We start from the raw sequence: 53,246 nt of genomic DNA on the forward strand, positions 1-53,246 counted from the left end.
CGGAGCCGTCGCATTGACACGCCCCGCCTGCCCGGTCTGCGCCCATCCCGTCGATCAGATGCGACGAAGCCTCGGCGTTATCGCCGCGTACCCGTGCCTGCACTGGCTCACCCCGGCGCAGGCGATGCGGGTGCTGGTGACCGGGGCGACCGGGCGGCTCGGGCGGGTGGCGGTGCCGCGGCTGCGGGACGAGGGCTTCACGCTGCGCGCGATGAGCCGCGGACCGCGTACCGGGGACGGGGTCGAGTGGGTGACCGCCGACCTGGCCACCGGCGCCGGGCTGGCGGAGGCGGTCGCCGGGGTGGACGCGGTGCTGCACCTGGCTTCGTCGCCGCAGCGGCGCACCCACGACATCGACGTGCTCGGCACCCGCCGGCTCGCGGTGGCGGCCGGTCACGCCGGGGTACGTCACCTGGTCTTCGTGTCGATCGTCGGCGTCGACCGGGTGCCGCTCGGCTACTACCGGCACAAGCTCGCGGCTGAGCAGGTCGTGGCCGCCGGACCGGTGCCGTGGAGCGTGTTGCGGGCGACCCAGTTCCCGGAGTTCCTGGAAGGGCTGCTCAGCGGCGCGAGCCGCCTCGGCCCGGTGATCGGGGACCGGGCCGTGCTCGCCCAGCCGGTCGACCCCGGTGAGGTGGCGGACCGGCTCGCCGTCCTGCTGCTGGCCGGGCCGTCGAACCGGGTGGAGGACTTCGGCGGACCGGAGGTGCTGCGCTACGACGAGGCGGCCCGTGCCTGGCTCGCGGCGCGCCGGGTACGCCGTCCGCTGCTGCCGGTCCGGATCCCCGGCCGGCTCGGACGGGAGCTGCGCGCGGGTGGTCTCACCACGACCGCCACGCCGACCGGCGCCCGGACCTGGGCCGACCACCTCGCTGACACGTACGGGGGAACCGCCGGAAGATGAGAAACGGTCGGGTCCGCACCGGCCTACGGTGACCGCATGCTGGTCTTCGTCGCCACAGTGGTCCTGTACGTCTTCGGTTTCGTCTTCCTCTACGGCGTGATCCGGGTCGGCGTCCGGCACGGCATCGAGGACGCCGAGGCGAACCGTCCCGAGGTGCTGCGCCGCCGGCAGCTCACCACGACCGAGAGCCGGGACTTCGCGCAGGAGAACGCGTTCCTCACCAATCCCAACTGAAGGGCGGGAGCGGGGTCCGGCCGGTCGATCCGCCGGGCGGGTGCGAGGATCGCGGCATGATGGGGACGCTGAAGACGGAGCCGGCCCGCACCCGGCTCGACCTGCTCGCCCCGCCGGTCGCCGCGGCCCTGCAGGATTGGCCGGCCGAGGCCCCGGTGGACGTGGACGACGTACTGGTCGCCCCGATCGACGCCGACCTGGCCGACACCGCTGCCTTCTGCGAGGCGTACGGGGTGGGGCTGGAGGAGTCGGCCAACTGCGTGGTGGTCGCCGGCAAGCGCGGCGGCGAGACCCGGTACGCGGCCTGTGTCGTGCTCGCCACCACCCGCGCCGACGTCAACGGTGTGGTCCGCAAGCTGCTCGACGTGCGCAAGGCGAGCTTCGCGCCGATGGCCGAGGCGGTCGAGTCGAGCGGCATGGAGTACGGCGGCATCACGCCGATCGGCCTGCCGGCGGACTGGCCGATCCTCGTCGACTCCCGGGTGATCGCCACGCCGCACGTGATCATCGGTTCGGGCGTACGGCACAGCAAGATCGCCCTGCCCGGGCCGGCGCTCGGCGCGCTGCCCGGGGCGAGGGTGGTGGAGGACCTGGCCAGGCCGGCCTAGGTCCTCATCCGCATCGATCTTGTTCCACGTGAAACATCAGGCTGCCGCTTCGCGCTGCGCCACCTCGCGCAGCGCGGCGAGCAGCGTCTCCGGCTCCTGGGCGCCGGTGACCGCATACTTTCCGTCCAGCACGAAGGTCGGCACGCTGGAGACGCCGAGCTGGTGGGCGGTGCTCAGGTCGGCGGCGACCTCCCGGCGGCCCAGGTTCGACTCCAGGTACTGCCGCGCCTCGGTCTCGTCCAGCCCGGCCTCGCCGGCCAGCGTGACGAGCGCGTCGATCGAGCCGACGTCGACGCCGTCGTGGAAGTGCGCCCGGTAGAGCCGCTCGACCATCTCGGCGGAGCGCCCGTGCTCGGTGGCGAAACGCACCAGCCGGTGCGCGTCGAACGTGTTCGCGGCCACCGCCCGGTCGAACCGCAGGTCCAGGCCCGCGCCCGCGGCGACGCCCGTCACGTGCGCGGCCATGCCCTCGGCCTTGTCCCGCCCGCCGAACTTGTCGCCGAGCGCCTCCAGCAGCGGCTTCGGCTCGGTGACCGGAGTCGGGTCCAGCTGGAACGGCCGGAACCGGACGTTCACCTCGCCGTCGTACGACTCCAAGGCCTGTTCCAGCCGGCGCTTGCCGATCCAGCACCAGGGGCAGACCACGTCGGCGTAGATCTCGATGTCCATGACCAGCGACAACCCGCGGGTCAGGAGATCTGTTCCCGGACCTGGCGCTTGAGCCGGGCCAGGATGGCGGTGCCGCCGCGTACGCGCAGCGGGCTGATCGCCTGCGCCAGGCCCATCCGCTGGTAGAGGTCGTCCGGTACGGCGAGCACCTCCTCGGCGCTCGCCCCGGCCAGCCCTTCGGCGAGGATGCCGGCGAACGCCCGGGTGGTGGGCGCCTCCGGCGGGCAGTCGAACACAGTGCTCACGGTCTTGTCCGCGTTCACCTCGGCGCGCAGGAAGAACGCAGTCTGGCACTCGGGGACCTGCTCCAGTTCCTCCCGGTTCACACCCTCGGGCAGGGGCGGGATCACGTCCGCGAACTCCAGCAGCATCTCCAGGACGACGTCGCGGGGCGCGGCGGCGAACTCGTCGACGATCTCGGCCAGCTTGGTCGGCATCTCGGGCATGGGTCGAGGCTATCCGCCGCCGCGCGTCGCCACCCGGCGGTGCCGAGCGGGGCCCCGCCGCACGTGCGGAGCCCGCGCTCACACGTTCGGCGCGGCCTCGCTGATGTCGCTGAGTGCCGAGTGGGGGTCGAGCTGCATGGCGAGGTCACCGAGGGAGACGATGCCGACGAGCTTGCGGTCGCTGTCGCACACCAGCACCCGGCGGATGTTGCGCTCGCGCATCAGCGCCGCCGCCTCGTTCGCCGTGCAGTGCTGTTCGATCATCACCACCTCGCGGGTGATGATCGAGCCGATCGTGGTGGTGCCGGGGTCGGCACGCTCGGCCACCGCCCGGACCACGATGTCGCGGTCGGTCAGCATGCCGGCGAGCGTGGCCCCGTCGGTCACCACCACGTCGCCGATGTCCGACTCCTTCATCACCCGGGCCGCCTCGTCCAACGGGGTCTCCGCCGAGAGGTAGACCACCTGCCTGGTCATCACGTCACTGACGCGGAACATGAGAGCCTCCGAACGCTTTGGTCGATCCGTCTGCGGTACCCGGTGGCGCGCTCGCTACACCCCGTCGCGGCGCGTCGCGCCCGCCTCGTCGCGCAGGCGCTCCACGATGGCCTCCACCGGCAGCTCGGTGCGCTCGCCGGTGGCCCGGTCGCGCAGTTCCACGTACCCCTCGGCCAGGCGGCGGCCGACCACGACGACGCGCGGGATGCCGATCAGCTCGGCGTCGGTGAACTTCACCCCGGCGGACACGTGCGTGCGGTCGTCGACCAGCACCCGCAGGCCGGCGGCGGCGAGGCGCCCGCCGAGGTCGAGCGCCGCGTCGAGCTGCGGCCCCTTCCCGGCGGCGATCAGGTGTACGTCGCACGGCGCGACCGCCGCGGGCCAGACCAGCCCCCGGTCGTCGTGGTGCTGCTCGGCCACTGCGGCGACCGCCCGGGACACGCCGATGCCGTAGCAGCCCATCGTGGGCCGGACCGGCTTGCCCTCGGGGCCGAGGACGTCGACCGCGAACGCGTCGGTGTACCGGCGTCCGAGCTGGAAGATGTGCCCGATCTCGATGCCCCGCCGGATGGTCAGCTCGCCGTCGGCGCAGGCAGGGCAGCTGTCGCCGGGCCGCACCTCGGCGGCCTCGATCGTGCCGTCCGGTACGAAGTCGCGCCCGCACACCACGTCGGTGGCGTGCCGGCCCGGCTCGTTCGCGCCGGTCAGCCAGGAGGTGCCGGGCACCACGCGGGGGTCGACCAGGTAGCGGATGCCGTGCTTGGCCAGGATCTGCGGGCCGATGTAGCCGCGGACCAGCTCCGGGTGCGCGTCCCAGTCCTCGAAGACCGCCACTGTGGCCGGGGCGAGCACCGCCTCGACCCGCTTGAGGTCGACCTCGCGGTCGCCGGGCAGGCCGATCACCAGCGGTTCGCCCTGTTCGGCGCCGGCCCGTCGGACGGTGAGGACCACGTTCTTCAACGTGTCGGCGGCGGTCCAGCCGGTGCGCCCGCCCAGCTCCCGGGCCTCGGCCAGCTCAACCAGTGCCGCGATGGTCGGCGTCTCCGGGGTGTCGTGCACCTCGGCAGGCGGGTACGCGTCGGGGTCGCCGGCGGCCGGGGCGCGGGTCACCACCGCCTCGGTGTTCGCCGCGTAGTCGCAGGCGGTGCAGCCGACGAACGTGTCCTCGCCGACCGGCGTGGCGGCCAGGAACTCCTCCGAGGCGGACCCACCCATCGCGCCGGACATCGCGTGGACAGTGGTGAAGTCCAGGCCGAGCCGGGTGAAGACGCGCTCGTAGGCGGCCCGGTGCCGGTCGTACGCCGCCTGGAGCCCGGCCTCGTCCAGGTCGAACGAGTAGGCGTCCTTCATCAGGAACTCGCGCCCGCGCAGCAGACCGGCCCGGGGCCGGGCCTCGTCGCGGAACTTGGTCTGGATCTGGAACAGCGTCACCGGGAAGTCCCGGTACGAGGTGAACAGGTCCTTCACCAGCAGCGCGGCCAGCTCCTCGTGGGTCGGCGCGAGCAGGTGCTCGGCGCCCTTGCGGTCGGCGAGCGTGAAGATGTCGTCCCCGTACTCGGTCCACCGCCCGCTTGTCCGGTACGGCTCGGCCGGGAGCAGCGCCGGGAAGTGCACCTCCTGGTCGCCGATTCCGGTCATCTCGTCCCGCACGATCGCGGTGATCCGGTCCAGCACGAGCTTGCCCAGCGGCAGCCAGGTGTAGCCGCCCGGCGCGGCCCGGCGGACGTAACCGGCGCGCAGCAGCAGCCGGTGGCTCGGCACCTCCGCGTCGGCCGGGTCCTCGCGCAGGGTCCGGAGCAGCAGGGTCGACATGCGCAGCAGCATTGGCGCAGCTTATGGCGCGAGCGGACGACCGGGCGATCCCTTTCCGCGCTCGTGTCGGATCGATCGTCGCCAGCTCGGCGAGGTGGCGGCATCCGACTGGTGTCGATACCGCCACCCCGCCGAGCTGGCGCGGACGGTCCAGCAAACGTCCCGGGGGTCGGGTAGGAATGCGGCATGGCTGAGCGACCGCTGATGAAGCTGACGACCACGGTGCTGGACGCGCCGTCCGCAGAGGACCTGGCCGCGTTCTACGAGCGGCTGCTCGGCTGGTCCCGTCGCGAGGACGAGTCCGACTGGGTGGTGCTTGCTCCGCCGGACGGCGGCACCTGGCTGGCCTTCCAGGACGAGCCGGCCTACGTGCGCCCGGTATGGCCCGCCGGGCCCGGCGACCCGCCGATGATGACCCACCTGGACATCAAGGTCGACGACCTGGAGGCCGCCTCGGCGTACGCGGTGTCGGTGGGCGCGACACTGGCCGACTTCCAGCCGCAGGACGACGTCCGGGTGCACCTCGACCCGGCCGGTCACCCGTTCTGCCTCTACCTGTGACGGGTGACCGGCTCCCACGGCCGGCTAGCTGACCTTGGTGCGGTAGATCGCCGTCGCGGCGGCGTAGGCGGCCAGGAGCAGGCCGGCGCACCAGGCGAGCGCGATCCAGACGTCGTTGCCGACGGGTTGCTGAGCGAAGAGCGCGCGGAGGGTGTTCACGATCGATGTCACCGGCTGGTTGTCGGCGAACCAGGCGACCGGGCCGGGCATCGAGTCGGTGGGGACGAACGCCGAGCTGATGAAGGGCAGGAAGATCAGCGGGTAGCTGAAGGCGCTCGCGCCGTCGACGGTCTTGGCGGACAGGCCCGCGATGACGGCGACCCAGGTCAGGGCGAGGGTGAACAGGATCAGGATGCCGGCTGCGGCGAGCCAGCCGACCACCGATGCGCCCGTCCGGAATCCCATGATCAGGGCGACGCCTGTGACGATCACGAGCGAGGCGAGGTTGGCGACGAGCGAGGTCAGGACATGCGCCCAGAGCACTGAGGGCCGCGGGATCGGCATCGACTGGAAGCGCTCGAAGATGCCGCCCTGCATGTCGAGGAACAGGCGGTACGCCGTGTAGGCGATGCCGGACGCGATCGTGATGAGGAGGATGCCCGGCAGCATGTAGTTGATGTACGACTCGCCGGATCCGGTGTTGATGGCTCCACCGAGCACGTACACGAAGAGCAGCATCAGCGCGACGGGTGTGACCGCCGTGGTGATGATGGTGTCCGGGCTGCGGAGGATGTGCCGCAGGGAACGGCCGGTGAGGGTTCCGGTGTCGCTGAGGACGTGGATGGTCATCGGGATTCCTCTCCTGCGGGCACGGCTGCCTTGTCGGCGGCCCTGGCGGTGTGGCCCACGAGGGCGAGGAAGACGTCCTCAAGGGTCGGCTGCTTCTCGACGTACTCGACCTTCGCGGTCGGGAGGAGCCGCTTCAGCTCGGCGAGAGTGCCGTTCTGGATGATCGTTCCCTCGTGCAGGATCGCGATCCGGTCGGCGAGTTGCTCGGCCTCGTCGAGGTACTGGGTGGTGAGCAGGATGGTGGTGCCGTCCTCGGCGAGCTGCCGCACTGTCCGCCAGACCTCGATGCGGGCCTGCGGGTCGAGGCCGGTGGTCGGCTCGTCGAGGAACACGACCGGCGGGTTGCCGACGAGACTCATCGCGATGTCCAGCCGCCGGCGCATGCCGCCCGAGTACGTCCCCGCCCGGCGGTTCCCGGCGTCGGTGAGGGAGAAACGGGCCAGCATGTCGTCGGCGACCGCACCCGGATTCCTCAGGTGGCGGAGCTTCGCGACCAGGACCAGGTTCTCCCGGCCGGTGAGCACTTCGTCGACGGCGGCGAACTGGCCGGTCAGGCTGATCGACTTGCGTACCTCGGCGGGAACCGAAGCGACGTCGAAGCCGTGGACGGTCGCGGTGCCGGTGTCCGCCTTGAGCAGCGTCGACAGGATCCGCACGAGCGTGGTCTTTCCGGCGCCGTTCGAGCCGAGCAGAGCGAAGATGCTCCCGGCCGTCACCTCGAGGTCGACGCCCCGCAGCACGTGCAGGTCCTTGTAGGACTTGGTGATGCCCCGAACCCGGATGGCGGGTTCGCGCGTCGCGGTGGTCATGAGTGTTCCTCCCCGCTGTTGCCGGCGGCGGCGTCGATCGCCTTCCGGAGGCGCTCGCGCTCCTTGTCCATCCACTGCCTCCCGGAGTACGCGGACACGAACGTCTCGGCGAACTCGACCGGGTCGTCGCCGACGATCGCGCGGACGGGCGTGTTGTCGGCGACCGCGCGCTCCCAGAGGTCCACGGAGTCGCCGAGCATCGCGACGAGTGTGTTCCCGTCGACGATCCCGCCCTGGTACATGAAGTACCGCTGGAGCGCCTTGGCCGCGCTGCGATGGGGTTCCGGCAGGGCCTCCATGCGGGCCATGTGCCGCTTGTACTGCTTCTTCTGGTCGAGCGATCCGACGAGCGTCTCGATCCACTTCGCGGCCATGCTCATGCTCCTTCGTCGTGCCGGTCGTCGTTGTCACGAAGGTGGTCGATGCGTTCCGCGAGGACGCTCCACGTCCGCCAGAACTCGGCGAGCTGATCCCGCCCCTTTGCGTTGATCGAATACACCTTCCGCGGGGGCCCCTTCTCGGAGGGAACCTTCTCCACGTCCACGAAACCGCGTTGCTCGACGCGGACGAGCAGCGCGTAGATGGTGCCTTCCGCGATGTCCGAGAATCCGCGGTCGCGCAGCCAGGCGGTGATCTCGTAGCCGTACGCGGATCGCCGGGCCAGGATCGCCAGGACGATGCCTTCGAGGGTGCCCTTCAGCATCTCCGTCATCTGGTTGGCCATGTCCTCGTTCCCTCGCTATTGAGCGTCGCTGAGTACCAGTAGAAAGTAACACTAGGTACCGGTAGCTAGCAACGCTTAATACCGGGGATCCCGGAGAACCGCTTCCTCTAAGTTCGGCGGATGACCACCACTCCTTCGGCGCGCGCCGTGAGCCAGTACGCGACGACCACCGGCAACCTGACCGCCCGCATGGCACTGCACTCGTACGGCACCAACCCGCAGGACTGGTTCGCCTGGCTCGGCGAGCGGCTGCCGCTGTCCGGCGACGTGCTGGAGGTGGGCGCCGGCACCGGCGAGCTGTGGCGCCGGGTCGGCCGTCGCGGCCGGCTCACCCTCACCGACTTCTCGCCCGCCATGTGCGCGCGGCTGCGCGAGGTGCCCGGCGCCCGGGTGCTGCGCTGCGACGCCACGCACCTGCCGTTCCGCACCGGCGTCGTTGACGCGGTGATCGCCAACAGCATGCTCTACCACCTGGACGACCCGGACGCCGCGCTGCGCGAGTTCGCCCGGGTGCTGCGCCCCGGCGGGCGGCTCGCCGTCGCCGTGAACGGCCGCGACCACATGGCCGAGCTGAACACGCTCGGCGCGGTGATCGGGCGCCCCGACCTGGCTGTCCGGTTCCACGACCGGAACGACGTGACCGCCGAGACGACACCGGCCCGGGTCGCCGCCCACTTCGACGACGTGACGGTCGAGCGCTACCCGGACGAGCTGGTGGTGCCCGCCGCGGAGCCGATCCTGGCGTACGTCGCCAGCATGATCTGGCCGCTGCCCGCCGCGCAGGAGGCGGCCGCCCGCGCCGCGATCGAGGCCCGCATCGACGCCGAGGGCGCCTTCCGGGTACGCAAGCACACAGTGCTGATCAGCTCGACGCGCGGCGCCCGCTGAGCCGGACGAAGGTGCGCCAGGCGTCGGGCGTGAAGGTGAGCACCGGCCCGGCCGGGTCCTTGCTGTCCCGCACCCCGACCACTCCGGCCAGGTTGTCCGCCACCTCGACACAGTCGCCCTGGGTGCCGCTGCGTGTGGACTTCCGCCAGATCGCTCCGGTCAGCTCCACGAGGTCATCACGTCCTTCATCAGCTCGACCGACTGCCGGCGCGGTAGTGCCTCGCTGCGGACACTCTCCCATCTGGACAGCAGGATAGCCACGTCCTCGTCCTTGTCGACCACGACGCCGCCGAGTTGGTTCTCCAGGTGACCGACCCAGCCGCCGTCTGTGCCCCGGGCCAGCGCGAACGGTCCGACCAAGCCGACGTGCACGGTGACCGAGGCCGGCACGATGTGGATGTCGACGTGCGGGCGCTCGGCGCACTCGACGAGGTGCGCGATCTGCTCGGTCATGAGTCCGCGGTAGCCGTCGTCGGCGCGGCGCAGGACGGACTCCTCGATGACGGCGATGTACTTCGGGCGGCCCGGGTCGGAGAGGATCGACTGCCGGTCCAGACGCACTCCGAGGCGTCGTTCCACCTCGTCATCGGTGATCAGGTCATCCGTCCGGATCATCGCGCGGGCGTAGTTCTCGGTCTGGAGCAGTCCGGGCACCAGGGTCGGCTGGTAGGTGCGCAACTGCTGCGCCTGGCGTTCGGCTTCGAGCCAGGGGCGGAACCAGCTCGGCTGGCCGTCGCGCTCGGCGAGCTTGAGCAGCGACATCAACAGCCCGCCGGTGCCGAGCACCTCGTCGGCCCGGGCGAGGAAGAACCGGTCGAGCGGCCGGTGGCCCAGCTCGACCGCCGACACCTGGGAGCCGGAGAAGTGCACGAGCCTCCCGAACTCCTCCTGGCTCAGCTCGGCCCGCACCCGCAGCCGCCGCAGTTGCGCACGGATCAGCTCGGCGGTCGGCTCGTTCTCCACACGCCCTCCCCAGTCGGCCGGTGGTCTCCCGGCCTCTCCCCGGACCGGCCGTGACGACTTCCGAGAGTAGTGGCCTGCTCAGCAGACTGTCACGCATGAACCTTCCCGTACCGCGGCTCGGGCCGTACCCCGATCGGCCCCGCCCCTACCCGCCGGACCACCCGGCCCACCTGCCGATCCGGCCGCTCTGGCTCTGCCGCGCCTGCGGCGGGCCGTGGCCCTGCGCGCAGGCCCGCCTGCTGCTCAAGGTCGAGTACGCGGACCACCCCGTCGACCTGGCGGTCTACCTGTCCGGGCTCTACCACGAGGCCACCCACGACCTGTTCCGCCTCAACCCGCAGGACGGGCCGACCCCGCGCGAGCTGTTCGAGCGGTTCGTCGGCTGGGGCCCGTACCGGCGCAGCATCACCGATACGATGCCCGCGTCATGACAGCGCCCGGGGACTTCGACCTGACGACGGACGAGCTGCGCGAGGTGGCGCGGTACGCGGTCCGGCACGCGGAGGACGTGCTCCCGGTCTACGAGCGGGCGGTTCCCGGTGACCCGCGTCCCCGCGCGGCTGTCGACGCGGCCTGGACGTTCGCGCGGGGCGCCGCCCGGACGAGACTCCAGCGGGTCACGTCCCTCGACGCGCACCGGGCCGCCCGGTCCGCGCCCACCGAGGCCGCGCGCCTGGCCGCCCGGGCCGCGGGTGACGCCGCCGCGGCCGCGTACCTGCACCCGATCGCGAAGGCCACCCAGGTCGGTCACATCCTGCGGGCGGCCGCCAACGCTGCGCGCGTCGCCGAACTGGAGGCCGGCGGCGACGAGGCCGTCGGGGATTCGCAGGTGGACCGGTCCCGACGGCTCGCCACGCCGGTGCTCGTCGACGTGCTCCGCCGCTATCCGCCGCTGACCGGCGGCGGCAGCCGGGTCGCCCGGCTGATGAGCACTCTGGACCACGACCTGCGCCAGGGCACCGCCGGGCCGGAGGCCGCGTCGTGATCCTGCCGAAGATCCGCGATCCCCGGTTCACGACGATCCGCCGGGGCGGCACTCTCACCGACGAGCACCACCACCTGCTGGCGCTGTGGGCCGCCACCTGCGCCGAGCACGTCCTCGGCCTGTTCGAGGCGGTCCGGCCGGACGACAGCCGCCCACGCGAGGCGATCGAGCACGCCCGCGCCTGGGTGCGGGGCGAGGTCAGGATGATGGAGGCGCGTGCGGCGGGCGGTCACGCCATGGGTGCGGCCCGGGACCTGCGCGGGGTGGCACGCAACGCCGCGTACGCCGCCGGTCAGGCCGCCGTCGTGGCCCACGTGGCCGCCCACGAACTCGGTGCCGCCGCGTACGCGATCAAGGCGGTACGCGCGGCGGCGCCCGCCGGTCTCGGCGAGGCGGCCGGGCGCGACGAGTGCCGGTGGCAGCGCGACCAGCTCCCGGCGGAGATCCGCGACCTGGTCCTGGACGACCAGCGCCTGCGCAACGACATCTGCTGGTCGGTCTTCGACTGCTGACGCCCGGCCGAGGGCTGTCGAGAAAGAGTCACCGGCGGCGGCAACCATGGCGTGCACAGGTGGCGTCTCGGAAGGCGTCACGCTGATGTACCACCTGACCCCAAGGACCGGCTCGTGTGGACCCTCTCCTGAATGAGTTCGACCTGTTCGTCCGAACTCGCACCCCCGCGTTACTGCGATCCGCCTACCTGCTGACCGGCGACCAGCATCTGGCCGAGGATCTCGTCCAGTCCGCCCTCGCCCGTACCCACCGTGCCTGGAACCGGTTGCACGAGACCGGCAACGCGGAGGCGTACACCCGGAAGATCATGTACCACCTGCAGGTCTCCTGGTGGCGGCGCCGCCGGGTGGCCGAGTCGATGCCGGGCGACATGCCCGAGCCGCGCGGAGGCGACTCGGCCCCCGACCACGCCCAGCAGACCACGCTCCGGCTGGCTCTCCGGGCCGCGCTGGCGCGGCTGTCCGCCAAGCAACGGGCCGTGCTGGTCCTGCGGTTCTTCGAGGACCGCACCGAATCCGAGGCCGCCGACCTGCTCGGCGTGACCGTCGGCACCGTCAAGAGCCAGACCTCCAAGGCGCTGGCGAAGCTGCGCAGCGTGGCCCCGGAGCTCGCCGAGCTGTACGTCACGGAAGGAACCGCCCGATGAACCAGGACCGACTGCGTCTCGACCTGTCCGACCTGGCCGAGGAGGTCACCCCGGTCGACCTGCGGGACCGGGCGCTGCGTACCTCGCGGCGGCTCGGCATCCAGCGGGCCGTCGCCACCTCCGCCGCCGCGCTCGTGGTGCTGGCCGCCGCGACCGGGACCGCGCTGGCGATCCGGCCGAACAGCCAGGCGCCCGCACCGGCCGGCCCGTCGGTCACAGTCACCGCCCCGCCGGTCGAGCCGTCCCGTACGCCCTCCACCGATCCGTCCCGCACGTCGTCGACGGCGCCCGACGGCACCACAGACGGTGGGTCCAGCGCCGCCGCGACCTTCGGGCGGATCGTCTACGGCCCGTCCCTGCTGCCGAACGGCGCGTCCTCGACGAGCACCGTCCGTCTCCAGTCGTGGCGCCCGGGCGACGACCCGGTCCGCCTGCTCAGCGTCCCGTATGAGGCGGCGGTGCTCAACGTCGCGGCGTCGCCGGACGGGAAGCGGATGTCGTGGGTCGACGGAGCCGGTGCCGTCTGGGTGTCCGACCTCGACGGCTCGGAGCGGCGCAAGCTCAGGGACGGCGTCGACAACATGTGCTGGTCACCCGTCTGGATGCCGAACTCGCTACAGCTCGTCGTGCGGCTGACCGCCGGCGGCGACACCGGCGTGCTCGACGCCTCCTCCGGGAAGTTCACGAAGGTGACCGGCTTCGACGGCTGCCACGCCGTGTTCGCGGCGGACGGGACACTGGCGTTCGCCGACGGCTCCGACGGCACGATCGTTCTCACCGACCGGAACGGCAAGACGCGACGGACGGTGCCGGACCTGGGCGCGAAGGGCAGCCGGTACGTCTCCTTCGACCTGTCCAGTCTTTCCCCGGACGGCGGACGGATCGCGCTCTTCCGGATCGACCGGAACGGAACTTACGGAGACGCCGCACGGGATCTGCTGGTCAACGCCGTGCTCGACACCCGCACCGGGAAGGAGGTGGCGCTGCCGCTGGAGGGGCGGCAACTGCAGCAGGTCTTCTTCCAGCCGGACGGGTCGATGGTGGTCCGGGTCCGCAGCGGTGGCGGGTACGCGGTGATCCTCGTGGACGCGGCCGGCAAGAAGATCACGGAGCGGGCGGAGCCCTCGGCCCTGCGCGACATGCAGATCGCCGCCGCACTCGGCTGAGGCGATTCGATTCATCGGGGCGGGTCACCGACGGGTGGCCCGCCCCGCGTCGTTCAGCGCAGGACGGTGATCGCCGCGTCCGCGGTGACGTGCTTCCACGGCACCAGCACCACCGTGCCGTCGCGCTCCAGCACCTTCGCGTCGCTGCCCTCGGTGCCGGCCGACAGCGGCGCCTCGGCCAGCACGCTCACCGCGCCGGTGGCCGGGTCGATGCGGACCAGCCGCGGGGCGAGATCCCGCCGGTCGCCCACCTCCCACGCCAGCACGCCCTGCTCGTCGAGGCGGATGAGTTCCACCTCGCCGTCGGTGTGCCCGGCCGACACCCAGCGCCGCTTGCCGGTGGCCAGGTCGATCGCCACCACCTGGTTGGCCTGGCGCATCTTGCCGCCGACGTTCGTCGCCTCGGTGGGCAGGTAGAGCGTGTCCGCGTCGGCCAGGTACGGCCGGATCTCCGGCCCGCTGACCGTGTTGGAGCGGTTGATCGGAAGGTCGCTGAACCGCGTACCGTCGACGGGGTTGCCGAACGTGGCCCGCGCCTTGCCGGCGGCGTCGCGCGCGACGAACGTCTCGCTGACCAGGCCGGGCAGGCTGACCAGCGGGTCGACGCTCAGCACCCCGGCGCTCTGCTGCGCGGCGGGCAGTTTCTGCTGCCAGCGCGGCTTGCCGGTGGCCGGGTCCAGGCCGAGCAGCGCGCCCTGGTCGCCGTCACAGCGCGCGGTGACCACCGCCTGCGTCCCGGCGGCCTGCGCCTGGGTCAGACGGCAGTCGCGACCGGGCAGCAGCCGGTCGGCGTCGGTCTGCCACAGCCGCTTGCCGTCAGCCAGCGAGTAGCCGAGAACGCTCTCGCCGCTGCGCACGACCACCTGCCCGGCGGCCACGGACAGGTCCGGGGCGACGATCTCGGACCGGCCCGTCCGGCGTTCCACCGGGAACGTGGCCCGCCACGTCTGCGTGCCGCCGGCCGCGTCGAAACCGACGAGCGTGTCGCAGGAGTCGGCGGAACCGAGCGCCACCACACCCCGCCCCTCGGCCAGCGTCTGGGCGGCCGCGCACAGCGAGGACGCCTGCGGCGCGGGCACGCCCCACGCCTGGGCGCCGTCGCCGAGCCGGTAGGCGATGATCCCGTCCGGCTGGGCCCGGACCACGGCGTCACCGACCAGCCAGGCGCCGAACATGTCCTGCCCGTCGTACGTCTTCAGCCCGTTGCGCTGCCGCTCCGGGAAGTCCAGCACCCACGCGGTGCGCAGCTTCTTCCCGCCGTCGTCACCGCCGCCGACCAGCCGGGACACGCCGTAGGCGGTGCCGCCCGCGACCGCGAGCACCGCCACCAGGCCACCGGCGACGAGCAACGCCACGCGCCCGCGCCGCTTCGGCGCCGACGGCGGCGCACCGGCCGGACCCGGCCGGCCCACCGGCGGGTACGCGGGCGGCGGGTACTGCTGGTGCTGATAGGTCATCGGTCGTCTCCCGTTTCCGTCAGCCGTCCAGTTCGCGGACGTAGTCGGCCCAGCCGGCCCGGAACTCGTCGAGCGACACGCCGAGCACGTCCCGGGCGGCGCGGTCGGTAGGGGTGCCGGCGTAGACCGCCTCGACGAAGCGGAACAGCTTAGGCTCGCCGTGCTTCTCGGCGAGGTGGTTCATCGCGGTGTGCCCGAGCCAGTAGTGGAAGGTCAGCATCCCGGGGTTGTCCCAGTCGCTGTTGCCGGGCAGCGCGCCGTTCCAGCCGTTGCGGACCATCTGCCGGGACGGCGCGGTACGGTCGCTGGCGGCCAGCGGGCGGCCGTGGAAGGCGATGTACTCGGCGAAGCCCTCCACCACCCACTCGTCGAGCTTGCTGAACTCGTCCACGGCGGCCAGGTCGGTGCGGAGTGTCATCAGGGAGTGCGCGATCTCGTGCCGCAACACCATGTGGGCGTCGTTGTCGCCGCCGGAGCGGGTGAAGTAACGATCGCTGGTGTCCACCACGACGCGGGTGCCGCCGATCGTGTCCTTGCCGTCCCTGCGTTCGGCGGCGACCATGCCCACCGAGTAGCCCGCCTCGGTGGCCTTCTCGGTGCCGATCCGGTAGAGCGAGGTCATCTCGTCCTTGCCGTCGGCGAGCGTGACGACGAACTTGTCCGACAGCGGCTCGGGCGGCGCGTTGGCCCGCCACACGGCCAGGTTGCTCGTCACCGCCTTGTCGACGGCCGGGGCGTACCGCCTCGCCACGCCGGCCCGGGCCGCGTCGGTGATGATCAGGGCGAACGGGGTCCGCTCGACGTGGATCTCCTGCCACTTGTCCCACGGCCCGGGGTAGTAGACGGTCTTCGAGTCGCCGTTGCCGCCGGCCGGCGCGCCGGTCACCGCGGTGACCTGGATGGGCGCGTCCTTGCCGGCGCGGACGATCGTCCAGCGGTACCACTCGGCGACCGGGGCCAGATCGAAGCCGTCGAGCTGGTGCACGAACGAGACGTCGAGCTGGAACGTGACGCCCTGCCCGAAGGCGTCGCCGGCGCGGCCCTGCCGCTCGATGGTCTCGTAGCGGGCCACCGACAGCGGCAGCTTCCCCAGGTTGCGGAACAGCTGGGTCTGCCCGGCGATCAGCTCCTTACGGGCCGGGTCGAACGCGGCCAGGTAGCCGTCCAGGTCCTTCGCCGCCAGCGCCTTGCTGTGCCGGTCGAGCAGGGCGGTCAGCTCGGCGTTCGTGACGGTGACGCCGTTCGCGCCGGCTGCCGCCTTCGGCGCCGGGCCCTCCTCGTCGTCGCCGCGCAGGCCCAGCCCGACGCCGACCGCCGTGCCGGCACAGAGCGCAAGCGCGAGCGCACCCGCCGCGAGCCCGATCCAGAGCCCCCGGCGGGACTTCGGCGCCGCAGGCGGCGGCCCCCACGGTCCCGGCTGCGCGGGCGGCGGTGCTGCGGCGTACCGGGGGTCGGCGTTGCCGGGCGGTGGCCAGCCCGCCGGTGGGTGCCCCTGCGTCATGTGGTTCCTCGCTCGTGCCCGTGTGCGGGACCGGCCGGACGGTTTCGCCCGGCCGGATGACGGCAGACATCATCCCCGGTCCGGACGACTGATTCTGCCCCGCCGGACGTGTCGGACGGATTTGTCCCCTCGGGTGGCTGTCGTGAACAGGACGTCGAGACATCCGCCACGTCCGGCGTCCAGGGTCAGCGGGACCGGTCCGCGCGGTGACAGACTGTGCGACGCACTTCTGCCGGGACGTCTGAGGGAGGCGCCGTGCGCTGGCGCAGCTACGTGGCGGTGGGCGACAGCTTCACCGAGGGCATGGACGACGCGTATCCGGACGGCAGCTACCGGGGCTGGGCCGATCTGGTCGCCACCCGCCTCGCCGCCGAGGCCGGGCCCGACTTCGGGTACGCCAACCTGGCCATCCGCGGCCGGCTGTTCCCCAACGTGGTGGCCGAGCAGGTGCCGTCCGCGCTGGCCATGAAGCCCGACCTGATCAGCTTCGCGGCCGGCGGCAACGACGTGCTGCGCCGCAGCTTCGACCCGGACTCGTTCGTCCCCCGCTTCGACTCGGTCGTGCAGCGGCTGCGGTCCGGCGGCAGCGACGTGGTGCTGTTCCGGTTCGCCGACGTGATGGCCCGGCTGCCCGGCCAGCGGCTGGTGGCCCCCCGGGTCGCGCTGCTCAACCGTGCGGTCGGCGAGGTGGCCGAGCGGCACGGCGCGATCCTGGTCGACCTGTACGCCGACGACACCTACCTCAACCCGCTGCTCTGGAGCACCGACCGGCTGCACCTGTCGGCCGCCGGCCACCGCCGGGTCGCCGCCCAGGTGCTCACCGCGCTCGGCATCGGCTGCGAGGAGGAGTGGCTGATGGTGCCGCCGCATCCGGCGCCCAGCCCGTGGCTCGCCGCGCGCGCCGCCGATCTGCGCTGGGCCGGCCGGCACCTGGCGCCGTGGATCAAGCGCCGGCTGACCGGGCGGTCCTCCGGCGACTTCGTCACCGCCAAGCGGCCGGTGCTCGGGCCGGTCGAGCGCGACTGAGCGTGCGTACCGTCCACGCCGCCGACCTGCTGCGGCTGACACCCGACGACCCACCCCGCGCCGGGCTCGCCGTCGTGGTCACCGGTGACCGGGTCGAGGCGATAGTGCCCACGGCCGAGCTGTCCGGCGCGTACCCCGGGGTGCGGGTGCGGCGGTGGGCCGGCACGCTCGGGCCGGCGCTCGTGCACGACGGCCCGCTCCCCCCGGCGCCCACGCCCCGCGAGCGGGTGCACGCGCTGTTCCGGCTCGGCGTGGCCGCCGTGCTCGACGAGCACGTCACCGACCCGGCGCTGCGTTCCGCCGCGGCCCGCAACGAGGTGGCGGTGCTGCCCGCCGCCCGGCCGCCCGCGCTGGTGACCGGCGGGCGCGCCGACCTCGCCGTGTTCGACGCGGACGGCTCCTGCCTGGCGACAGTGGTCGCCGGCCGCCTGGTGCACCGCCGCGCCTGACCGGCACCGCACCGCGCTGATCCGGCGTACCTTGGGGATCATGCCTGTGCCGAGCGATCCGCATCCCCACCTCCAGTCGTACGCCGACCCGCAGCGCCTGGTCACCACCGAGTGGCTGGCCGAGCACCTGGGCGACGAAGGGCTCGTGGTGGTCGAGTCCGACGAGGACGTGCTCCTCTACGACACCGGCCACATCCCCGGCGCCGTCAAGGTCGACTGGCACACCGAACTCAACGACCAGGTCACCCGCGACTACCTGGACGCCGCGAGCTTCGCCGAGCTGTGCGCGGCCAAGGGCATCGGGCGGGACGACACAGTCGTCTTCTACGGCGACAACTTCAACTGGTGGGCCGCGTACGCCCTCTGGGTCTTCTCCCTCTTCGGTCACCAGGACGTGCGTCTGCTCGACGGCGGCCGGCAGAAGTGGATCGCCGAGGGGCGGGAGCTGACCCGGGACAAGGTGAGCCGGCCCCGCGCCTCGTACCCGGTGCCGGAGCGCAACGACGCGCCGATCCGCGCGTACCGGGAGCAGGTCATGGCGCACGTGGCGGCCGGGCGGCCGCTGGTGGACGTGCGTTCGCCCGGCGAGTACACCGGCGAGATGCTGCACATGCCGGACTACCCGCAGGAGGGCGCGCTGCGTGGCGGGCACATCCCGGGCGCGGTGAGCAAGCCGTGGAAGTCCGCCGCGAACGACGACGGCACGTTCAAGTCCGCCGACGAGCTGCGCGCCATCTACGGCGACCAGCTCGGGCTGAGCCCGTCCGACGACGTGGTCGCGTACTGCCGGATCGGCGAGCGGTCCAGCCACACCTGGTTCGTGCTGCACCACCTGCTCGGGTTCCCGCAGGTGCGCAACTACGACGGCTCGTGGACCGAGTGGGGCAACCTGGTCCGGGCCCCCGTCGTGAAGGGCGACCAGCCCGGCGGCCTGACCCGCTGAGCGTCCCGGCCGGTCCCGCCGTCACCGCGGCGGGACCGGCCGGTTCCGCTGTTACGCCGGTCCGGCCGCGTTCCGCACCGGTCAGCGGGCGGCTATCGACAGCCGGCCGGGGACGTTGCTCGCCACCCAGTCGACGGCGCCGGTCTCCGGCCGCCACCGGGCCAGCCCGGCGTCGTAGCGGAGCAGCACCGCGCCGTCGGCGGTCCAGCCGTACACCTCGCAGCACCCCTTGGTCCGGCCCTCGCGCCCGAGGTCGAGCAGGCGGGTCACCGCGCCGGTGCGGGCGTCCAGCACCGCCACGCCCTCGGCACCGCTCATCGTGCCGGCGGCGCCCGCGGTGGTGGTCCACCCGGCCTGGGCGATCCGGTCGCCGCGCTGCCAGCCCCGCCCGTAGACCTCGTTCAGCTGGTAGCCGGGGGGAAGCTCCCCGGCGGTCACCGGCCGCCGCTCCGGCGCGCCACCGGAGGCGGGGAACCGGCGTACGGCCAGGCCGCCGTCCCCGGACCAGCCGCCCACTGTGAACAGCTCACCGGACCGGGCCGGCTCGGGCACGACGAGCGTCCACGGGTCGACCGCGAGCTTCCGCGCCGACCCGGTGCGCCGGTCCAGCTCGTACGTGGTGTCGTTGTCCCCGACCAGCAGCCGGTCCCCGGCCCAGAGCACGTGTTCCAGGTAGCCGGTGAGCGGATAGCGGCGGACCGCGCCGTCGGTCAGGCCGACCACGACCACCTCACCGGTCTGCGCGAACGCGGCGGTCCGGCCGTCCGGCGACAGGCTGCCCGGCTTCAGTGGAGTGGCCTCGTTGCCCTCGGCGTCGCGGGTGGGCGCGAGCGTCACCACGTCGAGTTCCCGGACCATGCCGTCGTCACCCAGCACCCGGACCGGACCGGCGTCGCCGGTCTCCGGGTCGACCGGCTGGTACAGCGCCAGCGCCCGGTTCACCGGCCGGTCGGAGAGGGCGAAGGCGACCCGGTCGCCGAGCCGGCCCAGCGGGTCGCCCGCCTCGCCGAGCCGGTCCGGGGGCCGCTGCACCACAGGCGCGCTCGGCACCGACGTCACAGTCGGGCGGGGCGGTGCGGCCGGTGGCGGGCCCGAGCGGTGCAGGAGCGCGGTCGTACCGCCGCCGAGCAGGACCACGGCGACGGCCGCGACGCCGGCGGCCCGGCGGGCGCGGCGGACCCGTCCGGCCCGCTCCCATCCTGCCTCGGCCGGCCGGGTCGGCCGGATCTCCTCGGCGGCCCGGGTCAGCAGCCGGGTCAGCTCGGGTTCGCTCACGGGTTCGCCTCCATCCCGGTCACCAGGCCGTCTCCGGACGTGCCGGGGGCGGGTACGACGTCGCGCAGCTTGCGCAGCGCGTCGTGGCACTGGCTCTTGACGGTGCCGACGGTGACGCCGAGCGCCTCGGCGGTGGCGACCTCGGTCAGGTCCTCGAAGTAGCGCAGCACCACGACGGCCCGCTGACGTGGCGGCAGCCGGTCCAGCGCGGCGCGCACGGTGAGCCGCAGCGCCGCGTCGGCGTCGGCACCCGGCCGGTCCGGTGGGTACGCGCTGAGCCACTCCCGGCGTCGGCGCCGCCACCAGGAGACGGCGTCGCGGTAGAGGATGGCGCGCACGTACGCGGCCGGGTCGCCGTCGCGCACCGACGGCCAGCGCAGCGCAAGCTTGAGCAGCGCGTCCTGGAGCAGGTCCTCGGCCTGGTGGCGGTTCCCGCAGATCAGGTACGCGGCGCGCAGCAGCCGGTGCTGGTGCGACTCGACGAAGGCGAGGTAGTCCGCCCGCCCGTCGTCCGCGTCACGCCCCATCCGGCTCCTCCCTCCGTCACCCGCCAGACGCGCGGGACGGGGGCAAAGGTTGGGTCAGGTAGCGCTGAATCGTCGGGCCGACCCAGTCGGCCAGTTCCTCGGGGTCGAGGTCCACCACGGGTGGCAGCCGGACGACGTACCGGGTGAGCGCGAGACCGAGGATCTGACTGGCCACCAGACCGGCCCGGCGGTCGGCGGTCGCCGGGTCGGCACCGGATCGGGCCACCGCGGTGGCGAGCTGGCCGGCGAAGATCCCGCGCATGCGTTCGGCCGCGCCGGGGTTGGTGGCGGCGGCCCGGAGCAGGGCGACGAGTGTCCCGTCCGCCTCCCAGCGGCGTACGAAGTGCCGGGTCAGTGTCTCGCCGAGCCGGTCCGGCGGCACCTCGGCCAGGTCGGGCAGGCGCAGGTCGAACTCGGCCGCCGCGGCGAACAGCCCCTCCTTGCTGCCGTAGTAGCGCATCACCATCGACGGGTCGATGCGGGCGTCGGCGGCGATGGCCCGGATGGTGGCCCGGTCGTAGCCGTCGGCGGCGAAGCGTTCCCGGGCGGCGCGCAGGATGGCCGCCCGGGTGGCGTCCGAGCGGCGGGTGCGGGTGGCGGGTTCGGTCACGTCCACGACTGTATGCCAACGCGTGTTGACATCGGCCCTACAGTGAAGTCAACAAGCGTTGGCAAACAGTTGTTGACCGAGCCCGGAGGTGGAAGCGATGCTGCCCGAACGCACCGACGTCCTCGTGGTGGGAGCCGGGCCGACCGGCCTGGCCGTGGCGGTCACGCTCGCCCGGCACGGGGTGACCGCTACCGTCGTCGACCGGCTCGCCGAGCCGCCGGTCACCTCACGCGCCGCAGTCGTGCACGCCGGCACCCTGGAGGTGCTCGACCGGATCGGGGTCGCCGCGCCGCTGGCCGCGCGAGGGCTGCACTCGGCCCGGTTCAGCGTCCGCGACCGGGACCGGGTGCTGGTCACCGTCCCCTTCGACAGGTTGCCGTCGCGCTACCCGTACGCGCTGCTGATCTCCCAGGCCGAGACCGAGGCGGTGCTCACCGACCAGCTCACCGCGCTCGGCGGGCGCGTGCTGCGGCCGTACGAGATGACCGGCCTGGACCTCGACGGCGACGGCGCCGTCGCCCGCTTCGACGGCGGCCGCGCGGTCCGGGCGCGCTGGGTCGTCGGCGCGGACGGGATGCACAGCCGGGTCCGCGAGCTGGCCGGCATCGGCTTCGGTGGCCCGGCCGACCCCGGGGAGTCGTTCCTGCTCGCCGACGTCCACGTGGACAGCGCGCTCCCGCGCGACCAGGTGAGCCTCTTCCTGTCCCGGCGGGGCCCGCTGGTCTGGGCGCCGCTGCCCGACGGCACGGTCCGGCTGGTCGCCACTGTGGACGACGCGCCGCGCGACCCGCAGACGCACCACTTCCAGGCGCTGCTGGACGAGCGCGGTCCGGCGCGCCGGCCGGACCGGGTCACGGGCATGGCGTGGGCGTCCCGGTTCCGGATCCACCACCGGATCGCGAGCACCTACCGGTCCGGGCCGGTGCTGCTCGCCGGGGACGCGGCGCACGTGCACAGCCCGGCCGGTGGGCAGGGGATGAACCTCGGCCTGCGCGACGCGGTCGCCCTCGGCGACGCGCTCGCCGCCGGCCCGCAGGCCCTCGACGGGTACGCCGCCGACCGCCGCCCCCGCGCCGAGGAGGTGCTCGGTTTCGCCGCCGGGCTGACCCGGCTCGCCGCCGCGCCGCCGGCCGTGCGACCGCTGCGGAATCTGCTGCTCCGGGCGGTCTCCACGCTCCCGCCGCTCCGTCACCGGATCGCCGTTCGCCTGGCCGGCTTCGAGCCCGCGCGGCCCGGTGGCTGACGCGCGGGGTGGGTGATCAGTGCGGTGGCGCGGCGGGCGGGCCGGTGCTCGCTCGGAAGGTCACCCAGACGGCGGCCGTGACCAGGGCGAAGACCGCGGCGGCCGCCCAGGGGACAGGCGTCAGGCCGAACGCCTGGGCGGCGAGACCGGCCAGTACCGCGCCGGCCGGTGCGGCGGCCAGCCCGGCCACCCGCTGTGCCGCGCCCACCCGGCCGAGCAGGTCCGGGGGTACGTGCCGCTGCCCGTACGCCGCCCGCAGGCTGTTCCAGATCGTGGAGCCGGCGGTGAACCCGGCCATCGCGAGGCCGCCGGTCAGCGGGTGCCGGGCCAGCGCGAATCCGGCCAGCGCCAGCGTCTGACCGAGCAGCACGACACGCAGCGTGGGCAGCGTGCCGAAGCGGGCGGCCAGCCGTCCGGCGAACAGCGCGCCGCCCAGCCCGCCCGCGATCGCGCCGGCCGCGAACAGTCCGTACGCCGCCTCCGGCACCCGAAGCACGGCCAGCGCATAGAGCACGAGCACCCGGATCACGTCGCGGACCAGGCCGGTCACGGCGGCGGCCTGCACGCCCTTGCCTGACACGTCGCCGACCACCACGAGCCAGCGGCCGTCCGGCAGCGGGAGCACGTCGTAGAAGTCGCCGCCGACCTCCGCGTCGTCGCCGGTCGGGACGTACTCGGCGGCGAAGCCGATGCCCTCGACCACCGGGAGCACCGGCGGCAGCAGCGACTGCTGGAGCGTCTGGGCGACCCGGCGGCGCTCGGCGTGGATGCGGGCGTTCTCGATGGCGAGGGCGGCGCGGCGGGCCACGTCCTCCAGCACCGAGACCTCGTCCGGGTCGTGCCGGTGCCGCTGGTGCCGGCCCACAGCGAGGGTGCCGAGCCGCTGGCCGCGGGCGATGAGCGGTACGGCGAAGCCCTCCATCGGCCCGCCGAGCGGCACCTGGGCGGCGTTGCGGGACGCCTCGCGCAGCCGGGACTGGATCGAGTCCTGGCCGGTCTCCTGGAGGATCCGGTGCAGCTGCGGCAGCATCGCCTCGTCGGCGTGGCTCGACGCGGCGAGCCGCAGGCGGCCCCACTCGTCGGTGGTGTGCACGGCGCACCACTGGCCGAGCCGGGGCACCACGAGCTGCGGGATGAGCGCCATGGTCAGCTCGACGTCGAGCGACTGGGCGAGCAGTTCACTGGCCTCGGCCAGGAACGTCAGCCAGGTGGAGCGGCGTACGTCGGCGCGGCGCAGCCGGTCGTTCTCCAGGTGCAGCGACAGCCGTTCGGCGGCCAGTACGGCGAGCGGCCGGGCGTACGCCGAGGGCGCCGCGTCCAGCTCCAGCTCACCGGAGTACGGCCGGTGCACGGCGAGTGGGACGCGCAGCAGCTCGTTGCCCTCGCGCGCCGGCCGGCCGTACCGGGCGAAGACCTGGGTGCCGAGTCCGTCGCCCCGGTCCAGCCGGACCGTGCCACCGGCGGCGCCCACCATCTCGGCGACCCGGGTCAGCAGTCCGGTGGCGAACTCGGGCAGCGGCTCGTCGGCGTACGCGTCAGGGGTGAGCTGCATCAGCTCACTCATCGCCGCGGCGCTCGGCGTACCGTCGCCGTTTCCTTCCGGTTCGGCGACGCGCAGTGGGCCGGCCGACGGCCGGGCGGAACCGCCGGGGCCGGGCCGGTCCAGGCGGAACCAGACGCCCTTGCCGGTGGGCAGGTACGTGGTGCCCCACCGGCTGGAGAAGTGGTCGACGAGCAGCAGGCCGCGTCCTCGGGCGGCGACCTCGGTGATGTCGGACGTGGTGTTGCGCACGCCCACGATCAGCTCGTCGACCGGGCCGGAGGCGAAGTCGGTGACTGTCACGGTGAGGCCGTTGCGGTCGGTGTCGACCTCGATGTCCAGTTCGGTACGCGCGTGTTCGACGGCGTTGGTGGTCAGCTCGGTGGTGAGCAGCAGCGCCTCGTTCAGCAGTTCGGGCAGCCGCGCTTCGAGCAGCATGGTGCGGACCAGCGCGCGGGCCGCCGCCGGGGTGCGGCGGTCGGCGGGGAGGCGGACCCGGCGGACGCGCTCGTCCGCGCCGCCGCTAGCAGGCCCTGCCTCCGCTGACACCTTCGTATCCTCCACCGCGCCCACCCCGGGTGCCAAGCATCAGGCCGAACCCGCCACCCGGGTCGATACCGCACGTGACGCGCGATCACACGCGGTGACCTCGACGGATCGCGCGGCACAATGATGGGATGGCCCGTGTGACGGCACGAGCCCGAGCGGAGCGAGGATCGATGGCCACGGTGAATCAGTCGGTGACCGCTGACCCGTCCGCGTCCGACCACGAGGTGCTCCTCGGCGAACTGGTCGAGGCGTTGCGCAGGGTGGGACGCGGCGATCTCCGGGTGCGCCTGCCCCGGCGGGCGGGGCTGCCCGGTGAGGTCGCCGACGCCTTCAACGACGTGGTGTCGTTGCAGGAGCGGCAGCATCTGGACCTGCGGCGGATCAGCCGGATCGTCGGCCGCGACGGCCGGCTGACCGAGCGCCTGGACGACGAGGGCCTGGACGGCTCCTGGGCGGAGGGGCAGCGCGCGGTCAACTCGCTCATCGACGACCTGGGCCGGCCGACCACCGAGATCGCCCGGGTCATCGTGGCGGTGGCCGACGGCGACCTGTCCCAGCACATGGCGCTGGAGATCGACGGTCGCCCGCTGCGCGGTGAGTACCTGCGCATCGGCCGGACCGTGAACACGATGGTGGACCAGCTCTCGTCGTTCGCCGACGAGGTGACGCGCGTGGCGCGTGAGGTGGGCACCGAGGGCAAGCTGGGCGGCCAGGCCGACGTGCGCGGGGTGGCGGGCACCTGGAAGGACCTCACCGACTCGGTGAACACCATGGCGTCGAACCTCACCGGGCAGGTGCGGTCGATCTCCCAGGTGGCGACGGCCGTCGCGAAGGGCGATCTGTCGCAGAAGATCACGGTCGGCGCGCGCGGCGAGGTGGCCGAGCTGGCCGACACCATGAACTCGCTCACCGACACGCTGCGGCTGTTCGCCGAGCAGGTGACCCGGGTGGCGCGCGAGGTGGGCACCGAGGGCAAGCTGGGCGGCCAGGCCGAGGTGCCGGGCGTGGCCGGCACGTGGAAGGACCTGACCGACAACGTCAACTCGATGGCGTCGAACCTGACCGCGCAGGTGCGCAACATCGCCCAGGTGTCCACGGCGGTGGCGAAGGGTGACCTGTCGCAGAAGATCACGGTGGCCGCCCAGGGCGAGATCCTGGAGCTGAAGGACACCGTGAACACGATGGTGGACCAGCTCTCCTCGTTCGCCGACGAGGTGACGCGCGTGGCGCGCGAGGTGGGCATCGAGGGCAAGCTGGGCGGCCAGGCGCAGGTGCGCGGCGTCTCCGGCACCTGGCGCGACCTCACCGAGAACGTCAACCAGCTCGCCGGCAACCTGACCAGCCAGGTCCGCAACATCTCCCAGGTCTCCACGGCCGTCGCCAAGGGCGACCTGGGTCAGAAGATCACAGTGGACGCGCAGGGCGAGATCCTGGAGCTGAAGAACACCGTCAACACGATGGTGGACCAGCTCTCCTCGTTCGCCGACGAGGTGACCCGGGTGGCCCGTGAGGTGGGTACCGAGGGCAAGCTGGGTGGTCAGGCCCAGGTCAAGGGCGTCTCGGGTACGTGGCGGGACCTGACCGACAACGTGAACTCGATGGCGTCGAACCTGACCAGCCAGGTGCGGAACATCGCCTCGGTCACCACCGCCGTGGCGAAGGGTGACCTGTCGCAGAAGATCACTGTGGACGCCCGGGGCGAGATCCTGGAGCTGAAGTCCACTGTCAACACGATGGTGGACCAGCTGTCGTCGTTCGCCGACGAGGTCACGCGGGTGGCGCGCGAGGTGGGCACCGAGGGCAAGCTCGGCGGCCAGGCCCAGGTACGCGGCGTCGCCGGCACCTGGCGCGACCTGACCGACAACGTGAACTCGATGGCGTCGAACCTGACCGCGCAGGTGCGCAACATCGCCCAGGTGTCGACAGCCGTCGCCAAGGGTGACCTGTCGCAGAAGATCACAGTGGACGCGCAGGGCGAGATCCTGGAGCTGAAGTCGACTGTCAACACGATGGTCGACCAGCTCTCGTCGTTCGCCGACGAGGTCACGCGCGTGGCCCGTGAGGTGGGCACCGAGGGCAAGCTGGGTGGTCAGGCCCAGGTCAAGGGCGTCTCGGGTACGTGGCGGGACCTGACCGACAACGTGAACTCGATGGCGTCGAACCTGACCAGCCAGGTGCGGAACATCGCCTCGGTCACCACCGCCGTGGCGAACGGCGACCTGGGTCAGAAGATCACAGTGGACGCGCAGGGCGAGATCCTGGAGCTGAAGAACACAGTCAACACGATGGTGGACCAGCTCTCGTCGTTCGCCGACGAGGTCACGAGGGTGGCCCGTGAGGTGGGTACCGAGGGCAAGCTGGGTGGTCAGGCCCAGGTCAAGGGCGTCTCCGGTACGTGGCGCGACCTCACCGAGAACGTCAACCAGCTCGCCTCGACCCTGACCACGCAATTGCGCGCCATCGCGCAGGTCTCCACGTCGGTGACCCGCGGCGACCTGACCCAGCGGATCAACGTGAAGGCGCAGGGCGAGGTCGCCGAGCTGAAGGACAACATCAACCAGATGATCGTCACCCTCAGGGAGACGACCAAGAAGAACGCCGAGCAGGGCTGGCTGGACTCGAACCTGGCCCGGATCGGCGGTCTGCTCCAGGGCCAGCGCGACCTGGGCGAGGTCTGCCGCATGATCATGCAGGAGGTGACCCCGCTGGTGGACGCGCAGCTCGGCGCGTTCTTCCTGGCGGACAGCTCCGAGGGCAGCATGCGGCTGCGGCTCACCGCCTCCTACGGGTACGTGGCACGCGGCCACGACGTCACGTTCGGCCCGGGTGAGGGGCTGGTCGGGCAGGCCGCCCTGTCGCGCCGGACGATCCGGGTCAAGGCGCAGCCGGACGGGCGCCTCGTCGTACGGTCCGGGCTGGCCGACACGCCCCCGGCCGACCTGGTGGTGCTGCCGGTCCAGTTCGAGGGCGAGCTGCTCGGTGTGATCGAGTTCGCCGGCGTGGCCACGTTCTCCGAGCTGCACCTGGCGTTCCTGGAGCGGCTGGTGCTCACCATCGGCGTCGCTGTCAACACCATCCAGGCCAACCGGCGTACGGAGGAGCTGCTGGCGCAGTCGCAGCGGCTGGCGCACGAGATGCAGGACCAGTCGGCCGAGTTGCAGCGCACCAACGCGGAGCTGGAGGACAAGGCGAAGCTCCTGTCCGAGCAGAAGGCCAACATCGAGACGCAGAACCGGGAGATCGAGCTGGCCCGCCTCGGCCTGGAGGAGAAGGCGCAGCAGCTCACCCGCGCGTCGGCGTACAAGTCGGAGTTCCTGGCGAACATGAGCCACGAGCTGCGTACGCCGCTGAACTCGCTGCTCCTGCTGGCCCGGCTGCTGGCCGAGAACCCGGAGCGCAACCTCAGCGCGAAGCAGATCGAGTTCGCCCGGACCATCCACGGCGCCGGGTCGGACCTGCTGTCGCTGATCGACGACATCCTCGACCTGTCCAAGATCGAGGCGGGCCGGATGGACGTGGAGCCCACCGAGATCCAGTTCGCCGAGATCCGCGGCTACGTCGAGCAGGCGTTCGCGCCGCAGGCCGAGGAGAAGGGCCTGGACTTCCAGGTACGGGTCAGCCGTGACCTGCCGCCCGCGCTGGTCACCGACGCCCAGCGGTTGCAGCAGATCCTGCGCAACCTGCTGTCGAACGCGGTGAAGTTCACCGACAACGGCGCGGTGACGCTGCGGATCGGCCCGGCGGCCGACAACGCCGTCTTCGACGTGCCGGCGCTGACGAACGCGCAGCGGGTGATCGCGTTCACCGTGATCGACACCGGCATCGGGATCTCCGACGACAAGCTGTCGCTGATCTTCGAGGCGTTCCAGCAGGCGGACGGCACCACCAGCCGCCGCTACGGCGGCACCGGCCTGGGCCTGTCCATCAGCCGTGACCTGGCCCGCCTGCTCGGCGGCACGATCACCGTCTCGTCCGCGCCCGGTCAGGGTTCGACGTTCACTCTCTTCGTACCCGATGTGCTGGCGCCGGACGCGGTGGTGGCGCCGGCGCCACCGTCGCCGAGCCGCGCGGGCCTGCCGTCGTCGCTGCTCATGCCCATGGAGCTGCCGCAGCCGCAGGAGACGCCCGCCACCCGGCGCCTGGACGGCGTGACCGTGCTGATCATCGACGACGACGTGCGGAACGTGTTCGCGCTGACGTCCGCGTTGGAACTGCACGGGATGACCGTGTTGTACTCGGACAACGGGGCGGACGGCGTCCGCCAGCTCGCCGAGCACCCGGAGGTGGACATCGTCCTGATGGACGCCATGATGCCGGACCAGGACGGGTATGAGACGACAGCGCAGATCCGCCGCAACCACCGGTTCGCGGACCTGCCGATCGTCTTCCTGACCGCGAAGGCGATGCCGGGCGACCGGGAGTCGGCGCTCGGCGCCGGCGGCAGCGACTACATCACCAAGCCGGTGGACCTGGACGAGCTGATCGAACTGATGGCGTCCTGGATCAGCCGGAGCCGAGGCGAGGAGAACGCGTGACGCAGACGGCCAAGGCCCTGCTGGTGGACGACCGGCGGGAGAACCTGATGGCGCTGGAGGCGATCCTCCAGGGTCTCCCGGTGCAGTCGGTCGCGGTGGAGAGCGGCGAGGCGGCGCTCAAGCAGCTCCTGGTGGACGACTTCGCGGTGATCCTGCTGGACGCCCAGATGCCGGACATGGACGGGTTCGAGACCGCCACCCACATCAAGCGGCGCGAGCGCACCCGGCACGTACCGATCATCTTCCTGACCGCCGCGGACAAGGACGCCCAGCTCGCGCTGCGCGGCTACGCGGCCGGTGCGGTCGACTACCTGACCAAGCCGTTCGACCCGTGGGTGCTGCGCGCAAAGGTGACGGTCTTCGTCGACCTGTGGGTGAAGACGCGGCAGCTCGCCGCCCAGTCGGATCTGGTGCGGGAACGGGATCTGCAGTGGCGGCACCTGACCGACGCGGTCGACGAGGCGACGGCGCTGCTGCGCGCCGACGACGACCCGTCCACCCGGGAGCGCGCGGTGGAGCTGCTGGAGCAGGCGCGCTGGGGCAACACCCGCTGACGGTTCAGCCGCCGGCCGGGCCGCCGTGCCCGGTCGCGGCCCGCCGGGCCCGCCAGCGGTCGCCGAGCGATTCCAGCTCCTCCTGCACGAAGAGGAAGAAGTCGCGCATCTCGGCGACCCGCTCACCGGCCGGTGTGCTCCGGCCGTGCAGCGCGTCGACTCCGCCGGCGGCGATGTCGATGAAGTTCTTGTAGAGCGTGGTCTTGGTGATGGTCGCCTCGTACCACGGGTTGTCGGGCATCCGGTAGCGGTCGCGCCGGGAGCCCTTGACCGGCTCGCGGACCAGCATGGCGAACTGGGTCAGGTAGCGCACCGCGCCGCTCACCGCCGCCGCGCTGACGCCGAGCCGCTCGGCGATCTCGCCCGCGGTGAGCGGGTCGTCGGCGCTCATCACTGTGAACAGGACCCGGGCGGCCATCCGGGGGAAGCCCACGTCGGCGAAGGCCATCGCCATCCGCTCGACGAAGAGGTGGACCTCTTCCTCGTCGTGCTGGGGCGGCACGTTCATGCTCGGCTCCTCGACACTCACCCCGTGACCCTACAGTCTTCACAACTTTGTGAAACGAGCGTAGCTTCTGAAGTATGGAAACGGCAATCGATGTGTCCGGCCTGGTGAAGACCTTCGGCCGCACCCGGGCCCTCGACGGGCTCGACCTGACCGTTCGCACCGGAGAGGTGCACGGCTTCCTGGGCCCGAACGGCTCCGGCAAGTCGACCACCATCCGGGTGCTGCTCGGCCTGCTGCGGGCGGACGCGGGGGCCGTCCGACTGCTGGGCGGCGACCCGTGGCGGGACGCGGTGGCGCTGCACCGGCGCCTCGCGTACGTACCCGGCGACGTCACGCTCTGGCCCGGCCTCAGCGGCGGCGAGGTGATCGACCTGCTCGGCCGGCTGCGCGGCGGGCTCGACCCGGAACGCCGCGCCGAGCTGCTGGAGTCGTTCGAGCTGGACCCGCGCAAGAAGGGCCGCACCTACTCCAAGGGCAACCGGCAGAAGGTCGGTCTGGTCGCCGCGCTCGCCTCCGACGTCGAACTGCTCATCCTCGACGAGCCGACCTCCGGGCTCGACCCGCTGATGGAGGAGGTCTTCCAGCACTGGGTCCGCCGCGCCCGGCAGGACGGGCGCACCGTGTTGTTGTCCAGCCACATCCTGGCCGAGGTGGAGGCGCTCTGCGACCGGGTGACGATCATCCGGGCCGGCCGGGCGGTGGAGTCAGGCACGCTCGGTGACCTGCGCCACCTGCACCGCACCGCGATCGACGCCGAGGTCACCGCGCCGCTGGACGGCCTGGCCGACCTGCCGGGCGTGCACGACCTGCGGGTGGACGGGCAGCGGGTCCGCTTCGACGTGGACACCGCGTCGCTCGACGCCGCGCTGCGCCGGCTCACCGAGCTGGGGGTACGCAGCCTGGTCAGCACGCCGCCCACGCTTGAGGAACTGTTCCTGCGGCACTACGAGACGACGCCGTCCGAGGCGGCGCCCTCTTCCGACGCGGCGCCCTCTTCCGACGCGGCGCCCTCCGAGACGGCGGACCGGTCATGAGCGCGCTCACCGGCACGCGTCACCTGGTCCGGCTGATCCTGCGCCGGGACCGCCTCCTGCTGCCGCTGTGGGTGCTGGTCCTCGCGGTGCTGCCGATCACGTACGCGGCCAGCTTCTTCGAACTGTTCCCGACCGCTGCCGAGCGGGCCGCGTACCTGGAGGGCACCGCCCGCAACCCGTCGATCGTCGCGCTGCTCGGCCCGGCGTACGGCGACAGCGTCGGCGCGCTCACCGCCCAGCGCAGCGGCTTCCTGCTGCTCATCGTCGCGCTGGCGAGCCTGCTCACCGTCATCCGGCACACCCGCACCGAGGAGGAGGCCGGGCGACGGGAACTGCTCGGCGGCAGCGTGCTCGGGCGGCACGCCGGGCTGACCGCCGCGCTGCTCGTCACGTACGGCGCCGACCTGGTGCTCGGGCTGCTCACCGCCGCCGGGCTCGTCTCGACCGGGCTGCCGGTCGGCGGCTCGGTCGCGTACGGACTGGTCACCGTGCTGACCGGCGCCGTCTTCGCCACGCTCGGCGGGCTGGCCGCCCAGCTCACCGAGACTGCGGGCGGGGCGCGGGGCATCGGCCTCGCCGGTCTCGGCGCCGCGTTCGGGCTGCGCCTGGCCGGGGACACCGCCGGCGACGACTGGCCGAGCTGGCTGTCCCCGCTGGGCTGGGCCGCCCGCGTCCGCCCGTACGAGGGGGAGCGGTGGTGGGTGGTGCTGCTGCCACTGGCCGCCACCGTGCTGCTCGCCGCGCTCGCGTACCCGATCTCGGTCCGCCGCGACCTGGGCGCGGGCGTGCTGCCGCCCCGGCTCGGCCCGGCCGGCGCGGGCGGCGCGTTGTCCGGTCCGTTCGGGCTGGCCTGGCGGCTGCACCGGGGGCAGATCCTCTGGTGGTCGGTCGGGTTCGGCCTGCTCGGGCTGATCCTCGGTGGCGCGGCCGAGGCGGCCGGTCGGTCGGTCGAGGGGAGTCCGCGGATGGAGGAGATCGTGGCCCGGCTCGGCGGGGCGTCCGGGATGGCCGACGCGTACCTGGGGGTCACGCTGAGCCTGGCCGGGCTCGCAGCAGCCGGGTACGGCATCCAGGCCGCGCTGCGGATGCGCGCCGAGGAGGCCGCCGGGCACGCCGAGCCGGTGCTCGCCACCGGGACGCGGCGCTCGACCTGGCTGCTCTCGCACGTGGCGTTCGCGCTGCTCGGCCCGGTCGTGGTGCTCGGTGTGACCGGGCTGGCCACCGGCCTGACGTACGGGCTGAGCACCGGTGACGTGCCCCGCCAGCTGGGCCGGATGCTCGCCGCGGGCCTGGCCCAGGTGCCTGCGGCGTGGGTGCTGGCCGGGCTCGCCGTGCTGCTCTACGGCCTGCTGCCCCGGCTCGCGTCCGCCGCGTGGGTGGTGCTGGCGGTCTGCGTGCTGCTCGGGCAGCTCGGCGCCGTGCTGGAGCTGGACCAGTGGCTGCTGGACGTGTCCCCGTTCACGCACACCCCGCAGGTGCTGCGCGACGCGTGGACCCCCACCCCGCTCTACGTGCTGACGGCCCTGGCGGTGACTCTGGCCACAGCAGGCCTGCTCACGTTCCGCCGCCGCGACATCCCCGTCCTCTGACCCGCGTTGATCTTGCACTTGTGGCCCCGACAAAGCGGGCGAATCACCCGCACGGAGGGCCGCAAGTGCAAGATCGCGGGGGAGGGCGGAGGTGAGGGCTACGGGGTGGCTTCGTTGCGGATCATCAGGGCGCTGCGGAGGCCGGTGATGTCCAGGACGCGGATCAGGAAGTCGCCGACGTTGGTGAGCATCAGCAGGCACTGGGTGTGGCTGGCCTTGCGGCTGAGCACCACGAGCGTGCCGAGGCCCTGCGAGTCGCAGAACGTGACCCCGGCCAGGTCGAGCACGATGCGCGGGGGCGGATCCGCCAGCACCTCGTTCACCACTGTCGAGAGCTGGGCGGCCGTGAGCATGTCGATCTCACCGGCCAGGCGAAGCACGGCTTCGTCACCCGTCCGGTGTACGGTGATGGACAGTTCGGCACGATCCACCCGGTCAGCCTATCGCGATCTCGACCGACGGGCCTGTCGAGCGGATCGCCGTCGGTCCGCCGCGCCGCTCAGGCGGGTGAGCGGCGGGTGAGCCTGGTAACCCCCGTTGCGGGGTGCCTGCCAGGCAGCGCTCCGGCGCTGACACAATGGCCCCATCGTGACCGAGACCTTTTCCGCCGGATCCGGCCGTTACCCGGCCGACGCCCCGGCCTCCGAGGCCCTGTTCGACCGCGCCAAGGCCGTCGTGCCCGGCGGGGTCAACTCTCCCGTGCGCGCGTTCCGTGCCGTCGGCGGCACCCCGCGCTTCATGGTCCGGGGGGAGGGTCCGTGGCTCTTCGACGCCGACGATCGGCGCTACGTCGACCTGGTCTGCTCCTGGGGTCCGCTGATCCTCGGTCACGCGCACCCGGCAGTGGTGGAGGCGCTGCGCGAGGCGGCGCCGCTCGGCACCAGCTTCGGCACGCCGACGCCGGGTGAGGTCGACCTGGCCGAGGAGATCATCGCGCGGACGCCGGTGGAGCAGGTGCGCCTCGTCAACTCCGGCACCGAGGCGACCATGTCGGCGATCCGGCTGGCCCGCGGCTTCACCGGCCGCGCCAAGATCATCAAGTTCTCCGGCTGCTACCACGGCCACTCCGACGCGCTGCTCGCCGCCGCCGGCTCCGGCGTGGCCACCTTCGGCCTGCCCGACTCGCCCGGCGTGACCGGCGCGGCAGCGGGCGACACCATCGTGCTGCCGTACAACGACCTGCGCGCGGTCGAGGAGGCGTTCGCCGCCGAGGGGCAGCACATCGCCGCGATCATCACCGAGGCCGCCGCCGGCAACATGGGCGTGATCGCGCCCCGCGACGGTTTCAACTCCGAGCTGGCCCGGATCGCCCACGCCAACGGCGCGCTGCTCATCGTCGACGAGGTGATGACCGGGTTCCGGGTGTCCCGCGCCGGATGGCACGGCCTCGACCCCTCGGACGCGGACCTGTGGACGTACGGGAAGGTCATGGGTGGCGGCCTGCCCGCCGCGGCGTTCGGCGGGCGCGCGGAGATCATGGCGAAGCTCGCCCCGGCCGGCCCGGTCTACCAGGCCGGCACGCTCTCCGGCAACCCGCTGGCCTGCGCGGCCGGTCTGGCCACGCTGCGGCTGGCCGACGACGCGCTCTACCGGCGGCTCGACGAGACCGCCGCCGCGCTGGGCAAGCTGACCACCGAGGCGCTGTCCGCGGCGGGCGTGCCGCACCGCCTCTCCACCGCGGGCAACATGTTCTCGGTCTTCTTCACCGACGCGGACGTGCACGACTACGACAGCGCCCGCACCCAGGTGGTGCCGGCGTTCAAGGCGTTCTTCCACGCGATGCTCGCCGGTGGCGTCTACCTGCCGCCGAGCGCGTTCGAGTCGTGGTTCGTCTCGACCGCGATCGACGACGCCGCGTGGGAGCAGATCGCCGCCGCCCTGCCGGTGGCGGCGCGGGCGGCGGCAGCGGCGGGACACGGGGGGTAACCAGTGGCGGAGACTGTGGTGCACGTGCTGCGGCACGGCGAGGTGCACAACCCGGACGGCATCCTCTACGGCCGCCTGCCCGGGTTCCGCCTCTCCGAGCTGGGCGTGCAGATGGCCAAGGCGGCGGCGCAGGCGCTCGCCGACCGGACCGTGGTGCACGTGGTGGCCAGCCCGCTGGAGCGCGCCCAGCAGACCGCCGAGCCGATCGCAGCGCAGTTCGGTCTCTCCGTCGGCGTCGACGAGCGCCTGATCGAGAGCGCGAACTGGTTCGAGGGCAAGAAGGTCTCGCCCGGTGACGGCTCGTTCCGCGACCCGCGCAACTGGTGGGTGCTGCGCGACCCGGTGACCCCGTCCTGGGGCGAGGCGTACCGGGCCATCGCCGAGCGCATGTTCGCCGCGCTGCACGCCGCCCGGGTCGCCGCCGAGGGGCGGGAGGCGGTGCTCGTGTCGCACCAGCTCCCGATCTGGACGCTGCGCCGGCACGTCGAGCGCAAGCGCCTCTGGCACGACCCGCGCCGTCGCCAGTGCGGCCTGGCCAGCCTCACCTCGTTCCACTTCGACGGCGCCAAGATCGTCGGTATCGGGTACTCCGAGCCGGCGGCCCACCTCGTCTCGATCTCGCCGACCGCCCGGACGGCCAAGGGGGCCTGATGCTCACCCGGAGGCTCGCCGCCGCCCTGCTCGCCGCCGTGACCGCCGGTACGGTGCTGGTCGGCTGTTCCTCCGGCAGCCAGGAGAGCCGGTGCGCGGCCGACGGTTCCACAGTCACCTGCGCCCCGGACCAGCGCTCCAAGACGCCGAAGGTGAGCGGTGAACTGCTCACCGGCGGCAGCTACGACATCTCCCGCGACCGCGGGCAGGTCGTCGTGGTCAACTTCTGGGGCTCCTGGTGCGCGCCCTGCCGCGCCGAGGCGGACGACCTGGAGGCCACCTACCAGGCTACCAAGGGCTCCGGCGTGACGTTCCTCGGCATCAACGTGCAGGACAGCAAGGACAAGGCGATCGCCTTCGAGGAGGGCCGGGTCACGTACCCGAGCATCTTCGACCCGGCCAGCCGCCAGGCGCTGAACTTCGACATCCCGCCGAACACCACCCCGGCCACGGTCGTGCTCGACCGCGAGGGCCGGATCGCCGTGGTGATCCGCCGGGCCGTCACCCGCGACGAACTGCGGCCGATCGTCGAGGACATCGCCGCCGAGTCGCCGCCGCCGAACGGCGCCCGCTGATGGGCGAGACGTTCCGCCAGCTCGCCGAGTCCGGCCCGCTGCTGCTCGCGGTCGGCGCGGCGGCGCTGGCCGGACTGGTCAGCTTCCTGTCCCCGTGCGTGCTCCCGCTCATGCCCGGCTACCTGTCGTACGTGACCGGCTTGGCCGGCTCCGACCTGGAGGGTGCAAGGAAGGGCCCCCTTTTAACGCCTCCGGTAGAGGAAGGGCCCCTTCTTAACACCGGTGCCGCCGCCGGCAGCAGCGCGGGCGGCTCGGGTGGCTCGGGTGGCTCGGGTGGCGTGAGCGTCGCCGAGCGGGCGACGCCGCAACGGACCACCGCCGCCGTCAAGGGCCGGGTGCTCGCCGGCACGCTGCTGTTCATCGCGGGCTTCACCGTCGTGTTCGTCGCCACCGCGATCCTCTTCTCCGGCGTCGGCAAGCTCTTCTTCCGGTACGAGCGCACGCTGGAGATCGTCATCGGCGCGCTCGTGGTGGTGCTCGGCCTCGGCTACCTCGGGGTGATCCCCGGTATGCAGCGGGAGTTCCGCATCCGCTGGCTGCCCTCCGCCGGGTTGCTCGGCGCGCCGGTGCTCGGCGCGGTCTTCGCGCTCAGCTGGCTGCCCTGCACCGGCCCGACGCTCGGCGCGGTGCTCGGCATGGCGGCCACCGAGGGCGGGACCGACCGGGCGGTGGTGCTCGCCGTGGCGTACTGCCTCGGGTTGGGGATACCGTTCGTCGTCTTCGGGCTGGGCTTCCAGCGTCTGCTCGGGGTGTTCCGCGCCGTCCGGCGCAACAGCCGGTGGGTCACCCGGATCGGCGGCGCGCTGCTGATCGCGATCGGCCTGGCGCTGATCACCGGCGGCTGGGTGAACGTGGTGATCTGGTTGCAGACGAACGTGGGCGTGGGCGAGGTGAGCATCTGATGACGACCGTTGACGACAGGCCGTCGACCCCACCCGCGCAGGCGCCCCGGCGGCGGGTCAACCCGGTGCTGGCCCTGCTGCGCAACTCGTGGCGGCAGCTCACCAGCATGCGTACGGCGCTGATCCTGCTGTTCCTGCTCGCCGTCGCGGCCATCCCCGGCTCGGTGCTGCCCCAGCGCGGCGTCAACCCGGAACGCGTCAACCAGTGGTTCGTCGACCACCCCGACCTCGCGCCCCGGCTGAACCAGATCGGCGCGTTCGAGGTCTTCGGCTCGGTCTGGTTCTCCGCGATCTACCTGCTGCTGTTCACCTCGCTGATCGGCTGCATCCTGCCCCGCGCCCGCGACCACGTCCGCGCGCTGCGGATGAAGCCGCCGGCCGCGCCGAAGCGGTTCGACCGGCTGCCCCAGCACGCGGTGCTGGAGGCCCCGGCCGCCGCCGACCCCGAGGCGATCGCGGCGGTGCTGCGCCGCCGCCGGTGGCGGGTCACCGTGCGCGGCGACGAGGTCTCCGCCGAGAAGGGCTACCTCAAGGAGACCGGCAACCTGCTCTTCCACGTGTCGCTGGTCGCCGTCCTGCTCGGGGTGGCGCTCGGTTCCTGGTACGGATGGCACGGCAACCGCATCCTGGTGGCGGGCGAGGACAACGCCTTCTGCAACACCCGCCAGCAGTACGCCGAGGCGTCGCTCGGCCCGCGCGTGGACAGCTCCGACCTGCCGCCGTTCTGCCTGACGCTGGAGAAGTTCGAGGCCGACTACCTGCCGTCCGGGCTGGCGTCCCGCTACTGGGCCACGGTGACCGTGGACGAGCCGGGCGGCACGGAACGGACCGCCGGGTTCTCGGTCAACTCGCCGTTGCGGCTCGGCTCGGCGAACGTCTACCTGCTCGGCAACGGCTACGCGCCGCTGCTGAAGTACACCGACAGGTACGGCCGCAGCCAGACCAGCGAGGCGCCGTTCCTGCGCACCGGTGACTCCAACGCGACCGAGGAGGGCGTGGCGATCTTCCCGGACGCCAACGTCGACCCGAAGACCGGCGCGCGTGCCCCGGACCAGCAGATCGCCTTCGACGGGCTCTACCTGCCGACCGCGCCGGAGAGCGCGCCGTACGTCTCGTCGCAGTACCCGGCCGAGCGGAACCCGGCGGTGAACCTGACCGCGTACCGGGGCAACCTCGGGCTGGACGCGGGCATCCCCGGCTCGGTCTACGCGCTGGACCGGCGGCAGATCGACGACGGCAAGCTCAAGGAGATCGGCACCAAGCTGCTGCGGCCGGGGGAGAAGTGGACCCTCGACGACGGCAGCACGCTGGAGTTCGTCGGCACCAAGCCGTACATCACGCTCGCGGTCCGGCACGCGCCCGGGCAGACGTTGCTGCTGGTGGCGAGCGGCACGCTGCTGCTGGGCCTGATGGGCTCGCTGTTCGCCCGGCGGCGCCGGGTCTGGTTCCGGGTTTCGCCCCCCGAGGGCGGATCTCCGACGAGCGGTAGTAGTTTGGTGGAGGCCGGTGGGCTGCCGCGCACCGAGCACCCTGGGTTCGCCGACGAGTTCGCGCAGCTCGTCGCCGCGGTGAGCGGTGACGCGCCGGACGCGCGGCGGGCGCGAGAAGGAGACGACTGATGTCCGCACTCTCCGACCAGCTGGTCGCGTTCGCGATCCTGGCGTACCTGATCGCGATGATCAGCCACGCCGTGGAGTTCGCGCTGGGCAACGCGCGGAAGGTGCCCGCGGCCGCGCCGGCGCGGGAGCTGGTCGGCGCGGGCGTCGGCGGAGCCGGCGGCACGATCGACGAGCCGGCCGTCGCGGCCACGCCGCCGCGCCCGGACCGTACCGGCGCGCGGGCCGTGCTGGCCGGCCGGATCGCCGCCTGGCTCACCGTGCTGGCAGCCGCCGTGCACCTGGGCGCCGTGGTCACCCGGGGCCTCGCCGCCGACCGGATGCCCTGGGGCAACATGTACGAGTTCGTGCTGACCGGCACCTGGATCGGTGTGGCGGCCTGGCTCGTGGTGCTCTGGAAGCAGCCGTGGCTGCGCCGGCTCGGGCTGTTCCTGACGCTGGTCATGGTGCTGCTGCTGGCCTTCGCCGAGCTGAAGCTCTACGTGCCGATCGAGCCGCTGATGCCGGCGCTGCAGTCGTGGTGGTTCATCATCCACGTCTCGACGATCATCTTCGCCTCGGGCATCTTCCTGCTGGGCGTGGTGCCCGCCGCCGCGTACCTGATGCGGTCCGGCTGGGAGCAGGGGCGGCGCAGCTTCCCGTACACCCTGGCCCGCCGCCTCCCGGAGGCGGCCGGGCTGGAGCGGCTGACCTTCATGCTGCACGCCTTCTCGTTCCCGATCTTCACCTTCGCGGTGATCGCGGGGGCGATCTGGGCCGAGGCGGCCTGGGGTCGTGCCTGGGGCTGGGACCCGAAGGAGACCTGGGCGTTCATCTCCTGGGTGGTGTACGCGGGCTACCTGCACGCCCGGGCCACGCCGAGCGTGAAGCGCAACGTGGCCACCTGGATCTCCATCGTGGGCTTCCTGACCGTGATGATGAACCTGTTCGGCGTGAACTTCTTCTTCACCGGTCTGCACTCGTACGCCGGGGTGTAGTGGCCGGGCGCGCGGTCAGCACCTCGTCCACCCGGCGCGTGATCTGGTAGGCAACCTCGGGCAGGTCGGCCAGTTCGAGGCGGTCCGCCCGGAGCGCGAACTGGGCGTGCAGCTCGCGGGCCACCGCGTCGCGGATCTCGGCCTGGAGCGGGCTGAGGCCGTCGGGGTCACCCACCACGTATGCGTCATCCATCCGCCGATGATGAACCGCCGTCGGCGAAGCTGTCAGTGACGCAGAATGTAGGACTACACTTCTTAGAACTGTAGTTATAAGAAATGTGGTTCCGTATGCCGCTGCTCGGAAAACCCGCGGAGATCTTCGACCGGGACGTCGAGTGGGCCGAACTGGCCCGGTTCGTGGCCGACGAGCGGCCCGGCGCGACGCTCGGCGTGGTCAGCGGCCGCCGGAGGCAGGGCAAGACCCTGCTGCTGTACCAACTGGCGCAGGAGAGCGCCGGCTTCTACTTCGGCGCGACCGAGGCGACGTCGACCGAATCGCTGCGCCGGTTGGGTGAGGCGCTGGGCGCGTACTCCGGGTCACCAGGCCCCGTCCACCTGCCGGACTGGGGTGCTGCTGTCGACGCGCTGCTCGCGCTGGGACGGGAGCGCCCCGTCACTGTCGTCCTCGACGAGTTCCCGTACCTGGTGCGTGCGGCCCGTGACCTGCCGTCGATCATTCAGCACGCGCTGACACCAGGGCGTCCGGAGCGGACCGGGTCCCGGGCGCGGTTGCTGCTGTGCGGCTCGGCGCTGTCCTTCATGGGAGGACTGCTCGCCGGGTCGGCGCCGCTGCGCGGGCGGGCCGGCCTGGAACTGCCGGTGCAGCCACTGGACTTCCGCGCCGCGGCGGCCTTCTGGCAGATCGACGACCCGCTGCTGGCGGTGCGCGTCTTCTCCGTCGTCGGAGGCACCCCCGCGTACCGCCGCGAGTACGTCCAGGACGACACCCCGGCCGGGCCGGACGACTTCGACGCGTGGATCGTGCGGACGGTCCTGAACCCGGCCCGGCCGCTGTTCCGTGAGGCCCGGTACCTGCTGGCCGAGGATCCGGACCTGCGGGACACGGCGCTGTACCACTCGGTTCTCGCCGCCGTCGCGGAGGGCAACGCCAGCCGGGGCGGCATCGCCGGCTACATCGGGCGGAAGGCCACCGACCTCCAGCACCCGCTGACCGTGCTGGAGGACGCCGGACTGCTGCTGCGCGAGCCCGACCCGCTGCGCAGCGGTCGCAGCAGCTACCGGATCACCGAGCCGTTGATCACCTTCTACCAGGCCGTGATGCGCCCGGCGTGGACGGCTCTGGAGCAGCGGCGCGGCGCCGACGTCTGGCGTCGCTCACAGCGCCGCTACGCCAGCGCGGTGCTCGGACCCCGGTTCGAGGAGATCGTGCGGCAGTGGGCGCTCCGCTTCGCCGAACCCGAGCTTCTCGGTGGGCACGTCGCCCAGGTGAGCGCGGCGACGCTGACCGATCCGGACACCCGGACGCGCCACGAACTCGACCTGGTCGCGGTGGGCGAGCCGCCAACGGGCGACGGCCCTCGCCCGTTGTTGGCGATCGGTGAGGTCAAGTGGGGTCGCCGGCTGGGCCGGGTCGACCTTCAGCGGCTGGAGCGGATCCGGGCCCTGTTGGTACGGCGACCCGGCTTCGACGCGACCGGGGCGCGGCTGCTGCTGGCCGGCGGCCACGGCTTCGAGGACGACCTCGTCGAGGCCGCGGCCGGTCGGGCGGATGTGGTCCTGGCCGACCCAGCTCTCCTCTACGGGCACTGAGCGGGCGCTCATCCGCCGAACCAGCCGGGGATGTCGAGGCGGAACACGTCGGCGGGGACCATCCGGCGCAGGTCGTCCTCGATGGCGGCGACCCGGTCCGCGCCGAGCGTGGCCGCCCAGCGGTCGCGTAACTCGTCGAAGACCACAGCCGAGCGGTGCAGCCCGTCGCGCCCCTTCGCTGTCATCCGGACCAGCTTGCGGCGGGCGTCGGCGGGGTCGTCCACGCGTTCCAGGTAGCCGAGCGCGACCAGCCGGTCCACAGTCTTGCCCGCTGCCTGCTTGGAGACGCCGAGGCGTTGACCGAGGTCGGAGGCGGTGGTGCCGGCCGGGCCGACGGCCTGGAGGACGACGCCGTGTGCCGGGCGCAGCTCGGGGTGCCCCTGGCGGGCCAGCTCGGCGTGCAGGTCGTCGACGAGCGTACGGAAACCGGCGAGCAGGAGCAGCGGCAGCGCGAAGCCGGGGCGGTCAGGCGTTGCCATGTTCGACAACCACGTTTACTATTCCGTCAACCACGTTGACCATCTTACGAGAGGGGCCCTGTCATGTCCCGCTTCACCGCGTACGAGCCGGACACCGCGCCCGCCGCCGCCCGCCCGGTCATGGCCGGAGTACGTCGCTCGCTGGGTCACCTGCCCGCCGCCGTGAGCCTGATGGCCGGCTCGCCCGAACTGCTCAAGGGCTTCCTCGCCGCCAACGCCGCGTTCGAGGCCACCGACCTGGACCCGGTCGCACGGGAGGTGGTCGTGCTGACGGTCGCCACCCGCAACGGTTGCCACCTCTGCGTGGCCATGCACACCGCGACGCTGGTCCGGCACGGCGCCGCGCCCGAGCTGATCGAGGCGCTGCGGGCCGGTACGACGCTGCCCGACCCCCGGCTGGAGGCGCTGCGCCGCTTCACAGTCGCCGTGCTCGACCACCGGGGCGCGGTCCCCGACGCCGACCTGGACGCGCTGCTCGCCGCCGGATGGCAGCCCCGGCACGCGCTGGACGTGGTGCTCGGCGTCGGCACGTACACGATCTCCACGTTCGCCAACCGGCTCACCGATGCGCCGCTCGACGAGCCGCTGGCCGCGTACGCCTGGCAGCCCGCCGCCTGAGCTGCGGGTGTTAAGAAGGGGCCTCTCCTCTACCGGAGGCGTTAAAAGGGGGCCCGTCCTTACCTCCGCAGGAGGGTACGGGAGGATGGGCGGTATGGCGGCTCGCTTCCCGTACACCGATCTGAAGGATTTCCTCGCGGCCTTGGAGCGTGCGGGCGAGCTGCGGCGGGTGAGCGCGCCGGTCGACCCCACGCTGGAGATCAGCGAGATCGTCACCCGCACCGTCCGGGCCGGCGGGCCCGCGCTGCTGTTCGAGCGCCCCACCCGGGGTGAGATGCCGGTGGCGATCAACCTGTTCGGCACCGAGAAGCGGATGGCGATGGCTCTCGGGGTGGAGCACCTCGACGAGATCGGCGAGCGCATCGGCGACATGCTCAAGCCGGAGCTGCCGCAGGGCTTCTCCGGGATGATGGGCGGCCTGGGCAAGGTCATGCAGCTCAAGTCGATGCCGCCGAAGAAGGTCAAGACCGCGCCCTGCCAGCAGGTGGTCTACCGCGGCGACGACGTCGACCTGAACCGGCTGCCCGGGTTGCAGGTGTGGCCCGGTGACGGCGGGATCTTCCACAACTTCGGGCTGACCCACACCAAGCACCCGGAGACCGGCAAGCGCAACCTCGGGCTCTACCGGCTCCAGCAGCACTGGCACAACACCATCGGCATGCACTGGCAGATCCACAAGAACTCCACCGCGCACCACGCGGTCGCCGAGCGGCTCGGCCAGCGGCTGCCGGTGGCGATCGCGATCGGCGCGGACCCGGTGGTGGCGTACTCGGCCAGCGCGCCGCTGCCGGCCGACATCGACGAGTACCTGTTCGCCGGGTTCCTCGCCGGTGAGCGGGTCGAGATGGTCGACTGCCTGACCGTCCCGTTGCAGGTCCCGGCGCACGCGCAGATCGTGCTGGAGGGCTACATCGAGCCGGGCGAGCGCCTGCCCGAGGGGCCGTTCGGCGACCACACCGGCTTCTACACGCCGGTCGAGCCGTTCCCGGTGATGCACATCGAGTGCATGACCATGCAGCGCGACCCGGTCTACCACTCGATCGTCACGTCCCAGCCGCCGCAGGAGGACCACGGCCTCGGCAAGGCCACCGAGCGGATCTTCGCGCCGCTGCTGCGCTTCCTGATCCCGGACATCGTCGACTACGACCTGCCCGCCGCCGGGGTCTTCCACAACTGCGCGATCGTGTCGATCCGCAAGCGCTACCCGAAGCACGCGCAGAAGGTCATGAACGCGATCTGGGGCGCGCACATGATGTCGCTGACCAAGCTGATCGTGATCGTCGACGAGGACTGCGACGTGCACGACTACAACGAGGTCGCGTTCCGTGCCTTCGGCAACGTCGACTACGCCCGCGACCTGATGGTCACCGAGGGACCGGTGGACCACCTGGACCACGCCTCGTACCAGCAGTTCTGGGGTGGCAAGGCGGGCATCGACGCGACCCGCAAGCTGCCCGAGGAGGGCTACAGCCGGGGCTGGCCGGAGGAGATGCGCATGTCGCCCGAGGTGGTCTCGCTCGTCGACAAGCGCTGGAAGGAATACGGGATCTGATGACGGCGGCAGTACAGGAACGACCCGGCCGGGTCTCGTCCTTCCTCAAGCTCGTCGCCATCGAGCACTCGGTCTTCGCGCTGCCGTTCGCGTACCTGTCGGCGCTGACCGCCATGCAGCTCAACGGCGGCCGGGTGCGCTGGGGAGACCTGCTGCTGATCACCGTGGCGATGGTCGGCGCGCGGACGTTCGCGATGGCCGCGAACCGGATCCTCGACCGGCGGATCGACGCGCGGAACCCGCGTACGGCCAACCGGGAACTGGTCACCGGCGCGGTGAGCGTGCGGACGGCCTGGACCGGCGCGGCCGTCGCGCTCGTGGTGTTCCTGGCCGCTGCCGCCCTGCTCAACCCGCTCTGCCTGGTGCTCGCGCCGCTCGCCGTGGTGCCGCTCGTGGTCTACCCGTACGCCAAGCGGTTCACGAACTGGCCGCACGCCATCCTCGGGGTGGCCCAGGCGGTCGGACCGGTCGGCGCCTGGCTGGCGGTCACTGGCACGCTCGACGGCTCCGGCCCGGCCTGGCTGCTCGGCGCCGCCGTCGGCCTGTGGATCGGCGGCTTCGACCTGATCTACGCCTGCCAGGACTCGGAGATCGACCGGGAGATCGGCGTGCACAGCGTCCCCGCCCGGTACGGCCGGCGCTTCGCGCTGCACGCCTCCACTGTCGCGCATGTGGTGACGTTCGCGCTGTTCATTTGGTTCGGCGCCTGGGTCGGCTTCGGCTGGCTGTGGTGGATCGGGCTGGCGCTCACCGCTGTCGCCTTCGCCTACCAGCACATGGTGGTCAGCCCCACCGACCTGAGCAAGGTCAACCGGGCGTTCTTCACCGCCAACGGCTTCGTCGGCATCGCGTTGTTCGTCCTCGCGCTGCTCGACCTGGTGATCCGGCTCGGCCTGCGGCCGTAGACGGCAACGCCGGGCATCGGGTCAGGACGCCGCGGCGACCGGGTAGCGGGCGCTCTCCAGCGTCCAGTCGACCGTGCCGCGCACGGCGGCGGCCAGCCCGTCGAGATGGGTGGCGACGGCGTCGTCGAGCGTCGGGCCGAACGACGGCGCCGCCGCCAGGAGCGCCGCGAACCGGTCCATCTCGGCCCGCCAGTGCCCCGCGACCAGGTCGACCGCCGCCGGCACCGGCACGCCCCGCTCGGCCGCCGTCGCCAGCACCAGGTTGTGCCCGCCGCCGGTGGCCCGGTCGCGCTCCAGCGAGGCGATGTCGTTGAACCAGGACAGCAGGTCGTTGGCGAGGCCGGCGAGCCGCCGCAGTGCCGGATGGTGGTAGACCGCGTCGGGCAGCGGACGCCCGGACGCGAACTCGATCAGCGGGTACGACACGTACGCCGCCGACGTGGCCCGGCGCAGCCGCACGTACTCGGCGACGCCCGGTGGGCGGCCGGACGTGGTGGCGGTGGCCTCCCGGTACACCCCGTCGAGGTGGTCGGCGACTGCGTCGGCGAAACGCAGCCGCCACCGGGCCGGCATCCGGCGGCGCGGCTCCCGCCACGCCTGCACCAGCAGACGGCGCAGCGGGCCGGAGAAGCCCGGATGGCGGGCGCGCGGGCCCTCGCGCAGCAACGCGAGCGCGCCGTCACGCAGCGCCCGGATCTGCGGCGGGGTCAGCCCGTCCCGCCCGTCGCAGGCGTCGTCGACGAGGAAGAACCAGGTGAACACCGCGGTCAGCACCCGCAGGTCGGGCTCGGTGGCGTCCGGGTAGAGCCGCCCGGCGTACCGGGCGAAGCCGGCCCGCGCCAGCCGTCGGCGGGTGTCCGGGTCAGCCGGCAGGCCGAGCCGGTCGACGAGTTCCACCAGCCAGCCCTGCACGTCGTCGGCGTACGGGGAGAGGCGGGGCGGGATCGGGCAGTCGGAGCGGAGCGCCCGCAGCACCGCCGCCGTCATCACCGGCCCCTCCGTGGAAGTGGATCGCCGGTCGAAGAATTTCATGTCGCGGGACGTTCCGTGAACCCTCTGGACATCCCGGGCGGGCCGACCGAAAGGGGGTCGCCGCCCGCCGCCTGCGGCGACCAGGCACGCTTGAGGGCATGCGCGAACCATGGGTGGTGGGTGTCTCCGGCGCGTCCGGGACACCGTACGCGGCGGCTGTCGTCCGGGGCCTGCTCGACGCCGGCCAGGCGGTGGACCTGATCGTCTCCCGGGCGGCCCGGCTGACGGTGCTGGACGAGACCGGCCGGCCCTTCCGGGACGCGCACTGGGCCGAGGACCTGGCCGCCTGGCTCGACCGCGACCTCACCGGCGCGGACCTGCGGCACTGGCCCGCCGGTGACCTGGCCGCCGGCCCGAGCAGCGGCTCCTACCCGGTACGCGGCATGGCGGTGGTGCCCGCCAGCACCGCCGCGTGCGCCGGCATCGCCATCGGGCTCTCCAAGGATCTGCTCCAGCGCGCCGCCGAGGTCAACCTCAAGGAGCGCCGCCCGGTGGTCGTGGTGCCCCGGGAGACGCCGGTGACCCGCAGTCACCTGGAACATCTCATCGCGCTGCACGACGCCGGCGCGGTGGTGCTGCCGGCCAGTCCGGGCTTCTACGGCGCCGGGGCGGCGGCGTCCGCCGGGCAGCTCGTGGACTTCGTGGCCGGGAAGGTGCTCGACGCGCTCGGTGTCGAGCACACGCTGTTCCGGCGGTGGTCCGGCGAGCTGGCAGCCGGCCGCCGGGAGGCGGACCCGGACTGACGGTCCCGGTTGCCGACGTACGGGGCGCGGCCCTCGGCCGGACCGCGCCCCGTACGTTCAGTACATGCCGGCGTTCGCCGGTCCGGGGCCGGTGGAAGCGGTCGGGCCCATGTTGCGGGCCTTGCCCATGTCCTCCGCCTCGTCCAGCATGCCCTCCCCCTCGAGCAGGGCCCGCACCTCGGATTCCCGAAACCGGCGGTGCCCTCCTGGAGTCCGGATACTGCCGATCCGGCCGGCCGCTGCCCATCTGGTCACGGTCTTCGGGTCCACCCGAAACAGCGCAGCGACCTCACCCGGTGTCAGCAGGCGATCTCCAGTGTCCACAGCCCCCTCCTCGCGTCGACGAAGCCCCCGGCTGAACACACTGCCCCCGGCCGGTGCGAGCCCAGAGCCGTCATGAGGGACGTATGGCAATTACAGCACCGGCTACCGGACGTGTCCGCCAAACGCGAAAAACGCACACACTGGGAAGGTTAGGAAATGGTACAGGCGGAGAACCCCCGTGATCGTACGTTTGTGAAGGGTTGATCCACGGGTACCGACAGTGTTCCGTGGTCGCCAAACGGATAGGGTCACTCTCCGTGGACACGATCGACCTGAGCCTCGTGGAGTTGTTGCGAGGCAACGCCCGTCTGTCGTACGCCGAGCTGGCCCGTCAGGTCGGCCTCTCCGCCCCGGCCGTGCACGAGCGGGTCGGCAAGCTGGAGTCCAGCGGCGTGATCCGGGCGTACCGGGCCGAGGTCGAGCCGGAGTCGATCGGGCTCGGCGTCACAGCGCTCATCGGCATCATCGAGGACTCCGACGCGGACACCGACGAGGTGCTGGAGGCGTTCCGCCGCATCCCCGAGATCGAGTCCTGCTACTTCATGGCCGGTGTCGAGTCCTTCCTGCTCAAGGCGCGAGTCGGCACGATCGCCGAGCTGGAGCAGCTGATCGTCCGGCTGAACCGGACGGCGGGTGTGGCGTCCACCCGTACCAGCATCGCCCTGTCGACCAAGTGGGAGAACCGCCCGCAGCCGCTGGAACCGCCCACCGCCTGACGCCTCTGGCTCCGGGCCGGGGGTTGCGGTTACCGTGCGCCGATGACGAGCTCGGAGCGCGGCGCCGCCGTGGTCACAGGAGCGGCCGGCGGGCTGGGGCGGGCCATCGCCGCCGCGCTGCACGCCGACGGGTGGAACGTGCTACTCACCGACACCGACGCCAAGGCCGTGGCGGCTGCCGCCGCGCCGCTGGGTGGCTGGTCCCGCCCGCTCGACGTACGCGACGAATCCGCCTGCGCGGACGTCGCCGCCGAGGCGGCTGCCGCGCCCGGCGGCCTCGGGCTCTGGGTGAACAACGCGGGCATCCTGGTCACCGGGCCGTCGTGGGGACACGACGCCCCGGCCCGGCGCGCGGTGGTCGAGGTCAACGCGCTCGGCGCGATCAACGGCACGCTCGCCGCCGTCGCGGTGATGCGCGAACAGGGCCGCGGCCACGTGCTCAACGTCGTCTCGCTGGCCGGGCTGATCGCCGCGCCGGGCGAGACGGTGTACGCGGCCAGCAAGCACGCCCTGCTCGCGTTCAGCCTCGGCACTCTGAGCGACCTGCGGATGGCGGGCGTCCGGGGCGTACACGTGTCGTGCCTGTGCCCGGACGGGATCTGGACGCCGATGCTGCACGACAAGCTGGACGACCCGGGAGCGCTGGCGTCCTTCACCGGCTCGCTGCTCACGCCGGAGCGGGTGGCCGCGCGGGCCGTCCGGCTGGCCCGGCGGCCCCGGCCGGTGGTCAGCCTGCCGCGTTGGCGCGGTGCCCAGGTACGACTCCTGGACGCCTTCCCCCGGCTCGCCCTGGCCCTCACGCCGGTGATCCGGGCCACCGGGCGGGCCGGTCAGCGGCGGCAGGCCCGCCGGGTCCGGGAGAACCCGAGCCCGCCTCGCTTGTAACGTTGCCGACGTGACTCATCTCGACCGGTGCGACGAGGCCAGCCGGCGCTGGGTGACCGAGGCCATCGCCACGGTCGAGGCGGACGCCAACCGCTCCGCCGACACCCACCTGCTGCCCTTCCCGCTGCCCCGCGAGTGGGGGATCGACCTCTACCTCAAGGACGAGTCGGTGCACCCCACCGGCTCGCTGAAGCACCGGCTGGCCCGCTCGCTGTTCCTCTACGGGCTCTGCAACGGCTGGATCGGCCCGGACACCACGATCGTCGAGGCGTCATCAGGCTCGACGGCCGTCTCCGAGGCGTACTTCGCCCGGATGCTCGGGCTGCCGTTCATCGCTGTCATGCCCGCCTCCACGTCGCCGGAGAAGATCGCCCAGATCGAGTTCCAGGGCGGACGCTGCCACCTGGTGGACGACCCGTCGAAGGTCGTGGTGGAGGCGCGCTGGCTCGCCGAGGACAGCGGCGGCCGGTTCATGGACCAGTTCACGTACGCCGAGCGGGCCACCGACTGGCGGGGCAACAACAACATCGCCGAGTCGATCTACGCCCAGCTCGCGCTGGAACGGCACCCGGTGCCCGCCTGGATCGTGGTCGGCGCCGGCACCGGCGGCACCAGCGCCACCATCGGCCGCTACGCCCGGTATCGCCGGCTGCCCACCAAGCTCTGCGTGGTGGACCCGGAGAACTCCGCGTTCTACCCCGCCTGGCAGGCCGGTGACTGGTCGGTACGCACCGACCGCGGATCCCGGATCGAGGGCATCGGGCGGCCCACGGTCGAGGCGTCCTTCCTGCCCAGCGTGGTGGACCGGATGGTGCAGGTGCCGGACGCCGCGTCGCTCGCCGCGATGCGGGCCGGCTCGGCGGTGCTCGGCCGCCGCGTGGGCGGCTCCACCGGCACCAACCTGTGGGGCGCGTTCGGGCTGATCGCGCAGATGCGCGCGGCCGGGCGTACCGGCTCGGTGGTCACGCTGATCTGCGATCCGGGCGACCGGTACGTCGACACCTACTACTCTGACGACTGGGTGGCCGCCCAGGGCCTCGACCTCGCCCCGCACCTCGCCACCATCGACCGGTTCCTGACCGACGCCATCTGGCCGGCTGCCTGAGCCCGACCCCGGCCGGTCAGCGCGGGTCGACCCGCTCGGCCAGCCCCGGGTAGCGCACCACGAAACCGTCCGGGTCGACCTCCAGGTCGGCGGCGAACGTGTCACTGGAATACCGGACCCGGCCCGGGCCCAGCGAGGTGTAGACCTGCTCGGCGGGCACCACGGCCAGTCCGGGCAGCAGCACCCAGGCCACCGTCACGGCGGTGGCCAGGTCGGCGGGCAGCCGCCCGAGCCCGATCCGGCGGATCGGCAGCGTGTTGGTCAGTGGCGAGCCGCCCAGGTCCACGTCGAGCGCCTCGGCCAGCCGGCCCGGATCGTCGGTGCCCGGCAGGCCCGCCGGTGGGTGGCCCGCCGCGCTCAGCGCCGCGTCCAGGTCGCCCTCCTCGCCGGTACGCACGCGCCACCCGTCCCGGCCCCGCTCCAGGCGTACGCTCCGCGACCAGCCGGCGCCCTCGGACTCGACCTCCAGCCGGTTCGTCGACCAGTCCGGGCCGACGGTCAGGCGGTACCGGCACGTGTACGGGATCGGATCCACGGCGAGCGCCACACCCTGCGCGGTCAGCCCCTGACCGTCGTCGAGCACGACGTGCTCGGAGCCGGCGGTGTCGGTCCGGGCCCAGAAGAGCGACTTCGGCATGGTCCGGACGTTACGCGACCCGGCCGTCGGCGGCAGCGGATGCGCGAACGCCGCCGCCGAGCGGGATGTCCCGCTGTTCCCGGGCGTCAGGCCAGCGCTACTGATTACCCCTGCTCGTCGCCCTCTGTGGGGCGGGGCGGCCGGTTGTGGCGGGCCCACTCGTCCACCTCGTCCGCGTCCCAGACGTTCATGCCGATCAGTCGGGCGAGCGGCTCGGGAAACCCGGGGCGGCGGGTGATCTGCAGGACCCGCTGACGCGATACGCCGAACAGGGCGGCCAGCTCGCCGGGCCCGTACAGGCGTGGTCGTCTCACCCGCCGAAAGGAGGCACGAGACGTACTGGTCATACCCCGTCGGGCTACTCGTCGTCGTCCGCCGGCCGGGGCGGCCGGTGTTCCCGGATGTACCGCTCGACGTCCCGCTTCAACCAGACCGCGCCGACCGACAGCTCTTGATACGGCGCGGGGAATGCGGGGTGCCGCCGGATCTCGCGGAATCTCGATCTACCCACGCCGAGCATCTTCAAGATCTCACCGGCTGCGACGAGTTCGCCCGGTCCCGTCTCCTTGGTCACGACTTCGAAGGTAGGAGCGGGCTGACCCGACTATGGTGACGCGAACAAATAACCCCACCTATGTGGGCCCGTCAACGTTGACAGGGGGGGGGCAGGTGGGCGATCTGATGGATCGGGCCCCCGCCCGGTGGCGAGTTCGCGGCGGACGGGGGTGCCACCTGGACGCCGACACCCCAGACGCACCGCCGCCGCCGAGCGGGTGCTCGGCGGCGGCGGTGGGTGCGCTCAGATCAGTGGGTACGTGCCGTCTCNGCCCCGCCCCTCGGCCCGGAAACCGCCGGCCCGGCGCTCGGCCGGACGCGCGTCGCCCCGGTCACCGAAACGCCGCTCGGCGTGCGGGCGGTCGTCCTGGCGCCGGTCACCGAAGCCGCGCGAGCCGCTCGGCCGGTCGTCGTACCGCCGCTCGTCGCGGTCGTACCCGCGTCCGGTCGCCGGTCGCTGCCGGTCCCCGTACGGCCGGTCGGCCCGCTCGCCGAAGCGCTCGCCGCGCTGGCCGCGGTCGTCGGACCGCTGCTCGCCGAAGCTCCGGCCGTCGGACCGCCGGTCGCCGAAGCTGCGGTCGTCGCGGCGCTCCGGCCGTCCGAAGCGGCGCTCGCCGCCGGACCGCTCGCCCGAGTAGCGCTCGCCCGCCGGCCGGTCGCCGAACCGGCGGTCACCGCCGCGGTCCGCGAACCGGTCGCCGGACCGCTCGCCCGCGGGCCGGTCACCGAAGCGGCGCTCGCCCCGGCCGTCGCGGTCGCCGAACCGGCGCTCGCCACGGTCGGAGGAGCCGCGTCCGCCCCGGTCGAAGCCCCGGCCGTCGCGGTCGCCGAAGCGGCGCGAGCCGCCGCCGCGTCGCGGCTCCGGCTCGTCCCGCACCGGTACGCCGCTGGGCTCGCGCGCGCCGGTCAGCTCGGCCAGCGCCTCGTCGCCCGCCCGGACCCGGGTCTCGGCCGGCTCGACGCCCGCCTTCTCCATCATGGCCAGAGTGGTGCGGCGCTGCTTGGGCAGCACCAGCGTCGCCACCGCGCCCGACTCGCCGGCCCGAGCCGTACGGCCGGCCCGGTGCAGGTAGTCCTTGGGGTCCTTCGGCGGGTCCACGTGCAGCACCAGCGAGACGCCGTCGACGTGGATGCCGCGGGCCGCCACGTCGGTCGCGACCAGCACGGGCGTGCGGCCCTCGCGGAACTCGGCGAGCGTCTTGGTACGCATGCGCTGCGTCTTGCCGCCGTGCAGCCCACCGGCCCGCACACCGACGGCCGCGAGCTGCTCGACCAGTCGATCCACGCCGAGCTGCGTACGGGCGAACAGCATGGTGCGGCCCTCACGGGCGGCGATGGACGCGGCGACGGCGAACTTGTCGTGCGGCGGGATCAGCAGCAGGTGGTGATCCATGGTGGACACGGCGGCGGTGGCCGGTGCGGTCGAGTGGGTGACCGGGTCGGTCATGAACCGCTTGACGAGCGTGTCGACGTCGTTGTCCAGAGTGGCCGAGAACAGCAGCCGCTGTGCGTCCGCCGGAGTCTTCGCCAGCAGCTGGGTGACCTCGGGCAGGAAGCCCATGTCCGCCATCTGGTCGGCCTCGTCCAGCACGGTGATCTCGACGTCGTCGAGGCGGCACACGCCGCGCTCGATCAGGTCGCCGAGCCGTCCCGGGGTGGCCACGACGATCTCCACGCCGCGGCGCAGCGCGTCGATCTGCCGGTCGTACGGCACACCGCCGACGGCGGTCTTCAGGAACACGCCGACCGCCTTGCCGAGCGGCATGAGCGCGTCGTTGACCTGCATGGCCAGTTCACGGGTGGGGACCAGGACCAGGGCGCGCGGGTGCAGCGGCCGGGCCCGGTTGCGGTCGGCGAGCCGGGCGATCACCGGCAGGCCGAAGGCGAGCGTCTTGCCCGAGCCGGTCTGGCCCCGGCCGAGGACGTCGCGGCCCGCGAGCGAGTCGGGCAGCGTGGCCCGCTGGATCTCGAACGGGGTGGTGATGCCCTGCCGGGCGAGCACCTCGACGACCTGCCGGGGCAGGCCGAGCGAGGCGAAGTCGACGGTGTCGGGCGTCGGGTCGACGGACGGGGACGTGCTGGATTCAGCGAACGTGGTCAAGAAATACCTCTCGAGCGGGGCGCATCTTCGCGATGGCCCGCCGCGGCCTGTCACGCCGCCGAATCGCCCGCAAGATCGCCCATGGGCGCGCAGTCGGGGCGCGCCGGGTCAGTGATCGGAGACAAGTGTACGGCGCATCGCCGACTCCGCCACGGCAACGCGAAGCCGTAGTGGGCGGGCTCACCCCTGTCACTCGATGAGCATGGTCCCGGTCAGGCTGCTCAATGCGTCGTTGGCCAGGAAGACCACGAGCAGGCTGATCGCGATGAGCATGGTCAGCGCGACGGCCAGCACGATGATCACCTTGGTGTTGCCGCCCCGGGCCGCCGGGCTCTCCTCGGACCAGCCCTGGGCCAGGATGTGCCCGGTCAGCGATCCGGAGTTCTCCAGTGGGTTGCCCTGCGGGAACGACACGGTGGCGAACCCGGGCCCGTCGGTCCCGCCGTACGCGGTGCCGGCGAGATCCGGGCCGGCGGGCTGGGGGCGTACCGGACGGGTCGTGTCGGCGTCGCGGGCGGTCGTGGCCGGCGGCGGCCAGGTCGGCAGCGCCGGGGCCGGCACCACTGGCGGCGGCGGTGCCGACACGGGTGCGGCGGCCCACGACGGCAGCGCACCGTCCGGC

57 protein-coding genes and 2 pseudogenes are annotated in these 53,246 nt (G+C 72.7%); 32 read left to right on the plus strand and 27 right to left on the minus strand.

The window, feature by feature from the left end; translation table 11 throughout:
• Positions 1 to 58 precede the first annotated feature (58 nt).
• Genes ABD52_RS09650 through ABD52_RS09660 form a run of 3 tightly spaced genes read left to right on the plus strand, consistent with a single transcriptional unit; the run spans position 59 to position 1,746 of the window.
• Entirely contained in the window at positions 59 to 904 is an 846-nt protein-coding gene (locus ABD52_RS09650; RefSeq protein WP_235437430.1) for an SDR family oxidoreductase, read from the plus strand.
• Between the two features lie 36 nt (positions 905 to 940).
• Entirely contained in the window at positions 941 to 1,138 is a 198-nt protein-coding gene (locus ABD52_RS09655) for a hypothetical protein (protein ID WP_013283252.1), read from the plus strand.
• A gap of 59 nt (positions 1,139 to 1,197) precedes the next feature.
• Positions 1,198 to 1,746: a YbaK/EbsC family protein gene (locus ABD52_RS09660; RefSeq protein WP_013473323.1), complete on the plus strand. Its 549-nt coding sequence runs from the start codon at positions 1,198 to 1,200 to the stop codon at positions 1,744 to 1,746.
• Positions 1,747 to 1,782: 36 nt separating this feature from the next.
• On the opposite strand, the gene ABD52_RS09665 is transcribed toward ABD52_RS09660, so the two are convergent.
• From ABD52_RS09665 to ABD52_RS09680, 4 genes are all read right to left on the minus strand, one after another.
• A complete protein-coding gene (locus ABD52_RS09665; protein ID WP_047891605.1) occupies positions 1,783 to 2,415 on the minus strand; it encodes a DsbA family protein in 633 nt (210 codons plus the stop codon).
• Positions 2,416 to 2,435: 20 nt separating this feature from the next.
• Positions 2,436 to 2,861: a SufE family protein gene (locus ABD52_RS09670; protein WP_013283255.1), complete on the minus strand. Its 426-nt coding sequence runs from the start codon at positions 2,859 to 2,861 to the stop codon at positions 2,436 to 2,438.
• 78 nt (positions 2,862 to 2,939) lie between these two features.
• Positions 2,940 to 3,359, minus strand: a complete 420-nt coding sequence (locus tag ABD52_RS09675) for a CBS domain-containing protein (protein ID WP_013283256.1) — start codon at positions 3,357 to 3,359, stop codon at positions 2,940 to 2,942.
• A 54-nt stretch (positions 3,360 to 3,413) separates the two neighbouring features.
• The gene (locus tag ABD52_RS09680) at positions 3,414 to 5,183 is read right to left on the minus strand and encodes a proline--tRNA ligase (protein WP_047891606.1); all 1,770 of its coding nucleotides are present in this window, start codon (positions 5,181 to 5,183) and stop codon (positions 3,414 to 3,416) included.
• Between the two features lie 174 nt (positions 5,184 to 5,357).
• On the opposite strand from ABD52_RS09680, the gene ABD52_RS09685 reads away from it, so the two are divergent.
• Positions 5,358 to 5,732: a VOC family protein gene (locus ABD52_RS09685; protein WP_013283258.1), complete on the plus strand. Its 375-nt coding sequence runs from the start codon at positions 5,358 to 5,360 to the stop codon at positions 5,730 to 5,732.
• A 24-nt stretch (positions 5,733 to 5,756) separates the two neighbouring features.
• Here the strand turns inward: ABD52_RS09685 and ABD52_RS09690 are convergent, their stop codons facing one another.
• The 4 genes from ABD52_RS09690 to ABD52_RS09705 are packed head-to-tail and all read right to left on the minus strand — an operon-like array spanning position 5,757 to position 8,054.
• Positions 5,757 to 6,521, minus strand: a complete 765-nt coding sequence (locus ABD52_RS09690; RefSeq protein ID WP_013283259.1) for an ABC transporter permease — start codon at positions 6,519 to 6,521, stop codon at positions 5,757 to 5,759.
• On the minus strand, positions 6,518 to 7,330 hold the full coding sequence (locus ABD52_RS09695) for an ABC transporter ATP-binding protein (RefSeq protein ID WP_030269593.1): 813 nt from the start codon (positions 7,328 to 7,330) through the stop codon (positions 6,518 to 6,520). Before ABD52_RS09695 ends, ABD52_RS09690 begins: the two co-directional genes overlap by 4 nt.
• Positions 7,327 to 7,704 carry a DUF1048 domain-containing protein gene (locus ABD52_RS09700; RefSeq protein ID WP_013283261.1) on the minus strand — a complete coding sequence of 126 codons (378 nt, stop codon included), beginning with the start codon at positions 7,702 to 7,704 and terminating at the stop codon, positions 7,327 to 7,329. Before ABD52_RS09700 ends, ABD52_RS09695 begins: the two co-directional genes overlap by 4 nt.
• Before the next feature lie 2 nt (positions 7,705 to 7,706).
• Positions 7,707 to 8,054, minus strand: coding sequence for a PadR family transcriptional regulator (locus tag ABD52_RS09705; RefSeq protein ID WP_013473327.1), 348 nt, complete (start codon positions 8,052 to 8,054; stop codon positions 7,707 to 7,709).
• 120 nt (positions 8,055 to 8,174) lie between these two features.
• Here ABD52_RS09705 and ABD52_RS09710 point away from each other — a divergent pair, with 120 nt between their 5' ends.
• On the plus strand, positions 8,175 to 8,942 hold the full coding sequence (locus tag ABD52_RS09710; RefSeq protein WP_047891607.1) for a class I SAM-dependent methyltransferase: 768 nt from the start codon (positions 8,175 to 8,177) through the stop codon (positions 8,940 to 8,942).
• On the opposite strand, the gene ABD52_RS09715 is transcribed toward ABD52_RS09710, so the two are convergent.
• Positions 8,917 to 9,111 carry a DUF397 domain-containing protein gene (locus ABD52_RS09715; RefSeq protein WP_047891608.1) on the minus strand — a complete coding sequence of 65 codons (195 nt, stop codon included), beginning with the start codon at positions 9,109 to 9,111 and terminating at the stop codon, positions 8,917 to 8,919. The genes ABD52_RS09710 and ABD52_RS09715 overlap by 26 nt on opposite strands.
• The gene (locus ABD52_RS09720) at positions 9,102 to 9,905 is read right to left on the minus strand and encodes a helix-turn-helix transcriptional regulator (RefSeq protein ID WP_047891609.1); all 804 of its coding nucleotides are present in this window, start codon (positions 9,903 to 9,905) and stop codon (positions 9,102 to 9,104) included. Before ABD52_RS09720 ends, ABD52_RS09715 begins: the two co-directional genes overlap by 10 nt.
• Positions 9,906 to 9,991: 86 nt before the next feature.
• Between ABD52_RS09720 and ABD52_RS09725 the strand changes: the two genes are divergently transcribed.
• From ABD52_RS09725 to ABD52_RS09745, 5 genes are all read left to right on the plus strand, one after another.
• On the plus strand, positions 9,992 to 10,336 hold the full coding sequence (locus tag ABD52_RS09725) for a hypothetical protein (protein ID WP_041798731.1): 345 nt from the start codon (positions 9,992 to 9,994) through the stop codon (positions 10,334 to 10,336).
• The gene (locus ABD52_RS09730) at positions 10,333 to 10,890 is read left to right on the plus strand and encodes a putative immunity protein (protein WP_030269600.1); all 558 of its coding nucleotides are present in this window, start codon (positions 10,333 to 10,335) and stop codon (positions 10,888 to 10,890) included. Before ABD52_RS09725 ends, ABD52_RS09730 begins: the two co-directional genes overlap by 4 nt.
• Entirely contained in the window at positions 10,887 to 11,402 is a 516-nt protein-coding gene (locus ABD52_RS09735; protein WP_047891610.1) for a putative immunity protein, read from the plus strand. Before ABD52_RS09730 ends, ABD52_RS09735 begins: the two co-directional genes overlap by 4 nt.
• A 116-nt stretch (positions 11,403 to 11,518) precedes the next feature.
• Entirely contained in the window at positions 11,519 to 12,049 is a 531-nt protein-coding gene (locus ABD52_RS09740; protein ID WP_047891611.1) for a SigE family RNA polymerase sigma factor, read from the plus strand.
• Entirely contained in the window at positions 12,046 to 13,215 is a 1,170-nt protein-coding gene (locus ABD52_RS09745; protein WP_047891612.1) for a WD40 repeat domain-containing protein, read from the plus strand. The genes ABD52_RS09740 and ABD52_RS09745 overlap by 4 nt, the downstream gene beginning before the upstream one ends.
• Positions 13,216 to 13,268: 53 nt before the next feature.
• Here ABD52_RS09745 and ABD52_RS09750 read toward each other — a convergent pair whose 3' ends face one another.
• Together ABD52_RS09750 and ABD52_RS09755 are read right to left on the minus strand one after the other, a co-directional pair.
• A complete protein-coding gene (locus tag ABD52_RS09750) occupies positions 13,269 to 14,672 on the minus strand; it encodes a PQQ-like beta-propeller repeat protein (protein WP_047891613.1) in 1,404 nt (467 codons plus the stop codon).
• 19 nt (positions 14,673 to 14,691) lie between these two features.
• Positions 14,692 to 16,173, minus strand: a complete 1,482-nt coding sequence (locus ABD52_RS09755) for a hypothetical protein (protein WP_047891614.1) — start codon at positions 16,171 to 16,173, stop codon at positions 14,692 to 14,694.
• Positions 16,174 to 16,428: 255 nt separating this feature from the next.
• On the opposite strand from ABD52_RS09755, the gene ABD52_RS09760 reads away from it, so the two are divergent.
• The 3 genes from ABD52_RS09760 to ABD52_RS09770 are packed head-to-tail and all read left to right on the plus strand — an operon-like array spanning position 16,429 to position 18,591.
• Entirely contained in the window at positions 16,429 to 17,199 is a 771-nt protein-coding gene (locus ABD52_RS09760) for an SGNH/GDSL hydrolase family protein (RefSeq protein WP_013473339.1), read from the plus strand.
• A 2-nt stretch (positions 17,200 to 17,201) separates the two neighbouring features.
• Positions 17,202 to 17,648 carry a hypothetical protein gene (locus ABD52_RS09765; protein ID WP_047891615.1) on the plus strand — a complete coding sequence of 149 codons (447 nt, stop codon included), beginning with the start codon at positions 17,202 to 17,204 and terminating at the stop codon, positions 17,646 to 17,648.
• Positions 17,649 to 17,688: 40 nt separating this feature from the next.
• Positions 17,689 to 18,591, plus strand: coding sequence for a sulfurtransferase (locus ABD52_RS09770; RefSeq protein WP_013283276.1), 903 nt, complete (start codon positions 17,689 to 17,691; stop codon positions 18,589 to 18,591).
• Positions 18,592 to 18,672: 81 nt separating this feature from the next.
• Here the strand turns inward: ABD52_RS09770 and ABD52_RS09775 are convergent, their stop codons facing one another.
• Genes ABD52_RS09775 through ABD52_RS09785 form a run of 3 tightly spaced genes read right to left on the minus strand, consistent with a single transcriptional unit; the run spans position 18,673 to position 21,009 of the window.
• A complete protein-coding gene (locus ABD52_RS09775; protein WP_047891616.1) occupies positions 18,673 to 19,866 on the minus strand; it encodes a hypothetical protein in 1,194 nt (397 codons plus the stop codon).
• On the minus strand, positions 19,863 to 20,393 hold the full coding sequence (locus tag ABD52_RS09780) for a SigE family RNA polymerase sigma factor (protein WP_013283278.1): 531 nt from the start codon (positions 20,391 to 20,393) through the stop codon (positions 19,863 to 19,865). The genes ABD52_RS09775 and ABD52_RS09780 overlap by 4 nt, the downstream gene beginning before the upstream one ends.
• A gap of 16 nt (positions 20,394 to 20,409) precedes the next feature.
• Positions 20,410 to 21,009: a TetR family transcriptional regulator gene (locus tag ABD52_RS09785; protein WP_013283279.1), complete on the minus strand. Its 600-nt coding sequence runs from the start codon at positions 21,007 to 21,009 to the stop codon at positions 20,410 to 20,412.
• A 91-nt stretch (positions 21,010 to 21,100) separates the two neighbouring features.
• Between ABD52_RS09785 and ABD52_RS09790 the strand changes: the two genes are divergently transcribed.
• Positions 21,101 to 22,246, plus strand: coding sequence for an NAD(P)/FAD-dependent oxidoreductase (locus tag ABD52_RS09790; protein WP_047891617.1), 1,146 nt, complete (start codon positions 21,101 to 21,103; stop codon positions 22,244 to 22,246).
• Between the two features lie 16 nt (positions 22,247 to 22,262).
• On the opposite strand, the gene ABD52_RS09795 is transcribed toward ABD52_RS09790, so the two are convergent.
• On the minus strand, positions 22,263 to 24,335 hold the full coding sequence (locus ABD52_RS09795; protein ID WP_082171261.1) for an ATP-binding protein: 2,073 nt from the start codon (positions 24,333 to 24,335) through the stop codon (positions 22,263 to 22,265).
• A 170-nt stretch (positions 24,336 to 24,505) separates the two neighbouring features.
• On the opposite strand from ABD52_RS09795, the gene ABD52_RS09800 reads away from it, so the two are divergent.
• A complete protein-coding gene (locus ABD52_RS09800) occupies positions 24,506 to 28,870 on the plus strand; it encodes a HAMP domain-containing protein (protein ID WP_047891618.1) in 4,365 nt (1,454 codons plus the stop codon).
• Positions 28,867 to 29,424, plus strand: coding sequence for a two-component system response regulator (locus ABD52_RS09805; RefSeq protein WP_013283536.1), 558 nt, complete (start codon positions 28,867 to 28,869; stop codon positions 29,422 to 29,424). The genes ABD52_RS09800 and ABD52_RS09805 overlap by 4 nt, the downstream gene beginning before the upstream one ends.
• A gap of 4 nt (positions 29,425 to 29,428) precedes the next feature.
• Here the strand turns inward: ABD52_RS09805 and ABD52_RS09810 are convergent, their stop codons facing one another.
• Positions 29,429 to 29,953: a GbsR/MarR family transcriptional regulator gene (locus tag ABD52_RS09810; protein ID WP_235437431.1), complete on the minus strand. Its 525-nt coding sequence runs from the start codon at positions 29,951 to 29,953 to the stop codon at positions 29,429 to 29,431.
• 53 nt (positions 29,954 to 30,006) lie between these two features.
• On the opposite strand from ABD52_RS09810, the gene ABD52_RS09815 reads away from it, so the two are divergent.
• Together ABD52_RS09815 and ABD52_RS09820 are read left to right on the plus strand one after the other, a co-directional pair.
• Positions 30,007 to 30,966 (plus strand): ABC transporter ATP-binding protein, encoded by a 960-nt coding sequence (locus ABD52_RS09815; protein ID WP_047891619.1) that lies wholly within the window; start codon positions 30,007 to 30,009, stop codon positions 30,964 to 30,966.
• Complete coding sequence (locus ABD52_RS09820; RefSeq protein WP_047891620.1) at positions 30,963 to 32,555, plus strand: ABC transporter permease; 1,593 nt, start codon at positions 30,963 to 30,965, stop codon at positions 32,553 to 32,555. Before ABD52_RS09815 ends, ABD52_RS09820 begins: the two co-directional genes overlap by 4 nt.
• Positions 32,556 to 32,653: 98 nt before the next feature.
• Here ABD52_RS09820 and ABD52_RS09825 read toward each other — a convergent pair whose 3' ends face one another.
• Positions 32,654 to 32,986 (minus strand): STAS domain-containing protein, encoded by a 333-nt coding sequence (locus ABD52_RS09825; RefSeq protein ID WP_013283540.1) that lies wholly within the window; start codon positions 32,984 to 32,986, stop codon positions 32,654 to 32,656.
• Positions 32,987 to 33,143: 157 nt separating this feature from the next.
• Between ABD52_RS09825 and hemL the strand changes: the two genes are divergently transcribed.
• From hemL to ccsB, 6 genes are read left to right on the plus strand one after another with little or no spacing between them, the layout of a single operon-like run.
• Positions 33,144 to 34,481: a glutamate-1-semialdehyde 2,1-aminomutase gene (gene hemL, locus ABD52_RS09830; protein WP_047891621.1), complete on the plus strand. Its 1,338-nt coding sequence runs from the start codon at positions 33,144 to 33,146 to the stop codon at positions 34,479 to 34,481.
• 3 nt (positions 34,482 to 34,484) lie between these two features.
• Positions 34,485 to 35,132 (plus strand): histidine phosphatase family protein, encoded by a 648-nt coding sequence (locus ABD52_RS09835; protein ID WP_013283542.1) that lies wholly within the window; start codon positions 34,485 to 34,487, stop codon positions 35,130 to 35,132.
• A complete protein-coding gene (locus ABD52_RS09840; protein ID WP_047891622.1) occupies positions 35,132 to 35,707 on the plus strand; it encodes a TlpA disulfide reductase family protein in 576 nt (191 codons plus the stop codon). The genes ABD52_RS09835 and ABD52_RS09840 overlap by 1 nt, the downstream gene beginning before the upstream one ends.
• Positions 35,707 to 36,609 (plus strand): cytochrome c biogenesis CcdA family protein, encoded by a 903-nt coding sequence (locus tag ABD52_RS09845; RefSeq protein ID WP_047891623.1) that lies wholly within the window; start codon positions 35,707 to 35,709, stop codon positions 36,607 to 36,609. Before ABD52_RS09840 ends, ABD52_RS09845 begins: the two co-directional genes overlap by 1 nt.
• Complete coding sequence (locus ABD52_RS09850) at positions 36,609 to 38,228, plus strand: cytochrome c biogenesis protein ResB (RefSeq protein ID WP_047891624.1); 1,620 nt, start codon at positions 36,609 to 36,611, stop codon at positions 38,226 to 38,228. The genes ABD52_RS09845 and ABD52_RS09850 overlap by 1 nt, the downstream gene beginning before the upstream one ends.
• Positions 38,228 to 39,202 (plus strand): c-type cytochrome biogenesis protein CcsB, encoded by a 975-nt coding sequence (gene ccsB / locus ABD52_RS09855; RefSeq protein ID WP_013283546.1) that lies wholly within the window; start codon positions 38,228 to 38,230, stop codon positions 39,200 to 39,202. Before ABD52_RS09850 ends, ccsB begins: the two co-directional genes overlap by 1 nt.
• On the opposite strand, the gene ABD52_RS09860 is transcribed toward ccsB, so the two are convergent.
• The gene (locus ABD52_RS09860) at positions 39,171 to 39,395 is read right to left on the minus strand and encodes a hypothetical protein (protein ID WP_047891625.1); all 225 of its coding nucleotides are present in this window, start codon (positions 39,393 to 39,395) and stop codon (positions 39,171 to 39,173) included. The genes ccsB and ABD52_RS09860 overlap by 32 nt on opposite strands.
• Positions 39,396 to 39,490: 95 nt before the next feature.
• Between ABD52_RS09860 and ABD52_RS09865 the strand changes: the two genes are divergently transcribed.
• Complete coding sequence (locus tag ABD52_RS09865; protein ID WP_047891626.1) at positions 39,491 to 40,972, plus strand: ATP-binding protein; 1,482 nt, start codon at positions 39,491 to 39,493, stop codon at positions 40,970 to 40,972.
• A gap of 8 nt (positions 40,973 to 40,980) precedes the next feature.
• Here the strand turns inward: ABD52_RS09865 and ABD52_RS09870 are convergent, their stop codons facing one another.
• Positions 40,981 to 41,451 (minus strand): MarR family winged helix-turn-helix transcriptional regulator, encoded by a 471-nt coding sequence (locus ABD52_RS09870; protein ID WP_047891627.1) that lies wholly within the window; start codon positions 41,449 to 41,451, stop codon positions 40,981 to 40,983.
• A 63-nt stretch (positions 41,452 to 41,514) separates the two neighbouring features.
• Between ABD52_RS09870 and ABD52_RS09875 the strand changes: the two genes are divergently transcribed.
• The 3 genes from ABD52_RS09875 to mqnP all read left to right on the plus strand — a co-directional run bounded on the left by ABD52_RS09875 (position 41,515) and on the right by mqnP (position 44,526).
• Complete coding sequence (locus ABD52_RS09875; RefSeq protein ID WP_047891628.1) at positions 41,515 to 42,069, plus strand: carboxymuconolactone decarboxylase family protein; 555 nt, start codon at positions 41,515 to 41,517, stop codon at positions 42,067 to 42,069.
• A 94-nt stretch (positions 42,070 to 42,163) separates the two neighbouring features.
• Positions 42,164 to 43,621, plus strand: coding sequence for a menaquinone biosynthesis decarboxylase (locus tag ABD52_RS09880; RefSeq protein WP_047891629.1), 1,458 nt, complete (start codon positions 42,164 to 42,166; stop codon positions 43,619 to 43,621).
• Entirely contained in the window at positions 43,621 to 44,526 is a 906-nt protein-coding gene (mqnP, locus tag ABD52_RS09885; protein WP_013283552.1) for a menaquinone biosynthesis prenyltransferase MqnP, read from the plus strand. The genes ABD52_RS09880 and mqnP overlap by 1 nt, the downstream gene beginning before the upstream one ends.
• A gap of 21 nt (positions 44,527 to 44,547) precedes the next feature.
• Here the strand turns inward: mqnP and ABD52_RS09890 are convergent, their stop codons facing one another.
• Positions 44,548 to 45,513, minus strand: a complete 966-nt coding sequence (locus ABD52_RS09890) for a terpene synthase (protein ID WP_047891630.1) — start codon at positions 45,511 to 45,513, stop codon at positions 44,548 to 44,550.
• A gap of 143 nt (positions 45,514 to 45,656) precedes the next feature.
• Here ABD52_RS09890 and ABD52_RS09895 point away from each other — a divergent pair, with 143 nt between their 5' ends.
• Positions 45,657 to 46,301 carry a UbiX family flavin prenyltransferase gene (locus tag ABD52_RS09895; protein ID WP_047891631.1) on the plus strand — a complete coding sequence of 215 codons (645 nt, stop codon included), beginning with the start codon at positions 45,657 to 45,659 and terminating at the stop codon, positions 46,299 to 46,301.
• A 57-nt stretch (positions 46,302 to 46,358) separates the two neighbouring features.
• Here ABD52_RS09895 and ABD52_RS09900 read toward each other — a convergent pair whose 3' ends face one another.
• Positions 46,359 to 46,625, minus strand: a complete 267-nt coding sequence (locus ABD52_RS09900; protein WP_013473529.1) for a BldC family transcriptional regulator — start codon at positions 46,623 to 46,625, stop codon at positions 46,359 to 46,361.
• Between the two features lie 257 nt (positions 46,626 to 46,882).
• Between ABD52_RS09900 and ABD52_RS09905 the strand changes: the two genes are divergently transcribed.
• From ABD52_RS09905 to ABD52_RS09915, 3 genes are read left to right on the plus strand one after another with little or no spacing between them, the layout of a single operon-like run.
• On the plus strand, positions 46,883 to 47,341 hold the full coding sequence (locus tag ABD52_RS09905) for an Lrp/AsnC family transcriptional regulator (protein ID WP_013283556.1): 459 nt from the start codon (positions 46,883 to 46,885) through the stop codon (positions 47,339 to 47,341).
• 42 nt (positions 47,342 to 47,383) lie between these two features.
• Positions 47,384 to 48,226, plus strand: coding sequence for an SDR family oxidoreductase (locus ABD52_RS09910; protein ID WP_047891632.1), 843 nt, complete (start codon positions 47,384 to 47,386; stop codon positions 48,224 to 48,226).
• A gap of 10 nt (positions 48,227 to 48,236) precedes the next feature.
• Positions 48,237 to 49,331 (plus strand): PLP-dependent cysteine synthase family protein, encoded by a 1,095-nt coding sequence (locus tag ABD52_RS09915; protein WP_047891633.1) that lies wholly within the window; start codon positions 48,237 to 48,239, stop codon positions 49,329 to 49,331.
• Between the two features lie 16 nt (positions 49,332 to 49,347).
• On the opposite strand, the gene ABD52_RS09920 is transcribed toward ABD52_RS09915, so the two are convergent.
• The 5 genes and pseudogenes from ABD52_RS09920 to ABD52_RS40705 form a co-directional block, all read right to left on the minus strand.
• Positions 49,348 to 49,968, minus strand: a complete 621-nt coding sequence (locus tag ABD52_RS09920) for a putative glycolipid-binding domain-containing protein (protein ID WP_047891634.1) — start codon at positions 49,966 to 49,968, stop codon at positions 49,348 to 49,350.
• A 104-nt stretch (positions 49,969 to 50,072) separates the two neighbouring features.
• Positions 50,073 to 50,282 carry an AlpA family transcriptional regulator gene (locus tag ABD52_RS09925; protein WP_041798756.1) on the minus strand — a complete coding sequence of 70 codons (210 nt, stop codon included), beginning with the start codon at positions 50,280 to 50,282 and terminating at the stop codon, positions 50,073 to 50,075.
• A 44-nt stretch (positions 50,283 to 50,326) separates the two neighbouring features.
• Positions 50,327 to 50,542, minus strand: a complete 216-nt coding sequence (locus ABD52_RS09930; protein WP_036311366.1) for an AlpA family transcriptional regulator — start codon at positions 50,540 to 50,542, stop codon at positions 50,327 to 50,329.
• A gap of 252 nt (positions 50,543 to 50,794) precedes the next feature.
• Positions 50,795 to 52,624: pseudogene (locus ABD52_RS09935) on the minus strand (DEAD/DEAH box helicase); the annotation flags it as partial.
• 189 nt (positions 52,625 to 52,813) lie between these two features.
• A pseudogene (locus tag ABD52_RS40705) lies at positions 52,814 to 53,246 on the minus strand (hypothetical protein); the annotation flags it as partial.

This window comes from Micromonospora sp. RV43, assembly GCF_001029515.1.
Classification (GTDB): Bacteria; Actinomycetota; Actinomycetes; order Mycobacteriales; family Micromonosporaceae; genus Micromonospora; species Micromonospora aurantiaca.

Excerpts from the sequence above, each read along its gene's own strand:
- ABD52_RS09670 (WP_013283255.1), bottom strand. The coding sequence starts at position 2,861 with ATGCCCGAGATGCCGACCAAGCTGGCCGAGATCGTCGACGAGTTCGCC.
- ABD52_RS09910 (WP_047891632.1), top strand. The coding sequence starts at position 47,384 with ATGACGAGCTCGGAGCGCGGCGCCGCCGTGGTCACAGGAGCGGCCGGC.
- ABD52_RS09870 (WP_047891627.1), bottom strand. The coding sequence starts at position 41,451 with ATGGCAACGCCTGACCGCCCCGGCTTCGCGCTGCCGCTGCTCCTGCTC.
- ccsB (WP_013283546.1), top strand. The coding sequence starts at position 38,228 with ATGTCCGCACTCTCCGACCAGCTGGTCGCGTTCGCGATCCTGGCGTAC.
- ABD52_RS09660 (WP_013473323.1), top strand. The coding sequence starts at position 1,198 with ATGGGGACGCTGAAGACGGAGCCGGCCCGCACCCGGCTCGACCTGCTC.
- ABD52_RS09680 (WP_047891606.1), bottom strand. The coding sequence starts at position 5,183 with ATGCTGCTGCGCATGTCGACCCTGCTGCTCCGGACCCTGCGCGAGGAC.
- ABD52_RS09675 (WP_013283256.1), bottom strand. The coding sequence starts at position 3,359 with ATGTTCCGCGTCAGTGACGTGATGACCAGGCAGGTGGTCTACCTCTCG.
- ABD52_RS09705 (WP_013473327.1), bottom strand. The coding sequence starts at position 8,054 with ATGGCCAACCAGATGACGGAGATGCTGAAGGGCACCCTCGAAGGCATC.
- ABD52_RS09655 (WP_013283252.1), top strand. The coding sequence starts at position 941 with ATGCTGGTCTTCGTCGCCACAGTGGTCCTGTACGTCTTCGGTTTCGTC.
- ABD52_RS09850 (WP_047891624.1), top strand. The coding sequence starts at position 36,609 with ATGACGACCGTTGACGACAGGCCGTCGACCCCACCCGCGCAGGCGCCC.
- ABD52_RS09665 (WP_047891605.1), bottom strand. The coding sequence starts at position 2,415 with ATGGACATCGAGATCTACGCCGACGTGGTCTGCCCCTGGTGCTGGATC.
- ABD52_RS09750 (WP_047891613.1), bottom strand. The coding sequence starts at position 14,672 with ATGACCTATCAGCACCAGCAGTACCCGCCGCCCGCGTACCCGCCGGTG.
- ABD52_RS09840 (WP_047891622.1), top strand. The coding sequence starts at position 35,132 with ATGCTCACCCGGAGGCTCGCCGCCGCCCTGCTCGCCGCCGTGACCGCC.
- ABD52_RS09895 (WP_047891631.1), top strand. The coding sequence starts at position 45,657 with ATGCGCGAACCATGGGTGGTGGGTGTCTCCGGCGCGTCCGGGACACCG.
- ABD52_RS09770 (WP_013283276.1), top strand. The coding sequence starts at position 17,689 with ATGCCTGTGCCGAGCGATCCGCATCCCCACCTCCAGTCGTACGCCGAC.
- ABD52_RS09920 (WP_047891634.1), bottom strand. The coding sequence starts at position 49,968 with ATGCCGAAGTCGCTCTTCTGGGCCCGGACCGACACCGCCGGCTCCGAG.
- ABD52_RS09710 (WP_047891607.1), top strand. The coding sequence starts at position 8,175 with ATGACCACCACTCCTTCGGCGCGCGCCGTGAGCCAGTACGCGACGACC.
- ABD52_RS09875 (WP_047891628.1), top strand. The coding sequence starts at position 41,515 with ATGTCCCGCTTCACCGCGTACGAGCCGGACACCGCGCCCGCCGCCGCC.
- ABD52_RS09815 (WP_047891619.1), top strand. The coding sequence starts at position 30,007 with ATGGAAACGGCAATCGATGTGTCCGGCCTGGTGAAGACCTTCGGCCGC.
- ABD52_RS09685 (WP_013283258.1), top strand. The coding sequence starts at position 5,358 with ATGGCTGAGCGACCGCTGATGAAGCTGACGACCACGGTGCTGGACGCG.
- ABD52_RS09845 (WP_047891623.1), top strand. The coding sequence starts at position 35,707 with ATGGGCGAGACGTTCCGCCAGCTCGCCGAGTCCGGCCCGCTGCTGCTC.
- ABD52_RS09860 (WP_047891625.1), bottom strand. The coding sequence starts at position 39,395 with ATGGATGACGCATACGTGGTGGGTGACCCCGACGGCCTCAGCCCGCTC.
- ABD52_RS09700 (WP_013283261.1), bottom strand. The coding sequence starts at position 7,704 with ATGGCCGCGAAGTGGATCGAGACGCTCGTCGGATCGCTCGACCAGAAG.
- ABD52_RS09820 (WP_047891620.1), top strand. The coding sequence starts at position 30,963 with ATGAGCGCGCTCACCGGCACGCGTCACCTGGTCCGGCTGATCCTGCGC.
- mqnP (WP_013283552.1), top strand. The coding sequence starts at position 43,621 with ATGACGGCGGCAGTACAGGAACGACCCGGCCGGGTCTCGTCCTTCCTC.
- ABD52_RS09790 (WP_047891617.1), top strand. The coding sequence starts at position 21,101 with ATGCTGCCCGAACGCACCGACGTCCTCGTGGTGGGAGCCGGGCCGACC.
- ABD52_RS09730 (WP_030269600.1), top strand. The coding sequence starts at position 10,333 with ATGACAGCGCCCGGGGACTTCGACCTGACGACGGACGAGCTGCGCGAG.
- ABD52_RS09890 (WP_047891630.1), bottom strand. The coding sequence starts at position 45,513 with ATGACGGCGGCGGTGCTGCGGGCGCTCCGCTCCGACTGCCCGATCCCG.
- ABD52_RS09780 (WP_013283278.1), bottom strand. The coding sequence starts at position 20,393 with ATGGGGCGTGACGCGGACGACGGGCGGGCGGACTACCTCGCCTTCGTC.
- ABD52_RS09650 (WP_235437430.1), top strand. The coding sequence starts at position 59 with ATGCGACGAAGCCTCGGCGTTATCGCCGCGTACCCGTGCCTGCACTGG.
- ABD52_RS09755 (WP_047891614.1), bottom strand. The coding sequence starts at position 16,173 with ATGACGCAGGGGCACCCACCGGCGGGCTGGCCACCGCCCGGCAACGCC.
- ABD52_RS09865 (WP_047891626.1), top strand. The coding sequence starts at position 39,491 with ATGCCGCTGCTCGGAAAACCCGCGGAGATCTTCGACCGGGACGTCGAG.
- ABD52_RS09800 (WP_047891618.1), top strand. The coding sequence starts at position 24,506 with ATGGCCACGGTGAATCAGTCGGTGACCGCTGACCCGTCCGCGTCCGAC.
- ABD52_RS09880 (WP_047891629.1), top strand. The coding sequence starts at position 42,164 with ATGGCGGCTCGCTTCCCGTACACCGATCTGAAGGATTTCCTCGCGGCC.
- ABD52_RS09690 (WP_013283259.1), bottom strand. The coding sequence starts at position 6,521 with ATGACCATCCACGTCCTCAGCGACACCGGAACCCTCACCGGCCGTTCC.
- ABD52_RS09745 (WP_047891612.1), top strand. The coding sequence starts at position 12,046 with ATGAACCAGGACCGACTGCGTCTCGACCTGTCCGACCTGGCCGAGGAG.
- ABD52_RS09695 (WP_030269593.1), bottom strand. The coding sequence starts at position 7,330 with ATGACCACCGCGACGCGCGAACCCGCCATCCGGGTTCGGGGCATCACC.